Consider the following 56,681-nt stretch of genomic DNA (forward strand, 5'->3'; position numbering starts at 1 on the left):
ACAAACGGAGCCAGCGCACGCTCACACGCCTCCATCGACGCCGCAAACACCGGCGAGACACCCCACAACTCCCGCCCCATACCCACCCACTGCGCCCCCTGACCCGGGAACACAAACACCACCCGGCCAGCACCACCCGTCACCACACCCCGCACCACACCGGAGCCGACCACCTCACCCGCCGCCAACAACCCCAGCCCGGAAGCGAGTTCAGCCCCGCAACCCAGAACGACAGCCCGGTTCTCGAACGCCGTACGCGTCGACGCCAACGACCACGCCACATCCACCGGACGCAGCTCACCCGTCAACAACTCCCCGAACGAGGCGAGACGACCGGCCTGACCCGCCAGCCCCTCCCCACCACGACCCGACACCACCCACGGCACCACACCACCAGCCACGAACACCGGCACCGCAACCACACCGTCGGAAACCGCCTCCAGCTCCCCCGGAGCCTCCTCCAGCACCACATGCGCATTCGTCCCGCCCATGCCGAAGGCGCTCACCCCAGCGATGAGGGGCGCGTCGGGGCGAGGCCAGGCGCCGTGGGTGTCCTGAACGCGGAGCCGGAGGGCGTCGAGGGGGATGTCGGGGTTGGGTGTCCGGTAGTTCAGGCTGGGCGGAAGTTCGCGGTGCTGGAGTGCCAGGACCGTCTTGACCAGGCCGGCGATTCCGGCCGCGCCCTCCAGATGGCCCACGTTGGTCTTCACGGAGCCCACGCGCAGTGGCTCCTCGGAGGGCCTTCCCTGGCCCAGGGCCGCACCGAGGGCGGCCGCCTCGACGGGGTCACCGACGGGCGTCCCGGTTCCGTGGAGTTCGACGTACTGGACGTCGTGCGGGGACGTCCCGGCGTTGCGCAGGGCGCGGCGGATGACGTCTTCCTGAGCGTGGGGGTCGGGGGCGGTGAGTGTGTCACCACCACCGTCGTTGTTGACCGCGCTGCCGCGGATGACGGCACGGATGGGGTCGCCGTCGGCGAGGGCCCGGTCGAGCGGCTTCAGTACGAGGAGGCCACCGCCTTCGCCACGGACGTACCCGTTGGCACGGGCGTCGAAGGTGTAGCAGTGGCCGTCGGGCGAGAGTGCGCCGAAACGGTGGGGGTACAGGCTGCTTTCGAGGGCGAGGTGCAGGTTGACGCCGCCGACGAGGGCGATGTCGCTGTCGCCGCTCCGCAGGCTCTCGCAGGCCAGGTGGACGGCCACGAGCGAGGACGACTGCGCCGAGTCGAGGGTGAGACTGGGGCCGCGCAGGCCGAGCAGGTAGGAGAGCCTGTTGGCGACGAGAGCGCGGTGTGTGCCGGTGAAGGACTGATGGGTGACGGCTTCGGGTCCGAACCCGTGGAGGAGGGTGGCGTAGTCGTCGTGGGCGGTCCCGATGAACACGCCCGTGCTGGTGGAGCGGAGGGTTCCGGGGATGATCCGGGAGTCTTCCAGTGCCTCCCACGCCAGTTCGAGGACGAGGCGCTGCTGGGGGTCCATGGCGTCCGCCTCGCGCGGTGAGACACCGAAGAAGCCCGCGTCGAAACGGTCTACCTCGTCGAGGAATCCACCCCACCGAGGCACTCCGTCCAGGGGCTCGTCCCCGTCGCCGGACTCGGCCTCGTTCCCGTCCCCGGCCGAGACGGAGGCAGGGGCGGGGGCGGGCCACGGACGATCGGCCGGAGCAGCCGGACGCACCGCGCTGTCACCGTCGCGCAACAGGCGCCAGAGGCCTTCGGGGTCGGCCACGCCGGGCAGGCGGCAGGCCAGGCCGACGACGGCGATGGCCCGCTGGGGCGCGGCGTTGAGCCCGTACCGGGTGCGTTCTGACTCGCTCATTCCACTCCACCAGCTTGTTGGCCCAGCCTGTGTGGACCGCAGACGTCGGGTACGGCATGCGCACGGCGCACGATGTGATCGACGGTCCACAGCAGCAGGTCGGGGGTCGGACAGCGGATCGCGGACCGCAGGGCTACCCACGCTAGGGGCGCATGGACTAGGGCGGCCCCTAGATTCATGCCGGTGCGAGCCGGTCCGCGGGACGCGGGCCCGGTCGTCGCGGGGTGGGTTTCGGGAAACGCCCAGACATGGGGCGGGGGCAGGCGCCAGGTATTGCGCTCGTCGGGGTTCTCCCGACTCAATGAGGCCACACCGCGCCGGGGGCGGCGGTGATGTGTCCGGGTCCGGGTCGGCGTGGGCGAGGGAGTCTTTGCCGGTCCGGAGGAGGCGGAGGGAAATCCATGAGAAACGCGGAACTCGCGGACCTGCGCGGCGCCCTGGTCAACCTGCGCGGCAGCCTGGAGTCGCTGCGGCGGGCCGATGGCGACTCGCTGTACGTGCGCAGGCTGATGAACGACCTCGACCGTTTCCAGTTGGACATGGAGGTGGATGTCGATGTGGATGTGGATGTGGAGGATGTCGCCGGTGTCGGCATGTGCCTGTCCGCGTTGCATGGGAGCTGGGGTGAGCGTGAGGTGGTGCGGATCAGCGACGGCCCGTACCAGCATCTTCCGTGGCAGGACGCGGACGACGAGGGGATCGGCGGCCACCGCCGCTGACGTTCGGGCGGCGGCCCGGTGACCCGACCCGGGCCGCCGCCCGAACGGCGCCGGCCTCCCCTGGTGGGTCAGGGGAGGCCGGCGGCGGCATGAGATGCCGCGCGGTCACTTCACGTACTCGGGCACCGCACGGGGCGGCCAGCTGCCGGCCGTGAGGACGCCCATCGAATAGGCGCGGGAGACGAGCGCGGCACGGTTGGGGGCCTTGAAGCGTCGCAGCATCAGGCCGACGTGGTACTCCACGCCTTGACGGCTGAGGTAGAGCCGCGAGGCCAGTTGGATGGTCGAGGCGCCGGTGGCGACGCCCTCCAGGATGCGGGCGTCCAGGGCGGTGAGCATCGGCGTGGGTTGGGACGGGAGCTCGGCGGCGTCGGCCGGCTCGTCCTCCGGGCTCATCAGGACGACGACACCTGACAGGTCGTCGCCCTCCCCCTTCACGGCTATGCCGGTGATCTCCGCGGAGAAGACGCGGTCGTGGCCGCGCATGGCGACCACTCTCTCGACGAAGCGGCTGCCATGGCCGTTGGAGAGATGCGTGAAGTGTTTCGGGAGGATGTTGCGGGCGCTCGGATGCAGGACGTCGTAGATGCTGCGCCCGCAGATCTCCGTGGACGGCCGGGCCACATGGCGGAAGAAGTCGGCGTTGGCCGCTTCGATCTTGAGGCCGGCGTCCAGACTCGCCATACAGGTGACGTGATGCGGGGCGCCGTGACGCCGGTCGCCGCGGCGTGTGTTGCGCGATGCTTCAGGAAGGCCACTGACCATAGTCGACCTGTCGGCGTGGGGGAGCATCGAATTCCTCTCCAGAACCTGAAACGGCAGCTATTGGTTCGACAGCGGAGACAGAGCAGAAAGCCGCTGCGACGAATATTCCATTCCTTTTCTGCACCGCTGTCGGCGACAGTAGGTGGGCCGTGTACGAGGCGTCAACGACGGTCAGGGTCCCCGGGGGAAATACTGCGGTACCGCCGTACGGCGGGTTCGGTCATCGCGCGTAGCTTTGTTCGGTCGGCCGGTTCGGTACGGTCACACCTGCACAGTGCGCCGCGGATGCACACTCGAAGCCTGTGTTGCGCGGGCATGGCCGCGATATGTCACGGCTGGGGCGCGAACGGCCGACGCAACGCTCCCGTCTGCGTTTTCAGGCGAAGATCGGACAACCGTTACGGGAGCGCGCACATGCGGAAACGCCGACCTCATCACCCACCGGAGAGCGTTCATCTCCATCAGATAACGATCTCCCGATCATGGTTTAAACCGACGTGATCGAGGGAAGTCCGGCGCTCCGCCCAGGCGGGCGTCGGGAACTTCCCTGCTCTTCACCGCTGTTTCGGGGAGCGAAGAAGCATTCCGTGGGCCGCGGCCAATATGGTGCGCTCGTGCGATGCAGAGGAAATTCAGTCCTCCTGGATAAAGACTGACTTCGCTCGTCCTCGTGCACTGTCCATCGAACAGGGACCGATCGACCGGAAAGCCGTTTGGACGGAAGCCCGGCGTGGCTACGGCGTGTCCACCTGCTCGACGAAGCGGCACCTCCCGGTCCGACGGGCGGGACCAGTCGTTCGCGGCGTGGATGAGGTGGACGGGGGTGCCCGACATGCCTGGCGGCATGCGGCCCCTGCGCGCACCTGACGCCGCCGGAGGGGCTTGATGAGGCTCTACTGCAACGGTTCCGCAGTTGGCGGGTCCGGCTCGCCAGGTGCATTCGGGCAGCAGGCGCGGCTCCGGCTCATGCCTGCATGCCGCCGTCGACCGGGAGTACCGTCCCGGTCACGTAGGAGGCGCGGTCGCTCAGGAGCCAGGCGGCGGCCTGGGCGATCTCGTCAGGGTCGGCCGCACGGCGTAGCGGGGTGCGCGCGTTGAGCTGGTCGACGACGCCGGGTGAGCGGTCGTTCCATGCACGCACCATCTCGGTCAGGGTGGTGCCGGGAGCGATGGCGTTGACGCGGATGCCCTCCGGGCCGTAGGTGATGGCGGCCGACTCGGTGAGGCTGTTGACCGCCCGTTTCATCGCACCGTAGGCGGGCAGCGTGGGGTTGCCCATCAGGCTGCCGACGGACGAGTTGTTGACGATCGCACCCGTGCCGGCGGTGGCTCGGATGGCGGCGACCTCGGCGGACATGGCCAGCCACGGCCCCTTGAGGTTCACGGCGTAGACGTGGTCGAAATCCGCCTCGGGCACTTGGTCCATCGGGGCTGGGGGCACGCTGGTCGCTGCGTTGTTGAAGGCGACGTCGAGCCGGCCGTACAGGTCGACGGTACGGTCGACTGCGGCACGGACACTGGCCCCGTCGGCCAGGTCACACACCACGTACTCGGCGGTGCCGCCGACCGCCCGGATTTCCTCCGTCACCGCCTTGAGCTGGTCCTGCGTGCGGGCCGCGAGCAGTACCCGGGCGCCCTCACGGGCGAACAGGCGCGCCGCGGCGGCACCGATACCTCGACCGGCACCGGTGATGAAGGCGACTTTGCCGGCCAGCAGGCCCACGGCGGCCGGGGTGGAGGTGTCGGTGTCGGTGGTCTGTGCGTTGTTCATGGCAGTGAGCCTGCGTCCGGCCGCGGCGCCGATCCAGGCACCGGCAGTACCTGGATCGGCTCCGCGGCACCGGCGCACACTGGGTGACGTGGACAGACGAGAGCTGGCTGGCTTCCTGCGCAACAGGCGTGAGCGCATCACCCCTGCCGACGTGGGTCTGCCCGCCGGGCCACGCCGCCGCACCCCGGGGCTGAGGCGTGAGGAAGTGGCGCAGCTGGCGTTCATCTCGACCGAGTACTACACCCGGCTGGAGCAGGCACGGGGCCCGCGCCCGTCGCGCGAGGTGCTTGCCGGTCTGGCGCGGGCCCTGCGCCTGTCGGACGCCGAGCGCGACCACCTGCACCATCTCGCCGGCGCCCCGCCCGGTCCGCCGGCCGGGCCCTCACGTGAAGTGCGGCAGAGCATCCTCGACCTGCTGCGGCGGCTACCGCACGCGGCGGCGATCGTGCTGTCCGCGACCTACGAGGTGATCGCCTGGAACGACCTGGCGGCAGCTCTCCTGGAGGACTTCTCCGCTCTGTCCCGGCGCGAGCGCAACCTCGTGCGCCGTGCGTTTCTCGCACCGCGATCGCGGGGGCGGCTGCTGTACGACCCGTCCGACGCGGAGGCGTTTGCCCGCGCCGCGGCCCGGCACCTGCGTGTCACCGCCGCCCGCTACCCCGAAGATCCCGAGGTAGCCACGCTGGTGGATGACCTCCTCGTCGGCAGCGCGGAGTTCGCCCGGCTGTGGGCCGCCCACGACGTACGCGCCGAGCCCACTCTGCGCAAGACCGTCCACCACCCGCTGATCGGCCCCATCACCGTCAACTGTGATGTCCTCGATATCACCGACCGAGACCAGCGAGTCGTGATCTACACGGCCGAGCCCGGCTCTCCCGCGGAGGAGGCGCTACGGCTGCTGTCGGTGATCGGCACGCAGCGCATGGACGTGCCCGGCTGAGCCGAGCCGGCGTGGCAGTCCGGTCACGTACGGCACCCGCCGTTCTCCGGCTTCTTGTGCCTCGACTTGGTCATCGGCATCAGCAGTGACGCGCCCGTGGGGATCCCAGCCGGTGTCCGGGCAGACGTCCCCCAGGCTGACGACCTTGCCGGGCCCCAGGGAGTCGGTGGGTGACGAACACCGGCCCGCGCGTGCGATCGCGCAGCAGGCGGGGCAGGAGCCGGGCGGTGCGTGGTCGTCGACGACGTCGTCCACGACGGCCGGCATGTCGCACTCCGGCTCGGCGACCCGCCCACCCAGTTCCCGAGCCTGTGGCCGCCCTCCTGCTCGCCTACCTTCAGGCCCTGCCCGCCCATACCCCTGCCATCAACCAGGATTGGCCCTGGCTCTTCCCCTGGCGCCGCCCGAGCCAGCCGATGAACCCGGCACTTTGCGCGACGCTCTGCGGAAACTCGGCGTCCCACGGCCGGTCGTCCGCGCGGCCGGAACCATGTATCACGATCAACGCTGCGGAATCCTCAGTGGCCGACGTTCTGCGCCTCCGAGGCAGCCGGGCACTGGGTTGTACGATCGCCTTACCGTATTCTGATTCTGTGACCGTATCCGGCAGCCCAGTACCCCACAGCTCCCCCGAACCTGTCGACCTGGCCGCCCAGGTGGGCCGGGTCGCCGCACCTCTGCGCCAGCAGGTGGTCGAAGTGCTGCGCCAGGCCATCCTCAGCTTCCACTACGCGCCCGGACAGCGGCTGATCGAGCGCGAGCTGATCGAGGAGATCGGCGTCTCGCGCACCACCATCCGTGAGGCGCTGCGCGAGCTGGTGGCCGAGGGTCTGGTCAAGACGATCCCGCAGAAGGGCGCTGTGGTGGTGGTGCCCTCGCCCCAGGAGGCCCTGGAGCTCTACGAGCTGCGCGCCGCCCTGGAGGCGCTCGCCGTGCGTCGGTTCACGGAGGTCGCCTCGGACCAGCAGGTGGCGGAGCTTCGCACCGCGTTCGAGCAGCTGGCGGAGGCCGCGGGCGGTGAGGGCGCCACCCTGCGGGTCCTCCAGGCGAAGGACAGGTTCTACGACGCCCTGCTGCGCGGCTGCGGAAACCGCTCGGTCCACTCCACGCTCGGCGGTGTCCAGGCGCGGCTCAGCCTCCTTCGGGCCACGTCGCTGTCCCAGCCCGGCCGCACCGCACGCAGCGTGCAGGAGTTGCGCACCGTGATGGAGGCCATCGAGGCGCGCAACGCCGAGGCTGCCGTGCGCGCCTGCAACCATCACATCGAGCAGGCGAAGCGGGCCGGGTTGGAGGGGCTGTCCGCGACCAGCGGACTGTCTTCGTTCAGCCCTGCCTGAACTCTGAGGCCGGACGTGGTGTCCTCTAGGGCCTGTCGTTTGGATCAGGTCGGCCGAGAGGCCACGTCGGCCCAGCCGACCTGATCCAAACGACAGGCCCTAGTCGCGCCGTTTCCTCCGCGCGGCCGGCGCCTCGGACGTCCTGAGGCAGCATCGGTGTGTTGGTGTGTTGGCCGCGCCCGGCGCCACCGCGTTCATCCGGATCCCGTCGGACGCGGCAAGGGCGGCCACCGCGCGAGTGAGACCCGGTGCCCCCGGCCTTGGCCGACGGGTACATGACCGGCAGCGGGAAGTTGGCCAGCGCCCCCTCTTCGGTGAACCGGTGAACCGGTGAACCGTGGACGGCCCGATGCCCGCGGCGGCGCCGGTGATCAGCGCGGCCTTGTCCGCCGGCCGACCGCCGCGTACTCCCGGGAGTACCGACCGCCGACGGATCGTCGGCGGCGGTCGCTCGGTGACACGCTCATGCGCGCCCGCTCGTCAGCTCGCCGAGGGGTTGTCGAAGAACTGGTCCAGGTAGGACTGCGGCATCCACGCCTCGCCGTCCTGGACCTCACCGGGGTCGCTCACCTTGGCACCGGCGGGCAGGTAGGCGGCCAGGTTCGCCTTGGTGATCACCGACGGTTCGCGGGTGATCGTGCCGACCTTGGGACCGTCACCCGCCATCACCATCATCCCGACGGTGAACCAGGCCTTCGCCTCCTGGGCGCCGTTGCCGCCCGTGCCTGCGGTCTCGTAGCCGTCGGCCGTCTCCAGCTTCTTCCACGACGCCAGCGACGAGGCCGACGCGCCCGCGTCGACGACCTTGGGGATGTCACGGCCGGTGGAGTCGAAGGCCGCGTAGACGCCGGAACCCATGATGCCCACCTCCGCAACCATGTCGATCCGCTGCGGGTGACTGGAGAGGAACTTCAGCATCTCGGCCTTGGCGACCGCCGGCACGTAGGCGCCGTTGACCTCGCCGAGGATCTTCATGCCGGAGCAGGCGGTAAGGACGTCCTTGACGCCCTGGTAGCCGATCGTCTCGGACGACAGCCCCTGGAAGCCGCGGACGATCACGACATTGCCCTTCCCCTTGAGCTGTCCGGCGACCAGGGCAGTCGGCTCGGCGGTGTTCAGGTAGGCGTTCTCGGCGACGTTGACGGCGTACTTGGAGCGGATGGTGGAGCCGAGCGCGACCGTCACCACGCCCTTCTTTCCGGCGGCGTCGACCGCGGAGACCATCGCGTCGCCGGAGAGCGGAGTGATGTAGACGATGTCGACGCCGGAGGCGACCAGTTCGTTGTAGCCGCGGATCTGCTCGGCGGGGGTCATGGTCGCCGGGTCGGTCATGATCCGCTTGACGAGCTTGCCCTGGACCAGTCCCTTCGCCCTGGCGGCCGTGAAGCTCGCCTCCATCTGCTGGACGACGGCCGCGGCGAAGGGGTTGGACGCCGGGAGGTAGGAGAAGCCGACCTTCGCGGCACGGCCCAGCTCCTTCTTCTTCCGCCAGGCGCTCGCGAAGACGTCCTCTCCGTAGGCGTTGTACGCCTTCTGCAGCTCGGCGGGGAGCGCCTTGATCGCGCCGTCGGGGTCCTTGGGGGCGATGGTCGGCACCTGGCCGCAGGCGGCCGACGCCTTCCCGGCGGTGTCCGTGGCACTGTCGCTCGCGCCGGCGGCGACCGTACCGCCCGAGCCGCCGCAGCCCGTGAGCAGGGCGGTGAGGACGAGCCCGGTGGAGGACGCCGCGACGCTCGTGCGGGCGCGGCGGAAGGTGGATCTGTTCATGGGGAAGCCCTTCTTGGCGAAAGATTCGTGGAGAGAGCGGGGAGAGGCGGAAGGAGCGAGGCGGCCTGCTCAGACCTGGTCTCGGAGTCGGCGCTCACGGCCGTAGACCGCCATCGCGGCGAGGATGACGAGGCCGTTGAGGATCTGCTGGTCGGCTTCCTGGAAGCCGAGACCGACGAGCACCGTGGAGACGGTGGTGAGCAGGAGGACGCCCACGGTGGTGCGGGTGTAGCTGCCGGGGCCGCCGAACGCCGTGCCGCCGAGGACGACCGCGGCGATGCTCTGGAAGAGGTAGGGGGTGCCGAGGCGGTTGTCGACATTGCCCGCGAAGCCCGCCAGGACGACTCCGGCGAGTATGGCGAGGGCCGCCGACAGCGCGTACACCGTGACCCAGACCTTGCGGGTGTCGATGTGGGCGAGGTCTGCCGCGACCGGGCTCGCGCCCGTGGCCAGGAGGCGCCGACCGGGGCGGGTGCGGTGCAGCAGGACGGAGACGACGGCGACGGCGAGCACCCAGATCACGACGACGGGCGGCACGGGGAGCCCGAAGGTGGACGCCATGGGAGCGCTGAGCCGGGTCACCCAGCCGGGCGCCGCCGAGCCGGTCCCGCCGCCGCTGAGGACGGCGGTGGCTCCGACGGCGATCGAGCCGGCGGCGAGGGTGACGATGATCGGGTGCATGCCGAAGCGGTGGCAGAGGTAGCCGACGAGCCCGCCCGCGGCGGCACCGCAGGCGACGGCCAGGGCCAGCATCGCCGGCAGCGGGACGCCGGGTACGTCGCCGAACTGGGTGACGGTGACCGCGCCCGCCACGATGAACCCGGCCAGGGACAGGTCGATGCCCCGGATCAGGACGACGAGTGTCTGGCCGATCGAGGCCAGGCCGGTGAGCGCGCAGAGCACGAGGACCGAACGCAGGCTCGTCGGTTCGAGGAAGCCCGGCATGGCGGCGGCGCCCCAGCCGAGGACGCCCACGATGAGCAGCAGTTGCACGAGCGGGAAGCGGCGCTGGAGAGCCAGGAGGCGCTGTCCGGCGGTGGGGCCCCGAGGTGCGGGCGGAGGGGGGACGTTCTGGGCGAGGGGTGCCGTGTCGAGTGGGTCTTGCCGGATGGTCGTCATCGCCCTTCCTTCGGTGTGCGGGCCGCGACCGCCCCGAAGAGCACCGCGCCGATGAGCAGGACCCCGTAGATCACCTGCAGCCAGGTCTGCGGGACCTGGAGGGCACCGAGCAGGCTCTGGAGGAGGTAGATGGCGGCGGCGCCGGCGAGCGCGTTGGCCATGCCGCCGCCCCCGCCCTGGAGCGGGAGGCCGCCCAGCGACACGGCGGCGATCGCGATGAGGGTGTAGGCGGTGCTGGTGCCCGCCTCGGCGGTGGACGCCAGGCCGATGAGGACGAGGCCGCCGACCGCGGCCATCGCGCCGCCGAGCGCGTAAGCGAGCACCCGGACGGTGCCGACGGGGACACCGCTGGTGAACGCGGTGACGTCGTTGCCGCCGACCGAGCGCAGCAGTCCGCCGTAGGTGGTCAGCCGGGTGACCGCCAGCCAGAGGACGACGGGGACCGCCAGCGCGACGGCCCCGCCCGGCACCGGCCCCATCGAGCCGGCGAAACCCGCCATCCAGGTGCCCGAGATCGTGGTCGGGCTGGGGGACAGTTTGAGATCGAGCCCGGTGACGACGAAGAACATCGCGAGCGTGACGACGATCGGCTGGAGCCGGCCGACGACGACGAGGAGGCCCGTGACCGTCCCCACCAGGGCGCCCGCGGCCATGAGGAGGGGCAGGGCGACGTACCCGCCGAGACCGGTCGGCTGGAGCTGGGTGGCGTAGAGCAGGCCGCTGAGGGTCATCAGGGGGCTGATCGACAGGTCGATGCCACCGCGCCCGCTCATGATCGAGGGGACGCTCGCCATGGCCGCGATCCCGAGCGGGGCCAGTGCGGCGAGCTGGGAGGTGACACCGAAGCCCGGCTGCAGCAGCAGGTCGGCGAAGAGGAGACCGACTGCGAGCGTCAGCGCGAAGAGGTGGGTGTGGCGGGCGAAGAGGGAACCGACGCCCCGGCGGCGTGCGGGAGCCGAGTGCTCCGGGGTTGCGGAGGCCCGCTGGTCGACGACGCTCACGCGGTCACCGCCGCGTCGGCGAAGAAGGCGTCGACGAGCCGGTCGCGGCTCAGGTCGGCGCGGGCGAGTTCCGTGGCGAGGGAGCCCTCCCGGAACACCAGCACACGGTCCATCAGCTCGACGTGCTCGTCGACCTCCGAGGACAGCATGACGACGGTCAGGCCCTGTTCCGACAGCTCGCGCAGCAGCCGGTAGAGGTCGCGTTTGGCCCCCACGTCGATTCCTCTCGTCGGGTCGTTGAGCAGCAGGACGTCGGGATCGGCGGCCAGCCAGCGGGCGATGACGACCTTCTGCTGGTTGCCGCCGCTGAGCGTGGTGATCGCGTCCGACGCACGGCCGTACTTGATGGCGAGCCGCTCGACGTAGTGCAGGAACCGCCCTTCGGCGGCGCGCTCGGACAGCAGTCCCGTCCGGACGTCCAGCTCCGTGGTGGCCACGGCGAAGTTGTCCAGGATGGACATCCACGGCAGGATCGATTCCCCGCGCCGGTCCCTGGCGACATAGGCGATGCCCAGATCCCGCGCCCGCCGCGGGTCGGTGACCCGCCGCTCGCGCTCCCCCTGAAGCCGTACGACGCCATCGGGGTCGCCGTGTCCGACGAGGAGCCGCAGGAACTCGTCCTGGCCGTGGCCCTCCAGTCCGGCCAGCCCGACGATCTCGCCGCGGCGGAACTCGGCGGTGCAGGGATCCGCGTCCGGCCGCGGCCGGGCACCCACCACGCGCAGGACGACGGGGCGCTGCTCCACATGGTCGGGAGAGGGGGCGGGGATGCCCGTCGTGGTGTCCCGGACCGGGTGCGGGCCGCCGCTCATCAGCCGGATCATCTCGTCGTGGTCCCAGTCCGCGCCGAGGGTGCCGACCGTGCGGCCGGAGCGGAGCACGGTGACGCGGTCGGCGATCTCCCTGATCTCGTCCATCCTGTGGGTGATGAGGACGGTGCTCATACCCCGCGCCGCCCGTTCCTTCACCAGGGCGAACAGCCGGGTGCGGGAGTCGTGGTCGAGGGCCGACGTCGCCTCGTCGAGGATCAGCACCTTTGGGTCGCGCAGGAGGGAGCGGGCGATGCCGCAGGCCTGGCGGTCACTGAGCCGCAGCGAGCCGAAGGGGGCGTCGAGGGCGGGGGGCGCGACCAGGAGCGCGGCGAGGACCCCGGCCGCCTTCTCGCGGCGGGCCGTGTCCCGGGCCACCGGCCGCAGGAGGCGGTCGGCGCCGAGCCACAGATTGTCGAGGACGGTGCGGTTCTCGACGCCGAGCACCTCCTGGAACACCGTGTCGACGCCCGCGCGAAGCGCCTGGGCCGGAGTGCGCGGGGTGTAGGGCCGGCCGTCGGCCGTCATGGCCCCCCGGTCCGGGCGGTGCACCCCACTGAGGATCTTGACCAGGGTGGACTTCCCGGATCCGTTCTCTCCCACGAGGGCGTGCACCTCGCCCGGGAACAGACGGAGTGCGGCGTCCTCAAGGGCGACCGTCGGGCCGAAGTACTTCCGGAGGCCGTCGACCGCCAGGACGGCCTCCGGCTCGGCTGGGTCGTCGAGACAGGTGAGCGGATGGGTCGGCACTGACCCCCTCCTGACTGGGATGGGACGGAGTTGAGCGAGACAGAAGGGACCCCAGAACGTATGATTGTCGTCTGGTCATACAATCTATTCTCTGCGAGGAGGACCGTAGCGTGCGGCGAAACCGGCGTCCAGAGGTGGATTACCAGGAAATTCCGGAAAGGCCCGCCCTCGCGAAAGCCCTGACGCACGATTGTCGTCTCGTCATACAAAGAGTACGGTGTGCCGACACCGACACCCGGGCGGGCCGGGGCGGCGAGCGCAAGGAGCACGCGTGTACCTCATCACCGGTGCCGGCGGAGGGCTGGCCCAGACCGCAGCGGAGTTGCTGCTGGAGTCGGTTCCCGCCGACCAGGTCGTCCTGACGACGCGGGCGCCAGCCGGCCTCAAGGCGTTCGCCGACCGCGGCGTCCATGTCCGTTACGCCGACTTCGCCGAACCCGACAGCCTGGAGGCCGCGTTCGACGGGGCGGAGCGGATGCTGCTCGTGTCCACCGCCCAGGTCGGCTCGCGGATCGGCTTCCACCGCACAGCCATCGACGCGGCCCGGCGCGCGGGTGTCCGGTACCTCGCCTACACCTCGATCGTCGGTGCCGGCATCGAGGAGAACGACGCCGTGGTCTGCGTCGAGCACCGCGCGACGGAGGCCATGCTGCGGGACTCGGGCCTGCGCTGGAACGCACTGCGCGACTCCCAGTACGCGCAGGCGGTCGCCTACTTCATCGCCCCCGGCGCGGTCGCCCTGGGGCAGATGGTCGGCGCCTGGGGCGAGGGCACGGTCGGCTTCGTGTCCCGGGACGACTGCGCGGCCGCCGCCGTGGGAGCACTGCTCGGCCGGGGCGAGGACGACCGCGCCTACGAGATCACCGGCCCGGAGCAGTTGACGTACCGTCAGGTCTGTGCGCTGGTCGCCGAGATCAGCGGCGTGGACGTGACGTACCTGCCGATCAGCGACGAAGAGCAGTACGCCGTGTTCGACTCCCTGGGCGTGCCCCGGGAGTACGACCCCGAGGCCATCGCCTCCTCACCGATCCCCTGGAACAGCGACGACATGGTGTCGTTCAGCCGCGCGATCCGGCTCGGGCACATGGCGTCCCTGAGCGACGCGGTACGGACCCTGGCCGGACGGGAGCCCCGCTCGATGCGATCGGTACTGGAGGAAGCGGCGGCGACCTGGACGCCCGCCGGCGCCGTCGAGGAGGCCACGCGATGAGCGTCGACACGCAGACGGCCACCGTCGGCGACGGCGGTTACCTCAGCGAGAAGGCCCTGCGGCGTTTCACCGACGTGCTCGGCGAGGACGGCGTGGTACTCGACGAGGGCCGCTTCCACGAGCAGTACCGCGACAAGTACTGGCACCGCGACGACGACACCTACGACCCCGCCGCCGTGCTTCTCCCCCGCAGCACCGAGGAGGTGCAGGCGGTGGTCCGGATCGCGAACGAGTTCGGGGTGCCCATCTGGACCTCCTCGCAGGGCCGCAACTACGGCTACGGCGGCTCCTCGCCCCGGCTGAAGGCGACCGTCGTGGTCAGCCTGACCCGGATGAACCGGGTTCTGGAGATCAACCGCGAGCTGGCGTACGCCGTGGTCGAGCCGGGCGTGCGCTGGTTCGACCTGTACGACGCGCTCAAGGAGTCCGGCAACGAGGACCTGATGGTGACCGTCCCCGACCTCGGCTGGGGCAGCGTCATCGGCAACTCCCTCGACTGCGGCATCACCTACCAGCCCTACGGCGCCGACTTCATGGCGCCCTGCGGGATGGAAGTGGTCCTGGCCAACGGGGAGTTGCTGCGCACGGGCATGGGCGCCATCCCGGACAACAAGTCCTGGCACACCTACAAGCGCGGCCTCGGGCCGGTCCTCGACGGACTGTTCGTGCAGTCCAACTTCGGCATCGTGACGCGGATGGGCTATTGGCTGATGCCGCGCCCGGAGGCGTACGCGCCGTTCTTCCTCACCGTGCCGCGCGACGAACACCTCGAACAGGCCGTCGACATCATGCGCCGCCTGCGGCTGGACGGCACCCTGCGCGGGGTGCCGAGCATGTACAACACCGTCACACTGGCGGCCCAGTTCCCCGAGGTGATGGGCCGTTTCGCGGGGGCCGAGGGCGCCTTCAGCGAGGAGACGCTGGACGAGATGGCCGACGCGACCGGGCTCGGCCGGTGGGCACTCCGGGGAGCCCTCTGGGGCGACGGCCCCGTGGTGGAACACCAGTTGGCGAAGATCCGGGCGGCGTGGAGCGCGATCCCCGGCGGGCAGGTGCTGTTCGAGCGGACGTACGGTCCCGGCGAGTACGACGAGATCCGCACGATCCCCGACAAGTGCCAGGCGGGCCTGCCCGGTCTCGACCTGATCGAGGCCATCCCCGAGGGGATCGCGCACATCGGCTTCTCCCCCGCGGTTCCTCTGGTCGGGACGGATGTGCGGGAGGTCGTCGATCTGTTCGACCGGATCGTCAGGGAGCAGGTCGGGGTGAACGTCGCCGGCGGCCTGCTGATCATCAATGAGCGGACGGCGCTGTACGTCACCGGGCTCAACTACGACTACCGGGACGCGGAACAGTGCCGTCGGGCGTACGACGCCGTGAAGGTGCTGGTCGCGGAGGCGGGACGGCGGGGGTACGGCGAGTACCGCGCCCACCTCGACTTCATGGACCTGGCCTCCGCGCAGTACTCCTTCAACAACCACGCCTACCGACGATTCTGCGAGACCGTCAAGGACGCGGTCGACCCGAACGGCATCCTGTCGCCGGGCCGGCACGGCATCTGGCCGGAGAGGTTCCGCCACCACGCCGATCGGGACTGAGAGGGTGACAACAGGAAGGCGGTGAGGCCCGGGGCCTCACCGCCTTCCTGTTGCTGTTCCGCTCTCCGAGGGTGTTCAAGTGGCCGCGAGCAGGGAGAGGCCGAGCACGGCCAGGGCGAGGCTGACGGTGAGGACCGCGGAAGCATGGGTGCTCCACCAGCGCACCCTGGGCAGGGCGGTGGCCGGGATCATCTCGAGGTCCGCGCGGAGCGAGGCTGCCTTGTACAGGGCCATGGACACGGTGCCCAGCCCTCCGATCACGGCGATGTGGCCCGCGAGCGCATGCACGGTCGAAGACACCGTCATCCTCCGTCCGGCAGTGGGTGACCCGGGCGCCCGACCATGCCTGCGTCGGCGAACGAGTGCGCCATGTGCTGCGTGTCCATGTACTCCCGGATCGTTCTCACCCTGTCGCCCACGACCTCGTAGACGTTGGCGTAACGGTTGGTGTACGGGCTTCCGTCGCGGAAGAACCCGCTCCCCTCCGCCTCGGCCACGACCCACTCCTCTTCGGCGACCAGGCGGGTGATCTCCAGTTGTGGGCCGACCTCGTCGAAGAGCGCGAACGCCCCGGGGAGCACCTTGAGCATGGTCTCCCGGTCCATCGGCGTCCCCGCACCGGGCAGGTGACAGCTCATGATCGTGTAGCTGAAGTCCGGTGCGGCCATGCGGCCGACGCGGTCCCAGTCCTGGCGGTTGAGGGCGTCGACGAACGCCCGGACGACGTCCTTCGGGTCGGTTGCCATCAGAGATCTCCCCCGGTGAGGGTTGCCGCCCTGTTGAACGCCTCCTCGATACCGGCCGCACGCCCGGCGACCATGGGGTACCACTCGGGATGGGTGACGATGTGCGTCGCGCCCCGGGCCAGGGCCGCCAGCACGATGTCTCCCACCTCGGTCGGGTCGAGCCAGCGCAGCTTGGCCAACTCCTCGTTCTGCGAGATGTCGTTCTGCACGAAGCTGCTGCCCCGCGCCCCGCCGGGCCGGGTGCGCAGGCTCCGGGCGATGTTGCTGCGGACCGTGCCCGGTGCGAGCACCGCCGCCGCCACGTTCGAGCCCTCCCGCTCCAGCTCGTGGGACAGCGCCTCGGTGAGACCCATGATGGCGAACTTGGTGGTGGCGTACGCCCCGAGGCCCGGCATGTCGGCGACGAAGCCGCCCATGGACGAGGTGTTCACGAGGTACGCGGGCTCTCCGTGCCGCTTCAACAGGGGCAGGAAGGCGTCGACGCCGTGGATGACGCCGGAGAGGTTGACGTCGAGGATCCACTTCCAGTCGGCGAGGGTCATGTCGGCGAGGCGTGATTCGGGGGCGACCCCGGCGTTGTTGAAGACCAGGTGCACCTTTCCGAACCGTTCCACGACCTGGCCGGCCAGCGCCCGCACGCTCGCGGGGTCGGTGACGTCGGTGCGGATCCCGACCGCTCCGGTCTCCTCGGCTGTCGCTTCCAGCGGGCCCTGCTCGATATCGGCGATCACCACGTGCGCGCCGCGCTCCACCAGCCGCTGCGCGATGCCTCTGCCGATGCCGGACGCACCGCCGGTGACGACCGCGACGAGGCCGGTCACGTCCTTGATCCCGGTCATGAGCGCTCCCTGCGGTAGGCGGCCGGCCACACCCCGTGCCGGCCGGGCGAGAGGATGCCGTTCGGGTCCACCGCGTCCTTGATCCGCTCGACGAAGCGGCGGTAGGCGTGGTCGTTGAAGGAGTACTGGTCGGCCGCGAGGTCCATGAAGTCCAGGTGGGCGCGGTACTCGCCGTAGCCGAGCGCGCCCACCTCGCTGACCAGCGTCTTCGCGGTGTCCACCGCGGCACGCACCTGCTTCTCGTCGCGGGTGTCGAAGCTGATGCTGCTGACGACGATGGCGCTGCGGTCGTTGATGGGGAAGACCGCGCAGACGAAGTTCGTTCCGGCCCGGTCGGTGACCAGGCGGTGGATGACGTCCACCACCTTGCGGACCTCTCCCCCGGTGAGCGGAACCACCGGTGAGAAGCCGATGTGCCCGACGAAGTCCGGGAGGACCTCCATCAGGTCCATGCTGGGGATGCCGGCCTGGACCTTCTCCATGAACGTGGTCAGTTCGCCCCACTCATGGCGCAGGAAGGTGCGGTGGTGGTCCACCCGCGAGCCGTCGATGGCCGACCAGGCCGCGCGGACGCGCCGCAGGTGGTGTTCGACGACCGGGGCGTCTCCCCAGAGCGCGGTGCGCAGGCCCCAGCGTCCGAGGCCCGTGCGGGCGGCGAGATCGTCCAGAGCCGCTTCGCTCGCCGGGCCCTCCGCGCCCGCGAACTCTCCGAGCAGTTCGGGGAACTGCGCGGCCATGGTGATGGTGTTCTGCAGGTTCGGCACACCGCGGAGCACGCCGTCGAGGCGGAGTTCGCGGATGATGTCCACGGCCTGGGCGAGTTGGTCGTCTCGGGGGACGGTGAGGTAGATCGGGGCGTAGGCCTCGGGGCGGCGCTGGAGCCAGACTCCGGCGCGGGTGACGACCCCGTAGTTGGACTGGATGAACAGGGGGTCGAGGACGGGGCCGAGGCCGCGCTGGTAGACGTGCCAGGACGGGTTGTCGGGGACGGCGCCCATCCCGGTGCGCAGCACCTCGCCGTCCGCGAGGACGACCTCCATCCCGCACAGTTTCTGGAAGTCGGAGCCGTTCGGGCCGTAGGTGACGCCGTTGTCGAGGGAGTTGCCGATGACGCTCCCCCAGCCGAGGTCGGGGATCGAGCACCACAGGTCGCCGTTGCCGGAGGCCTCCAGCGCCTCGTACAGGTCGAACCAGCGCACACCCGGCTCGACCACGGCGTACGCCAGTTCGCGGTTGATCTCCAGGACCCGGTTCATCCGGCGGAAGCTGATCAGGAGGGAGCCGCGGACGCGGGGCGAGGGGCCGCCGTAGCCGTTGTTGCGGCCCTGCGAGGACGTCCACACCGGGACGCGGTGGTCGTTCGCGATGCGGATGATCTCGCGGACCTGCTCGGTGGTGGTGGGGAAGACGACGGCGGACGAGTCGTAGGTACGGTCGCCCTGGAACCAGTAGGGGTCGCGGTAGGTGTCGCGTTCGGCTTCGGAGAGCAGAACGGCGTCTGCGCCCACGGTCTCGGTCAGCCGGCGCACCATCTCCTCCGGCGGGCCGGTGCGCTCGTTCGCGGTAGCCGTCATCGGGACTCCTCCAGCCCGTCGAGCCAGGTGATGACCGGCTTGACCGTCTCCGCGGAGTTGGCCTCCAGGATCAGTCCGTGGCCGTTGCCGACGATGCCGGCGTCTTCCAGAGGAAGCAGTTCGGCGTCCGCGCCGACCGTGTTCAGGAAGTCGACCAGGGGCGGGGACTGCGCCGCGCTGCCGGACGCGCTGCCCGTGACGACGGCGATCGGGGTGCCGCTCAGGCCGGGGACGCGGTGGGCCGCGGGGTCGGCCTTGAGCTGTTCCGGGGCGTCGATGGGCGGTTCGGTGGTGAGTTCGGCGTAGGTGAGGCCGTAGGTGATCTCGCCGAGTCCGGGGAAGTCGGCGTAAGGAGGTCCCATCGGTTCGACCGCGACGATCGCCTTCACCAGGTCGGGGCGCCGGTTCGCGGCGAGCCAGCCGCCGGGACCGCCCGCGGAGTGGGTGACCAGCACGGCCGGGCCGATGCGGTCCAGCAGGGCGGCGAGGCGTTCGCCGTCCAGGCGCTGCCCCTCGGCGAAGTCCGCGAGGAAGAAGCCCATGGCCGAGGTGAGTTGCTGGAACTCCGGGCCGTCGAATCCGCGCTCCCAGGGCCACTGGGTGTGCGCGTCGGCGGCTTCCGGGGGCGCGAACAGGAAGCTCGCGAACTCCAGCGGGAGCGGCGGGGCGATCGGGCCGAGGCCGTCAGGGTGGTGCGGTGAGCGACCGTGCCCGGGGCGGTCGACGACGTAGACGGCGTACCCGGCGCGTACGAGGTCGTAGGCCCAGCCCTGTCGTCCGTCGGGGGTGCCGAGCCAGTCGGTGCCCTGGCCGCCGCCCCCGTGGACGAGAACGAGGGGGTGGGGGCGGGTGACCTCGGCGGGGGCCAGCCACTCGACGTAGAGGGGTCCGCGCGGGAGGGTGCCGTGCGGGGTGGGTATCTGTTCGCCCGGGATCCAGAAGAGGCCGGTGCGGATCGTGATCGGCTCGATCCGGTCGTCCAGATGGGGTGGTGTGTGGGTCATGCTCGGTCGTCCTGTCTCGCAGCGGCCCAACAGGGAAGGAATGTGCGGGAGTCGAGGTCAGCGGGGGTCGGGCGGCGGGATCTCCAGCAGCAGGTTGGCGGTGTTGCGGAACGCCTGCTCGCGCAGCATCGGGTTGCGGTGGGTGAGCAGCGAGCTCATGTCGCGGAAGATGCGCTCGAAGCGTTCACCTCGGCGCATGGATCCGGAGCCGACGACGCGCAGCAGATCGTGCTGGAGGGTCTCCCAGAGCTGGACGATGATCTCGCGGACCACGCAGGACAGGCTCCAGTCGTCGATGAACGTGTATTCTCGGGTGCCGTCGACCGTGCCGCGGCAGTACTCGGCGTGCTGTGCGATGACGCCGTCCAGGGCCAGTTCGGCGGTCCTGATCTTCGTCCAGGCGGCGCCGTAGTGGCGCTGGTAGTCCACGTCGTGCAGGCGCAGCTGGACCGGCGGGAGCGGCGTCTTGCGGGTGCGCATGAGGTGTTCGAACTCGTCGAGGGCGTGGTAGAGGCCGCCGACGGCGAGGCTGGCGAGGGAGACGGTGAACGTCAGCAGGCCACGCCCGGCGTACATGGGGTTGCCGTGCAGCCGGGAGCCGACCGTGCCGTCCTTCACCGGGATGTCGATCATGTTGGCGTCCTCGATGACCAGGTCGGCCGCGACGAACGCGTCGGTGAAGCGGATGCTCTCGGAGCCGGTGGCCTTGAGGCCGGTGGACTCGCCCCAGTTGTGCAGCCGCTCGAAGGTGTCCAGGGGCGCGAGGAACATGCCCATCACGGGGGCGGCCCCCTCCTCCTGCTCGACCATGCACTGGCCGAGGTACCAGGTGGAGTGGGGGATGCCGGAGCAGTAGTCGACCACGCCGTCGAGGACATAGCCGCCGTCGGTCCGCTTCGCCCTGACCGTGGGCGCGGAGACCGACGCGGCACGGAAGTCGCGGTTGCCGAAGGCCCGGTCCTGAACCTCCTCGGGGTACCAGGAGGCCACGTGCAGAGCGTGGTTGGCGGCCAGTGCGAAGCACCAGGCGCTGCCCATGTCGCCACGGGCGAGTTCCTTGCAGACCTCGAAGAACGTCCTGGGCGAGACCTCCAGGCCGCCGTAGGTCTTCGGTACGAACATGTCGTAGAAGCCGTGGGCGAGGAACTGCTCGTGCAGGTCCGGGGGGAGGTGGGTCAGCTTCTCCGCCTCCTCCTGGCGGGCCAGGAGTTCCTCGCGCATCGCGCGGGCCCGTCCGACGAGTTCCTCCTCGGAGGGTGCGTCGAGGCCGGGCTGGGCGGGGGCGTGGACTGTGGTCATCTGATCTCCTATGCGTCCTGAAGGGCGTGGCCCTGGTCAGCCGACGGGGTGGGTGTCGGCGGAGCGGCGCAGCTGGTCCTCACGGCGCATCTCCAGCGGGCGCTGCGCGTGCTGGCGGAGGACGGCCAGGACCTGCGCCAGGTCGCCGGCCTCGTACCCCTCGACGAGCCTGCGGTGGTCGTCGAGGAGGGAGCTGGAGGCGTAGCTCGCCGCGTCGAGGGCGCGCAGGTTGAGTCCCGGCAGGCAGAGCCGGCGGTAGGTGTCGAGGAGGATCGCCGAGCCGGCCAGCTCCACCATGTACTCGTGGAAGCGTTCGTTGGCCCGGACCCAGCCCTCGGGGTCGGTGAAGTGGCCGTCCTTGACGAAGCCGAGGGTGTCCTCCATCAGCTCGCGCAGCCGGGCGAGCCGGCCGTCGGCGGCCCTGCCGACGGTCAGTTCGGCGACGCCGGTCTCGATGGCGAGCTTGGCCCTGTAGACCTCGTCGATGATCGAGTCGGGGACGGGGGTGATGAGGTACTCCCCTGCCTTTCGCCGGACGATCCCCTCGTCGGCGAGGGCGACCAGGGCGCGGTGGACCCGTCCCGCGTCGACGCCGAGCTCCTCGGCCCAGCGGCCGGTGTCGATGACCTCCTCGACGTCACTGCCGGCGTCGAGGACACGGGCGCGGACCTCGCGCAGGACGGCGGCCTCGGGCGCGGTCTGCATCCGGCCGAAGCGGCCACGGAAGTAGGCGAGCGGATGACCGGGGTACGACATCGCCTCATCGACATGGGCGAGGAAGACGTAGTGGGTCCCGGCCTCGACCTGCTCGGCGACGCGGCAGATGAGGTGCGCGATGGCTCCGACCAGGAGGGGTGAGCCGTTGGAGGCGGTCTCGATGGGCACACCGTCGTACTTGTCCGGGACGCGGGAGGCGAACCGGGTGGCCAGGTCCACGTGGTCCTCCGCGAGGACGTTCACCGCGAAGGAGCCGCTGTCGCGGACGGCCGCGGCGGTGGCCGAGTTGCGATTGAGGCAGATCAGCAGCATCGGCGGATCGTCCGTGAGGGAGCTGACCGCGCTCGCCGTGCTGCCGTAGCGCGTGCCGTCCTGCTCCGTCGTGATGACGGTGACGCCGGTGGCGAACCGCCCGATGACGTCGCGGAACTCCCGCGCGGTGACCGGGCTGGGCCCGGACTGGTTGACGACGGACGGCGTGGACATCACAACCAACTCCTCTGAGGTCCCGGCACATCGACGAGCACGTCGAGGGGACTGTATGACGATCGCACAATGACGTAAAGAGGAAGGCCGGGGGCCTCCGTCTGGGTTATCCCGCTGATGAGCGGTTCCATCTGGCGCCATCCTCTGCACGACGATAATATCGTCATACAAAGTTACCTGTCGAGAGGAGAGCTCGATGAGCGCAAGCCTGTACGCCGCGGACTCCGCGCCCCCGTCTGCGGCGGAGGGCACAGTCGACCACCTCCTCGGAGTGGCGACCCGGCTCCGCCCGGTCCTGCGGGCCGCGCAGGCGGAGCACGAAACGCTCGGCGGCTACTCGGAGGTGATCCACAAACAGCTGCTCGACGCCGGCTTCTACCGGATGCTCCAGCCGAAGCGGTACGGCGGCCTGGAGCTGCCGCTGGAGGACTTCCTGCGGGTCGCCGTGGAGATCTCGCGCGGTGACCCGGGCGTCGGGTGGTCGTTCGTGCTGGGCGCCGGGCACGCGTGGCACATCGCGTCCTTCTTCTCCGAGCAGGCCCAGGAAGAGCTGTTCGCTCAGGACGTCATCGCGCCAGGCCGCACCATCCCTCGCGGCCGGGCGGTCCGCACCGCGCGCGGCTACCGGCTCAGCGGCACCTGGGACTACTGCTCGGGCTCGATGTGGAGCACCCATGCCATGCTCGTCGCACCGACCTTCACCGAGCGGGAGGAGCCGCTCGGGCTGCGCGCGTATCTCGTGCCGCGGCGCGACTACGAGATCCTCGACGACTGGGGCGGCGACCACGTCCTCGGCATGCGGGCCTCCAGCTCCAACTCGGTCCGTGTCGAGGACGCCCTCGTGCCCGAACACCTCAGCGTGGTCTACGACTTCAAGGACCACACGCTCGGCGAGCACGGCACGGTCGGATACCGGCTGCACGGCAACCCGATGTATCTGGGCCGCACCCTCGCCTTCTTCAACTGCGAACTCGTCGCCACCCAGATCGGGGCGGCCTGGGCCGCCTTCGACGCCTTCGACGAGCTGATGACCGCCCGCCCCACGAGCTTTCCGCCGATGATGCCGCGCACCGAGTCGCCGGAGTTCCACCGCTGGTACGGCAAGCTGCTCGCCCAGATCGACGCCGGCGAGACCCTGCTGCTCGGCGCGATGCGGCAGTACACCGAGCTGGGCCGGCGCTGGGAGCGCACCCGTCAGGAGTTCACGCCCGAGGAGGACGCCCGGCTGCGCGGAGTCATCCTGCAGGGCGCTCAGCTCGCCAACCAGGCCGTGGACCTGGCCTTCTCCACCGCCGGGTCCAGTTCGGCACGCACGGGTTCGCCGCTGGAGAAGTACTACCGGGACGTGGCGATGTTCAGGACGCATATCGCCGCCAAGTGGGATGTCACATACGGGTCGGTGTCGCGCTACCACTTCGGCCAGCCGCTGACGTTCTGACAGTGCGCCGGAGGGGCCGAGTCGTTCTCTTCCCGGCCCCTCCGGTGCACTGTCGCGCGCCGTGCGCTGTCATGCCTTGTGGTGCCCCTCCAGCCTCTTCAGGCCCTCCAGGGCGTTCGCGGCAACGCGTCGCATATGCCTGGTGTAGACCTCGACCGCCGTGTCCGCGTCCCGCTCCCTGACCGCGGCGACGATGTCACGCAGCTCCGAGATCACCTCGGAGTGGTTCGTCGACATGCCCTTGACGACCAGCACGCGCACCTTGGCCTGGACGCCGTCCACGAGCTGCCGGAGCACCTCGCTGCCGACGCCGTCGTGGAGTACGGCGTTGAAGGCGCGCCGCGCCTCCAGGACCTCGCGGGGCTCGACGTTCTCCCGCGAGGCGACCTCGGCGAAGTGTTCCGCCGCCGCTTCGAGGGCGTGGACCTTCGAGCGTGGAGCCTTCTCGACGAACCGGCGCACGAGCAGGGTCTCCAACGCGCACCGGACGTCGTAGAGATCGCGTGCCTCGTCGTGGGTGGGCGCCGCGACCACGGCTCCCTTCTGCGGGACGACCTTGATCAGGCCTTCGGAGGTCAGCTCACGCAGGGCTTCGCGGACGGTGGTGCGGGAGACGTCGAGCTGCTCCACGAGTTCCCGTTCGACGAGCCGCCGGCCCGGTTCCAGGCGGAAGTCGAGGATCGCCTCGCGCAGCGCCGTGACGACCTGCTCGCGCAGGGGTGCGGCGATGCGGCCGACGGGGCTGGTGGCCCAGGCCGAGGCGAGGGAGTTCGCGGTCGGGGGTGGGGGGGCGGGCTTCGAGGCGGCCGGAGTGGCCCCCGTCCTTGGCGCTGGCATGGTCCCTCTCCTCAGAAGACGAACACGCCCGAGAGGTCCTCGAGGCGTTCGGACCGCCGAAGCGCGGTGTTGATGTCGTCGAGGCGGTAGGTGGAGGTGATGAGGGGCGCCGGGTCGAGTGCTCCGCGCTCCAGGAGACGGATGTAGGCGGGGAGGTCGCGGCGCATCCGGACGTTGCCGTTCTGGGTGCTGAGCACCCGGCGGCTGTGGATCGCGAGCGGGATCTGCGAGAACGAGACCTCACCCGACGCGTCCTTCAGGCCGGAGAGCACCACTGTCCCGGCCCGCCGTGAGAGTTCGAGGGCCAGCCGCTGGGCGGACGGGGGGCCGGCTGCCTCGACGACCTTGTCGGCCCCTCGTCCCTGCGTCACGTCCCGTACGGCGGCCAGCGCGTCCTCGGGTGCGACGGCCACCGTGGCACCCACCTCGAGCGCCACCTCGCGGCGGTGCTCCCGGGGTTCGACGACGACCACTTCGCGGGCCCCCGCCAGGCGAGCGGCCTGTACGGCCCACAGGCCCACGTGTCCCGCCCCCACCACCGCGACGGCGTCGTCCGGCCCGACCCGGGCGACGTTCAGGACGGCCCCCACCCCGGTGGTGATACCGCATCCGAGGAGGGAGATCACCTCCCAGGACAGGTCGGTGTCCACGGGGAAGGCCTGGTTCCGCGAGACGCTCATGATCTCGGCGTATCCGCCCACGCAGCCCGCCGCGTTCACCAGCAGACCGTCGGAGGTACGCGCCACGTCCGGGTAGACGCCGCCGAGGTCGAAGAGCTCGGCGCACTGGTCGGGGTGGCCGGCGGCGCAGTAGAAGCAGTCGCCGCACTCGGGTGTGCCGGGGACGACGACCCGCTGTCCGACCTCGATGCCGCGGACCTCGCCGCCGACCTCGATCACCTCGCCGACGGCGGCGTGGCCGAGGATCGTCGGGGGGACCTTGCCGAGGCGGCCGTGGAAGCTGGTCACGTCGGTGGAGCAGAACGGGGTCGCCTTCGTGCGGACCAGGACCCGGGTCGGGGCGAGGTCGAGGAGTTCGACCTCCTCGACGGTCAAGGGCTGTTCGAAGCCGCGGAGGAGGGCGGCGCGCATGGTCGGCATCGTCTTCATCGTGTCGTCTCCTGTTCCGCGGCCGCTGCCCGGTGGCGTGCGAGGAGCGCCTCGTCCGTCACCGAGACGTCCCACAGTCCCGCTCCCCCGCCTCTGCGGTTGGTGTTCTGCACGCTGGCGCCGCCGTCGACGGAGAAGACCTCGCCGGTGACGTAGCTCGACTCGTCGCTGAGCAGGAAGGCGACCGTCGCAGCCACCTCGTCCGGGCGGCCCGCCCGCCGCAGCGGCGAGGTGCCCGCGCGGCGGCGCATGTCGGCCATCCCGGCCTCGCCGAAGATCGGGGTGGGCACGATGCCGGGCGCCACGGCGTTCACCCGCACGCCGATGGGACCGCCGTACACGGCGGCGCCGTGGACCAGGCCGACCGTGCCGTGCTTGGACGTGGTGTACGCGAGCAGGTCGTTGCTGCCGCGCAGTCCGGCGATGGACGCGGTGACGACGATCGAGCCGACGCCGCCGCGCTCCAGGTAGTGACGGAACGCCGCGCGTACGCCGAGGAAGGGGCCGCGCAGGTTGACGGCCATCACCTGCTCCCACTCCTCCACGGTCACGTCGACGAGATCGGCGAGGGATCCGGCGATCCCGGCGTTGAGATGGTGCAGGTCCACCTGTCCGAAGGCGTCCAGGGCGGCCCGCATGTAGGTGTCGACGCCGGTCTCGGTCGTCACGTCCGCCCCGACGCCGACGACGTCCCCGCCGGCCGACGAGGCGACCTCCTTGGCCGCCGCCTCGTCGAGGTCGACGGCGACGACCTTCACGCCCTCCTCAACGAGCCGCTCCACGGTGGCTCGTCCGAGGCCGCCGGCGGCTCCGGTGACGACGGCCGTCCTCCCGGCCAGTCCACGCAGTGTCATTGTCCTTCTGCTCCCGTCTGTCGCAGGGATCGGGCTTGTTCCTCGCGCAGCACGGGCAGCGCCTGGAGAGCGCTCTGCATGCCCATCACCGCGGCGATCTCCATGACTTCGAGCAGCTCGCCGACGGTCGCTCCGTAACCGAGCGCGTTGTCCATGTGCAACTTCCACCCCTTGACGTAGAGGTGGGTGGAGGCACAGTCGAAGGCCGTGTAGACGAACTCCCTGACCTTGGGCTCCAGTGAGCCGTGCTCCCAGGACACCGAGGAGAAGTCGGTGTAGGCCTCGAACATCTCGGGGTCGAGTTCGAGGATCTCGTCCCAGAACTCGTGCCAGTAGCCGCGGTTCTCGGTGAACCGCTCTTTCAGCTCCTGCTGGTGGGCGTCGAGTTCGGCCGGGCCGTCGCGCAGGCCGCGTTCCTGGAGAAGCTCGGCGAGCAGGGGCACTCCGATGTTCATCGCGTGGATGCCCAGGGTCGTGGTGAGTTCGACGACCTCGGTGATCTCGCCCGGCGCGGCACCGAGTTCGAGTGCCCGGCGGATGTGGCGCCGTACGCCGGGTGCGTACATGTGGGTGGCGGCGGCGTCGACGGCCAGGTAGATCAGCTCGCGGGTCTTGGGGTCGAGGTGCCCCTTGCGCTGCGGGACGCCGGCCAGCCGTACGTAGGCGGCGAGGAGGTGGGGCGCGAGTTCGAGGACCGCCTGCCACTGCTCGTCCCAGGCACCGTGCAACTCGACCACGGCCTCGCGGAGTCGGAGTGTGTCCTGGGTCGGTGTGCTCATCCGGTCACCGGCTCTCGGTCGGCGGCGCCCGCGTAGGCCCAGCGGGCGATCTCGGTGTGGTCCGCGGTGTCGGGCAGGGTGGCGAGCGCCTGTTCCCAGAGGGCCACGGCGTGGTCGGTGAGGGAGCCGGCCACACCGAGTTCACGGGCCAGGCCGACGGCGATGCGCATGTCCTTGACCATGAGCCTCATGCCGAAGCCGGAGTCGTAGGTGCCGGGGAGCACGAAGTTCGGGAACTTGTTGTCGGTCGAACCGCTGCGACCGCTGGAGGAGTTGATCAGTTCGACCATGACCGCCGGGTCGAGCCCGAACCGCTCACCGGCGCGGACGCCCTCGGCCGTGGCGAGCAGATGGGTGGCGGAGAGCAGGTTGTTGATGGCCTTGAGGGCGTGTCCCGCGCCGACCTCACCGGCCCGCCGGGCGGTGCCCAGGGTGGCGAGCAGGGGGGAGAGCCGCTTCAGCTCGTCCTCGGCACCGCCCACCATGATGGTGAGCCTGCCGTTCTCCGCACCTTTGACGCCGCCGGAGACGGGTGCGTCGATGAGTGTGACGCCGCGGGCTTCGAGGCTCGCGGCAAGGCGCCGGGTGGACATCGGGTCGGAGGAGCTCATGTCCACGACCGTGCTGCCCTCGCCCAGTGCCGCCAGGACGGCGGGGTCACCGAGGACCGCCTCGACGACCCCGCTGCTCGGGAGCATGAGGACGACGACGTCGGCGTTCCGTGCGGCTTCGGCAGCGGTCTCCGCGGTACGGCCGCCCGCCCCGTCGAGCGCGGCGCGGGCCTGTGGCACGGGGTCGCAGCCGGTTACGGGGTATCCGGCGCGGACCAGGCGCGCGGACATCGGCCCGCCCATGTTGCCCAGGCCGACGAAGGCGACCGCGGGAAGGGCTTCGGAGTGGTCAGTCATCGCCCTTGGCCTCGTTCAGGACCTGCTCGGCGACCCGGAAGGACTCCAGTGCCGCCGGGACGCCGACGTAGACGGCCGTCTGGAGCAGCACTTCCTGGATCTCCTCGACGGTCGCCCCGTTGGTGAGGGCTCCCTTGACGTGGACTGCGAGTTCGTGGTTGCGGCCCAGGGCGGTGAGCATGGCGAGGTTGACCAGGCTGCGGGTACGCCGTTCGAGGCCGGGGCGGCTCCACACGGCGCCCCAGCAGTACTCGGTGACCAGTTCCTGTATGGGGCGGGCGAAGTCGCTGACCTGGGCCAGCGACCGGGCGACGTGGTCGGCTCCGAGCACGGCCTTGCGGATGGCGAGGCCCGCCTCATAGGTGTCGTGGTGGGTGACGTCGCGGGCGCTGACGTCGGTGGTGAGCGGTTCGACGGTCATGATGTCTCAGTCCTCTGCGGTGAGCGGGCGGTTGTACTGCTCGGGGGCGACCTCCTCGGCCCAGGCGGTGGCCCCGAGCGAGATGGCCGTGTGGGTCATGAAGGAGTCGGGGGCGGCGCCGTGCCAGTGCCGCTCGCCCGGCGGGCACCACACGGTGTCGCCGGCCCGCAGAGGACGGACGCCGTCCTGCTCGGTCGCGACGTATCCGCTTCCGGCGAGCACCTGGAGGATCTGGCCGTGTTCGTGGGTGTGCCAGTAGGTGCGGGCGCCCGGTGCGAAGTTGACGGTGTTGATGGTCACGCCGTCGGTGGCGGGCATGGTGAGGTAGGCGTGCACCGTGCCGCTGAACTGCGAGCCGGTCTTGGTGCCTGCTCCGTGCTGGGTGGTTCCGTGGATCAGCTTCACTACGTGTCCTTTCCGGCGTCGTGGGCGCCGCCGTGGACGCGGACGCGCCCGGAGACGTCGCCGATCGCGTCGACGACGGTGTTGCTGATGTCCTGCGCGTAGCCCAGCTGGAGGGCGAGGCCGAAGGAGGCCAGCGGGGCGGCGGAGTTGGGGCTGGCGACGCCGAGACCGGTGACGAGGTCGACGTAGGCGAGGACGTCCTTCATCATCAGCGCGTTGGTGAGGCCGCCCTTGAGGTAGTCACCGTGGATGATCTTCGGGAAACGGTTCTGTGTCGCGAAGTTGACACCCGAGCTGGTGTTGAGCACGTCCAGGAGGACCTGGAGGTCGAGTCCCGCCTTGCGTCCGGCCACCATCACCTCGGCGGTGGCGGACAGGGCGATGGCGTTGAGGAAGTTGTTGAGCAGCTTGGCCGTGTGGCCCGCGCCTGCCGTTCCGCAGTGGAAGACATTGACGGAGAAGGCGTCGAGCAGTGGGCGCACATGGTCGAGGGTGGCGGTGTCCCCGCCGACCATGAGGGTGAGGGCGCCTTTCTCGGCCGCCGCCGCGCCGCCGGAGATCCCGGCGTCGAGCAGGGTGGCGCCACGCTGGGCGAGTGCGCGGTGAAGGCGAACGGTGGAGTCGGGTGCCGAGGTGCTCAGGTCGACGACGGCCTGCCCTTCCCTGGCACCGGCCAGCAGGCCCTCCTGGCCGAGGACCACGGCCTCGACGACCTTGCTCTCCGGGAGGGAGAGCAGCACGACGTCACATCGCCGGGTCACCTCGGCGACGGACGCGGCCGGGGTGGCTCCGCAGGCGGTGATGTTCTCCGGGCGGGTGTCGTGTCCGAGTACCTGGTGCCCGGCGCCCACCAGGCGGCGGGCCATCCGGCCGCCCATGTTGCCGAGTCCGATGAAGCCCACCGGCGGCGTCGGGGCGCTGGTCATGCTGTTGCTCCTTCGTTTCGCGGGGCGCCGATCACCGCGGTGAACTCCCCCATCGGGCCGTCGAGCCGCCGGTGCCGGTCGAGTACGTGCGGGTCGTGGCCGGGGACGAGGATCGCCTCGCGGTCCGCGATGACCTGCTTCATGAAGTCGAAGCCCCGGTACATCGCCTCCAGGTCGGCGACCACGAGGAACGGCAGGTCGCGTTCCAGTTCCTCGTAGTAGTGCGTGGCGTCGGAGGCGAGCAGGACGAGCCCCTCGTCGGTTCTGACGGTGAGGATCGCCTGCCCCGGTGAGTGGCCGCCGAGTTCGATCAGCTCCACGCCGGGCGCGATCTCCTCGTGGCCGCGGTGGAACACCATGCGGCCCTGCTCGTGGACCCTGCGCAGATGGTCGATCTCGGTCTCTTCGACGGTGTGGTGGAACTGGAAGCGCTGCGCGCAGTCGCCGGTCCAGAAGTCGAACTCGGTACGCGGCACGATCACCTTGGCGTCCGGGAAGAGGTTCACGTTGCCGGCGTGGTCGTAGTGGGCGTGCGTGAGGACCACCGTGGAGTCGGCCGGCTCGACGCCCAGGCGCCGCAGTGCCTCACCGGGGTGGATGAGGTGGCCGCGGTCCCGGTTGCGCCCGCCGAGCTCGCTGTATCCGGTGTCGACGACGATGGTGCGCCGTTCGTTGCGGACGACCCAGACGTAGTAGTCCATCCCGATCGGGCCGTCGGGTTCGCCGTACAGGTGGTGGTTGAGGAAGACCAGACCGCGGGTCGTCGTGCGGGACGCGTACCGCACGATGAGGACTTCGTACGTGTCGTCGGTGGGCGATCGACTCACGGTATCTCCGTATTATTGTCCGACAAAGTACGGGCGGCACGTTAGCGCAGACCAAACGCCCTGACAACGGGGGCGATCGGTGCGATCACCCCGACGACCATGCCCGATTCGGGTCTCCCCATTGACATTGGGCCGTCATATCGTATGACAATCATACCGCTGACTTCCCCAGAGAAGGAGACTCGAGCAATGACGTATCTCGTCGGCTCCCACCACGTGACGCTGTCCGTGGGTGGCGCGCAGGAGGACGTGGACTTCCACACCAGGGTCCTGGGCATGCGCTTCATCAAGAAGACCGTGCTGTACGACGGTTCCGCGCCGATCTACCACTTCTACTACTCCAACGCGAACGGCGACCCGTCCTCGGTGGTCACCACGTTCCCCTGGGCGCAGGCCGGGGTGTACGGCAAGCGGGGCACCAACCAGGCGCGCGAGGTGCTCCTCTCCGTCCCCGCCGACTCACTCGACTACTGGACGAAGCGGCTCGCACAGCACGACATCCGCTCCCGGCGTTTCGAGGCCCTCGGTACCGGACGCGTCGCCTTCGAGCACCCGTCCGGCATCGAGTACGTCCTGGTCGGCAACGAGAACGACCCGCGCGAGGGCTTCACGGGCAACGGCGTGGACGCCGCGGCAGCCGTCCACGGCATCCACGGCGTGGGCCTCCACGTGTACGACCAGGACCGCATGGTCGACTTCGGCAACGACGCCTTCTTCTCCCAGGGCAAGGTCTCGGAGGAGGGTGACCTCGCCTCCTTCCAGGTCGGCACCCAGGGGTACGGCAACTTCATCGAGCTGCGCGGAAACCGTGCCGACGACCAGGGCACCTGGCACTTCGGGGCCGGCACCTACCACCACTTCGCGTGGAACCTCGACACGCTGGAGAACCAGTCCGCGGTGAAGTTCGAGATCGAGGGCGCCGGCTACACCGACATCTCCGAGCTCAAGGACCGCACCTACTTCAAGTCCCACTACGTGCGGACCCCGGGCGGCGCCCTGTTCGAGCTGGCGGTCACGGACGACGCCGGCGGCTGGGACTGCGACGAGTCCCCCGAGGAACTCGGCAAGAACTTCATGCTGCCGCCGCAGTTCGAGAGCGAGCGCGAGAGCATCCTGTCGCGCCTGGAGCCGGTCACGACCGACTGACGATCCCGCCGTACACCCGGTGCCCGGGCGCGCCGGACGCGCCCGGGCCCCCGACCTCCCACCAGGAACGAACAGTGAGCCTCACCTTCGAGAACATCACGCTCGGCCAGCGCGTCGTCTTCGGCCACGGACGCGCCACCCGGAATCTGGCCGCGGAGATCGACCGGCTGGGCGCCCGCAGGGTCATGGTGATCGCCGCTCCGGCCGAGTCCGTGACCGCCGACCGCGTCACCGCCGGCCTGCCGGTGGTGCTGCGGCACAGCGACGTACGCCCCCATGTCCCCGTCGAGCAGGCCGAGGCCGCCCGGGCCGCAGCCGCCGAGTGCGGCGCGGACCTGATCGTGTGCGTGGGCGGCGGGTCCACCACCGGTCTGGCCAAGGCGGTCGCACTCACCACCCGGCTGCCGATCGTCGCCGTGCCCACGACGTACGCCGGTTCCGAGGCCACGAACGTCTGGGGGCTCACGGAGGACTCCCGCAAGACCACGGGCGTCGACGACGCGGTCCTCCCGGTCACGGTGGTGTACGACTCCCACCTCACCCTGTCCCTGCCCGTCGGCCTCTCGGTGGCCTCGGGGCTGAACGCCATCGCCCACTGTGTCGACTCCATGTGGGCCCCACGCGCCAACCCCGTGAACCAGGCCCTCGCGATGGAGGGTCTGCGGGCGGTGGCGGACGGGCTGCGCCGCGTCGTACGGGACCCGGAGGACATCGACGGGCGTGACGCCACGCTGTACGGCTGCTACCTGTCCGGGGTGGCCTTCGCCTCCGCCGGGTCGGGGCTGCACCACAAGATCTGCCATGTACTGGGCGGCGCGTACGACCTCCCGCACGCGCAGACCCACGCCACCGTGCTGCCGTACGTACTGGAACTGAACGCCCCGGGAACCCCGGCCACGGCGCACCGGATCGCCGCCGCGCTGGACGGCACCACCCCGTTGGCGGGACTGAACGCACTGCGCGAGGAACTCGACGCCCCGCGCGCCCTGGCCGACCACGGAATGCGACGCGAGGACATCCCCGAGGCGGCCCGGCTGATCCTGCCGTACGTGCCACGGAACAACCCCGTCCGGGTGGACGCCGAAGCCCTGACCGACCTGCTCACCCGCGCCTGGGCCGGGGAGCCACCACGAGACAGTGAGGCGGACTGAGATGAACACGACGGCATTCGGTGTCAGGCCCGGCAACCCGCATCTCTCCGTGCCGCCCCTGCTGCGCGGCGCGCCTCTGGCCGACGCCGGACTGGTCGTGTACGCGGTGCACGGACGGGGCCAGGGCCCCGGATTCATGGTCGGTCAGTACGAGCGGGTGAACCTGCCCGGGGTCGCGTGGGTGATCCCCGGCGCCGACGGCGACACCTGGTACCCACGGGGCTTCATGGAGCCGCTGGAGGCGAACCAGCCGCACCTCGACCACGCGCTCGACGCGGTGCGGACCCACCTCGCCGACCTCGCCCGCGCGGGCTGGGCCGCCCAGGATGTGGTCCTGTTCGGCTTCTCCCAGGGTGCTTGTCTGCTCTCCGAGTACCTGCTGCGGGACCAGCCCTCGTGCGCGGGGGCCTTCCTGCACACCGGTGGCCATCTGGGGCCCGAGGCCGCACCCTGGCCGGCCGAGCCGGGAAACGCTCTGCCGGGCACCGAGATCGTGTTGCTGTGCGCGGAGGAGGACGAGTTCGTGCCGCTCCCCCGCGCCGAGCGGACGGCCGGCGCACTGGCCGCGCTGGGCGCCCGGGTCGAGTTCACGACGTACGACGATCCCCTGCACCACCTCAACGAGGACTCGGTCGTGCGCCTGCGGCGTTTGCTGCGCACGCGCCTGCTGGAACGGGTCGAGATCATCGACGAGGCCCCCGCGCGTCCCGGCGCAGAAGCATAGAAATGGCGCCACACGAGGCATTGATTGTATGACGATGTCGCCGTAGCCTCGCTGCCGTGGAGCACGAAGGCTCAGGGGCAAGGAAGCCCCACTCGCGTCTGGAGTCGGCGGCGGTACTGGCCGACTCCAGGCAGCGCGTCCTGCGGACGGTACGCGAGGACATCTGCTGGTCACGGTTGACACCGGGCCAGCGGCTCGACGTGAACGTCGTCATGGCCCGCACCGGCGTCTCCCGGGCCGTGGTGCGCCAGGCCCTTCGTGACCTCTCCGAGCAGGGCTGGCTGACCAGCCCCGACGAGGGCTCCGTCGTCTGTGTGCCCTCGCCGGAGGAGGCCGCCGAGATCGACGAGGTACGACGCGCCCTGGAGGAGGTCACGGTGCGCCGCTTCATCGCGCAGGCCTCCGACTCCCAGCTGCGGGCGCTGCACGGCACCCTGCTGGAGTTCGAGGCACTGGCGGAGCTGCCGCCGGACCCCGCGGCCCTGCTCCACGCGCGGGACAACTTCTACGGCCTGCTGCTGCGCGCCGCCGGCGTGATGACCACGCTGGACGCCTTGGCCAAACTGCGGACGCGGATCGTCGTACTGATGTGCGCCTCACTGTGTTCACCCGGCCGCGCCCGGGTCGCGGGCGCCGAGCTGCGCGCGATCTACGACGCCCTGGCCGACCGCGATGCCGAACGCGCGGTCCGGGCCTGCTGCACCCATGTGGACCGGTCCTACCAGGCGGCCTTCAGCGCACTGGCGGACCTCGACGCCAACGGGTCCGGCACACCCCGCGACTGACCGTCCGCGCCGGCCGTGCGGCGGCCGTCGATCCCCCTCTGCGGGTGCTGCTCCCCCATTGCCATACGCGGAAATTTTGTATGACAATCATACGCACATACCGTCCGAGCAGCTCGCACCGCTGGAGCCCACATGAGTACCGGTACCTCCGCAGCAGCACCCGCCCTCGTGCGGGGCCCCGCACTCCGCCGAGCCGCACGCCGGCGACGGTTCGCCTTCTACGGGCCCGCGTTCGTCGCCGCCGTGGCCTACGTCGACCCGGGCAACTTCGCGACCAACGTCCAGGCGGGAGCCCGTCACGGCTATCTGCTCGTGTGGGTCCTCGTCGCGGCGTGCGCGGTCGCGATGTTCATCCAGTACCTCTCCGCGAAGACCGGCCTGGCCACCGGCCGGGACCTGCCGACGCTCTGCCGGGACAACTTTCCCCGTCCGGTCGTCAGGGGGCTCTGGGTGCAGGCCGAGATCGTGGCCATGGCCACCGACCTCGCGGAGTTCGTGGGCGCGGCGATCGGTCTCTATCTTCTCTTCGGAGTGCCGATGCTGCCTGCCGCGCTGATCACCGCGGTGGTGAGCTTCGCGATCCTGGCCCTCCAGCAGCGTGGCCACCGCCCGTTCGAGCTGGCGATCGTGTTCCTGCTCTCGATCATCGCCCTGGGTTTCGCCTACACCGTCATCGCGGCCGGCGGGCAGTCCGCCTCGGGACTGACAGCGGGAATGGTCCCGGAGTTCCGCGGCACCGACTCGGTGGTCCTGGCCATCGGCATCATCGGCGCGACCGTCATGCCGCACGTCATCTATCTGCACTCGGCTCTCACCGCGCAGCGGCAGCGGCCGCAGGGGACCACGGAGCGCCGGCGCGCCCTGCGCACCCTGCGCGTGGACACCGTGGCGGGGCTGAGCCTGGCCGGGCTGATCAACCTGTCCATGCTCTGTGTCGCGGCCGCCGTCTTCCATGGCACGGCCGGGGACTTCGACGGGAGTCTGGGGAGCGCCCACGAGGGCTTCGGCCGGCTCGTGGGCGGCGGCGCGGCGCTGGCCTTCGCCGCCGCACTGCTGGCCTCCGGCCTCTCCTCCTCGGGTGTGGGCACCTACTCCGGCCAGGTCATCATGGAGGGCTTCCTGCGCATCCGGGTCCCGCTGTTCCTGCGCCGGGCCCTCACCATGGCGCCCGCGCTGGCGGTCCTCGCGCTAGGGGTTCCGCCGGACACGGTACTGCTGATGTCGCAGGTGGTGCTCTCCTTCGGGATCCCCTTCGCGCTCGTCCCGCTGGTCCTGCTCAGCCGCCGCCGGGATCTGATGGGGGATCTGGTCAACCGTCGCGTGACGACGTTCGTCGGATGGGTGGCGGCGCTGCTCATCTCCGGGATCAACGTGTACCTGCTTCAGCAGGTGCTCTTCGGCTGAGGCGCTCGCACCAGCGGGATGCCGGGGCTCTCAGCGAGGTCCCCGGCCAACAGCGTCATCACCACGCACAGCCGCTTCGCGCCGAGCACACGACCGCGCCCTGGCCGGGTGAGCAGAACATGTACCGGGTCAAGGGGTCGTCGACCATCCCGGAGGCCGAACCCCCGCGCCGGTCAGTTGACGGCCAGGACCGCCGTGTTGTTCGTGACGTCCGGGTCGAAGTCGAACGGGTACTCGCCGAACTCGCCGAACGGGGGATGGATACTCACGGCGCCGGTCGCGCCGGGCACCACGGTGTCGACGCGCACGGAGAACGCGAACGTGCGCTGGGTGTCCTCCAGGACCCAGTACCGCAGGTTGCAGTCGTATCGCGGGGCGCCCGTCTGCCTCGGGTAGTAGCCGCCGTCGAGGGTTCGCGGGGAGCAGCCGGACGGTACGCCGGTGACCCTGGTGCCCGTGGGCACGATCAGCCGGACCTCGGCGACCGGGTCACCGGAACCGAGGTTGCCGAACCAGGCCGGGCCGTTGTTCTTGAACGTGAGCTCGGCCGTGACTGTCTCGCCCGCCGCGCCGGAGATGGCGTCACCGGTCACGGAGAAGTCCGCGGTGTTCTCCGCGCGGATCTGGAGGATTGCGTAGTCGTTCTGGGAGTCGATGTCCTGGGCGCCGCCGCCCGGCTCGATATCGATGTCGAGCCGCTCGTTCAGCGCGTGCGGAGCGAGTCGCACCGTCAGCGGCTCGGGCAGCTCGAAGGAGTCGCCCGGCGCCAGCACCTGATCGAACGTGCAGATGGCGTTGGTCGACGGTGCGTAGTCGTTGCCGTCCGTCGTGGCATAGGTGCACGCGTCGTACCGGGTCAGATCCGTCAGGCCGTACGAGGCGGAGAGCTTGACGGTGAACCCTTCCGCGCTCTCGTTGCCGTTGTTGGTGATCTTCAACGGAATCGCCCGCTCGTCGCCGGGCTGACCGTCCGCGATGTCGCCGACGGGATCGATGGCGAGGTCGGGCCCGGAGCCGACGGTGAGCGTGGTGTCGGCGCTCTCGAGCGGCGCGGTGAGCGTACCGTCGGGACCGCCGGTGGCCGTGGCCTCGTAGGTGATCCTGCCCTGTGCGCCGACTCCGGCACCGTCGGCCGCACGCACCGTCAGGAACACCTGGTCCTCGTAGTCGCCCCCGATCGCGGGCACCACGGGAACGTCGCACACCGCGCTCGTGCCGCTCGGCGTGCAGTTGTCCGGCCACGTCACCTCAGCGACCCCGGTGAGGCCGGAGACGTCGACGGTGAGCCTGCCGTTGGTCACTGCGAAGTTCTCGTTGTCGTGGTAGATGCCGACGCCCAGAGTGCGGGACTGCGGCCGACCGCCGTCGGTGCCGAGCGGCAGCGTTCGTTCGTACGGCTCGTTGATCGACAACTGGTCGGTCTGCGGCGGGGCGTCCGCGGCGAACGCGGGCGCGGCGAGGCCGGCCGTCAGCAGGCCGGCCGTCACCGCCACGGCGGCCCCGGATCTGAGGCGTAAGGGGCGTCCAGCAGAGAACCGTCTCATTGCTGCCTCCAGGGTGTGATGTCGTGAATGACGCGCCCGCAGCCCCGGTGCGCCGGCAGGATCATCACATGGCAGGGCAGCCCGCCGCGCCTGGGTTTTCCGGCCCTGTGGGAGAACATCCGACAGTCGTCACACACTCAGACTTGTTGTCACCATGGCTGGCTCCGTGGGCGTCACAGCCAGTTGAGCGCTGACGCCGGTTCAGGTGGCAGGGGGCTGTCGGTGGCTGGTGACAGGATCGCCTACATGCCGCTCCTGCTGAGTTGTCCATCCGGTACGGCGCTGGCCTGGAACATCCGGCGGATGACCTCGACGGCCCGTCTCAGGTGCGGCTCCGTGCGGTCGGAGCGGTGGGCGACGGCGAGTTCGACCGTCGCGGCCGGGCGGACCAGCGGCCGGTAGGTGACGCCCCCGAGTGCCAGTGCCGTCACCGGCTCGGGTACGACGGCGACGCCGAGCCCGCCGGCGACGAGCGTGACCAGGGTGGAGGTCTCGCCGACCTCGTGCCGGACGTGCGGGTCGACGCCGGCGTCCCGGAGGAGTCCGAGCACCAGGCCGTACATCACCGAGCGCCGGTCGGCGGAGTGGACGATGAGATCGCTGCGCCCCAGGTCCCCCACCCTGATCTGTTTCCGCCGGGCCAGGGGATGGTCGGCGGGCAGAGCGACCACCAGCCGGTCGCGCCTCAAAGGCGTGACGGTGACCGCCAGATCGGCGACCGGCGGCCGCAGCAGGGCGATGTCGATCTCACCGGCCCGCAGGGCCTCGACCTGGTCCGGCGCGAGCATCTCGCCGCGGAAGGCGAAGTCCACGCCGGGCAGTTCGGCCGCAAGGTGGCGCGACAGTGCCGGGAGCAGGCTGTAGGTCGCGGAGCCGACGCAGCCGATCGCGAGGTGACCGACTGCTCCGGCCGCGACCCGACGGGCCTCGTGTGCGGCCTCGTCGACGTCGGCGAGGATCACGCGTGCCCGGTCCAGGTAGGCACGGCCGGCGTCGGTGAGGTCGACGCGGCGCGTGGTGCGGTGCAGAAGCTTCACCCCCAGCTCCGACTCCAGCTGGCGGATCGCCTGCGAGAGCGGCGACTGTGCCATGTGGAGCCGGTCTGCGGCGCGGCCGAAGTGACGCTCCTCGGCGACGGCGACGAAGTACGTGAGGTGACGCAGATGAACCACTAAGACGTGCCTCATCTCAATCAGGTCGGATATTGGTCCTTCACCGTATCAAGGCGGCTGCCTAACGTGGTCGGCATGACAGCTTTCGTCTATGCCGCCGCACGCACACCGTTCGGGCGTTTCAACGGCGCTCTCGCGGGCGTCCGCCCCGACGATCTCGCGGCGAACGCGATCAACGGCCTCCTCGGCAAGGTCCCCGGTCTCGACTCCGCCGCGATCGACGAGATCGTGTGGGGCAACGCCAACCAGGCGGGTGAGGACAATCGGAACGTCGGCCGGATGGCGGGCCTCCTGGCCGGGCTCCCCGTCTCCGTGCCCGCCACCACGGTCAACCGGCTGTGCGGCTCGTCGCTCGACGCCGCGATCATCGGCTCGCGGACCATCGACGTGGGAGAGGCCGACGTCGTGCTGGTCGGTGGCGTGGAGTCGATGACGCGAGCGCCGTGGGTGCTCCCCAAGCCCGACCGCGCGTTCCCCGCCGGCCATGTCACCGCGGTCTCCACCACGCTGGGTTGGCGGCTGGTGAACCCCCGGATGCCAGCGCAGTGGACGGTGTCGCTGGGCGAGTGCAACGAGCAGCTTCAGGAGCGGTTCGGCATCTCGCGCGAGCGGCAGGACGCCTTCGCCGTCCGCTCCCACCGGCTGGCCGCCGCGGCCTGGGACGAAGGGTTCTACGACGATCTGGTCGTGCCCGTCGACGGCGCCGGACTCACCCGCGACGAGGGCATCCGGGCCGACTCCACCGTCGAGAAGCTGGCCGCGCTGAAGCCGTCGTTCCGCAAGGACGGGACCATCACCGCGGGCAACGCCTCGCCGCTCAACGACGGTGCTTCGGCCGTGCTGCTGGGCTCCGAGGCGGCGGCGGACATCATCGGCCACGAGCCGCCGGCCAGGATCGCCGGCCGGGGCGCCTGCGCTCTGGAGCCGCAGGCGTTCGGGTTCGCGCCGGTCGAGGCCGCCGAGCGCGCGCTCGCGCGGGCCGGCGTGAAGTGGGACCAGGTCGGCGCGGTGGAGCTCAACGAGGCGTTCGCGGTGCAGGCCCTCGCCTGCGTGGACGCCTGGGGCATCGATCCCGACATCGTGAACGTCAAGGGCGGCGCCCTCGCCCTCGGCCACCCCCTCGGCGCCTCCGGCAGCCGCCTCCTCGGAACGCTCACGAAGGTGCTGGCCGAACGCGGCGAACGGTACGGCGTGGCGGCGATCTGCATCGGCGTCGGGCAGGCGCTCGCCGTGGTGCTGGAGAACGTGGAGGCCGACCGGTGAGCCGGGCGCAGGTACTGGAGCGCGTCGACGAGGCGGTGGCCGGGATCGAGGACGGCAGCACCGTCCTGGTGAGCGGCTTCGGGCCGGCCGGGATGCCCTTCGACCTCGTCGACGGGCTCATCCGGCAGGGCGCGAAGGACCTGACAGTCGTCAGCAACAACGCCGGCAACGGCGAGGTCGGCCTGGCGGCGCTGCTCCGGGCCGGGCGCGTGCGGAAGGTGATCTGCTCCTTCCCCCGGCAGAGCGACTCCTACGTCTTCGACGAGCTCTACCGCAGCGGCAAGGTCGAGCTCGAAGTGGTCCCCCAGGGCAACCTGGCGGAGCGGCTGCGGGCGGCCGGGGCGGGCATCGGCGCGTTCTACTGCCCGACGGCGGTCGGTACCCCGCTCGCCGAGGGCAAGGAGGTGCGCACCATCGACGGGCGCACGTACCTCCTTGAGTACCCGATCAAGGGCGACGTCGCCCTCATCGGCGCCCACCGTGCCGACGGGATGGGCAACCTCGTCTACCGCAAGACCGCTCGCAACTTCGGTCCTGTCATGGCCACCGCCGCCGCCCTGACGGTCGTCCAGGTCGCCGAAGTCGTGCCCGTCGGCTCCCTCGACCCCGAGGCGGTCGTGACGCCGGGCGTCTACGTCGACCGGGTCGTGAAGGTCCAGCCGCGTCAGTACCTGACCCGAGGAGCCCGCTGATGGCACTCACCCCCGACGAACTCGCCGCCGTCGTCGCCCGCGACATCCCGGCCGGCTCCTACGTCAATCTGGGCATCGGCCACCCGACCAGGATCGCCGACCATCTGCCGGCGGACTCCGGCATCGTCCTGCACACCGAGAACGGCATGCTCCATATGGGCCCCGCCGCCGTCGGCGACGGGATCGACCCGGACCTGACCAACGCCGGCAAGGTGCCGGTGACCGAACTGGCGGGCGCGTCGTACTTCCATCACGCCGACTCCTTCGCGATGATACGCGGCGGCCATCTCGACGTCTGCGTGCTCGGCGCCTACCAGGTCGCGTTCAACGGGGACCTGGCCAACTGGCACACCGGCCGCCCCGACGACATCCCGGCTGTCGGCGGCGCCATGGACCTGGCCATCGGCGCGAAGGACGTCTACGTGATGATGACGCTCTTCACCAAGAACGGCTCCCCCAAGCTCGTGCCGGCCTGTACCTACCCCCTCACCGGGCGGACCTGCGTGAGCCGCGTCTACACCGACCACGGCGTCTTCGATCTCTCCCGCGGCGAAGTGAGGATCCTGGAGACATACGGCACCACTCACGAGGCCCTGTCGGCTCGCCTCGGACTCGACCGCGTCCACTGACATGCCACGCCCGCGCGAGGCCCTTGCGTGGACGCCGGTGCCGAGGCCATGACCCACCTGCGCTTCAAGCAGGACAGGACCGGCCGAAGCGGGTCCGAACACGCGATCGAGCGCCGCCCGGCCTGCGGGTCCCATGTCGGCTTGCAGCCGGGAAGGTCCCGCTCCCCGTCCTGCCCCATGAGAACAGGGACACGACTCTTCGGAGCGGCCAGTCCTCGAGCGCGCCCGATCGTCGCCCGGTCTGCGTGTGCGTACACCTCGAAGAAGTCCGCCAGGCCGGGGGCCACACCAGCGAGCCCAGCGCCTGCCTGATCGACAGCCAGAGCAGTGCCGCTCCGCCGACCTGATCGGCTGCGGCAGAGTCATGGGTTTTCTCGTTGCTCCACAGCGTGGCCGATGAGTTTGCGGCTCCCGGCCGGTCCAAGCTCGTGACACCCTAGGTAAGGACACCGCCATGTCGGAGCTTCTCGTCGACTTCATCACCTCCCTCGACGGCTACGCATCAGGAGAGGGATGGCCCGGGTTCTGGGGCCTCGAAGGCCCGGAGTACCTCGCGTGGCTCGGCAAGCAGCCCGAGGTCACCTACCTGATGGGAGCGAACACCTACCGCCTGATGTCGGGCTTCGCCGCAGGCGAGGTCCCTAGTGGCCAAGACGAGTTCAGGCCCGAAGAAGAAGCGTCCGTCGACTCGCTCACGCAGGCGTCCAAGGTGGTGTTCTCCTCCTCGCTCGAGGAGCCACTGACGTGGGCCAACTCCAGGCTCATCCGCGACGACGCCGTCGAGGCGGTCCGCGCCATGAAGTCGAGCGGCTCGGGTCTCCTCAGCACGATCGGCAGCCTCAGCCTGTGCAGGTCCCTGCTACGAGCCGGACTCGTCGACCGCTTCCGGGTCGTGATGTTCCCGGTGATCACCGGGGCCACGGGCGAGGAACGCATCTACGACGGCTATCCGGACGTTGCTCTGGAAATGATCGAGCACCGCACCTTCGACGGCCGCATCCAGCTCGTCGAGTACAAGCCCCGCGTGCTCGAGCATCCGCCGCTCGGCGTCCCTGGGTGACCTCTCCCCGTCCGCCGGTCCGGACGGCCGCCAGGCCTGCGCCGGCGGACCGGCGAGACCGCACCACTCCTGGAACACAACCACCGCGGCTCCCGGCCTCCCACGACGCAGGCGACTTGTCGCCGCTCGGGGGAAGCCGGTCTCTCACGGAGGCGCCTCCGTCGCACAGCGGCCGCAGCACCGCTGCTCAGGGAGTGAACTCCTCCTCCAGGCGATCGATCGCCCCGTCGGCGCCCAGATGGTACGTGAACACCAGTCCGCTGTCCGGGTTGGCCTCCAGCCAGTCGAGGAACTCCTGGACGCCGATGTGCTGGTTCTCGGTGCTCTCCACGATGGGCGTGGTGACGGTGATGTACGCCGCCTGGTCCAGGGGCATGTAGGTCTCCTTGCCCACCGTCTCGAAAGGTGCGCCGTCGGAGTCCGCAGGGGCGCAGCCCCAGTTGCCGTACTTGACGATGAGCCCCAGGGAGCCCCCCTCGGGGGTGTAGCGGTAGACCGCCACCTCGTCGGGCGAGATGGGCATCTTGTGATCGCAGCCGTCGTCACCGTCCGTGCCACCGCCGGCGTCGGTCGGCACAGCCGTCGCCGAGGAGATGGGCTGAGGATCCGTGGAGGAGGACGGTCCGCTGCTGTTCGTGCTCTGCGCAGGCTGGTCCGCGGGCTTGGCGCCGGCCGTCTGTGAACCGGTCCCCGTGCTGCCGGCGCCCGGCGTTGCCGTCGTGGTCTTCCCACCGGCGGGGGCTGCCGTCGAGGTCCCGTCTCCGTTGCAGGCCGCGAGCACCACCGCGAGAACGGCGGCAGAGGCAATGGTCACGGTCGCACGGAGAACGGTGCCGGGTCTGTGCCGGTCCGACGTCTTGGAGGTGATGGGCATGGCGATCCTGTCTGACGAGTGCAGTTGGCGGCGACTATCGCAGACATGGACGATTTCCGGCCAACCAGCGGCTTGCCTCGGCCACCGGGCCGGTACGGAGACGCACGCCGCCCCTCACCGGGTAGCCGAGAACGCGAGGTGCCTCACAGGAGCGGAGCACCCAGGCGGAGGGAGCGGCATGGCCGGAGTGGTCGCACGCATCAAGGCGTTCGTGAGGAGTCCGCAGGGCCGGCGCACGATCGAACAGGTACGCCGGTCCGCGGCGGACCCACGCCGCCGCGCCCGGGCCCAGGAGCTGGTACGGAAGTTGCGCGGCCGCCGGTGACCCCGGGTCCTTGATCCCGGCCGGACGAGCCGAAGAGCGGATCGGGAACGACAGACGTGATCTGGACGCACCGCCGAGCCGAGGACCACTTCACCCGGCCCTCGGCAGCGAGCGCTCGAGATCCGACGGAGTTGTGACAGCCGTAGCGACAGCGCCCGGCCCACCGCGAGTCCGGTCCCCACGGCCGTCACTCCCGCCGAAGTCAACTCACCTACGATCAGCGCATGAGCGTGTGGAACCAGAGCCTGGACGCTGCGGGGATCCGTGAGCCGCTGTTGCGGCAGGACTACGGCGTTCAGCGGGAGTTGGTGGCGCGCTTTCGGCGTGCCTCGTATCTCGCCATCCGTCTGCTGCTGCCGAAGGCGTTGTTGCCCCATGTCGTGGCGGCGACGGCGGTGATGCATCACGGGGACAACGTGCTGGACACGGGTCCGAAGTCGCAGCGGGTCACAGCGTGGGCATCATGGGAGCGGGAGGTCCGCAAGGCGCTGGACAGCGGGGTGAGCGACGATCCGCTGGTCCGCACCCTGCTGTCGACCACGGCAGCGTATCCGCGGCTGCGGACGGTGGTGGAGGAGTACCTGTCCACCGCCACGACCGAACTGGAATCCTCCGCCTTCGCCACCGAGGCGGACTACCAGGCCTATGTGGACGACTACTCGCTGCCCGCCTTCATGCTCGTCGGATGCCTGCTGGGCCCGGAGCACGATGACGGAGACTTCAGGGCCGGGTGCCGGCTGTTCATCGATGGCAGCCAGCGGCTGGACTTCGTCAACGACCTCGCCGAAGACCTGACGGAAGGGCGGATCGGTATCCCGGCGGATACCTTGGAACGCTTCTCGGTGACGGCAGAAGACCTCGCGACGGCCCGCGAATCGCCAGGTGTAAGGCGGTTGATGGAAGACCAGATCACAAAAGCCCGCGCTTCCTTGCTGGCCGCCAAGGACTCACCCGCCCTGACCGCGAACCGTCACGGCGCTCTGCTGGAAGCCGTCATCAAGATCGAACTGCTGACTGCCGACGCGGCGCTCGCGCGTGGTGCCCGGTTGGTGCGCGGGCCCGTTTCACCGCCGGTAATGGGCTCGCTCCGCGTGCTGGTGGGTGCTCGTCGGAGAGCCGGTTGGCCCTGACCTCACCGTCAGCCCCCGCGCGCTGTCCTGCGCCGCTGGTGCGACCGCGCGGTGCAAGGGGAGACCTTCCGCTCCCGGCCTTGTACGAGGCGGCGGTCACCGTGCCGGCAGCGCAAGGGCTCTCAGACCGCCACCCGGTAGCCATCGGCGTATTCCACCAGCAGGAGCCCGCCCGCTCTGTCGAAGCTCAGCTCGGTCGGGCGGTCGGTGAGCACCACGGCGTCCTCCATCGGCCACCACCAGCCGACCGCGCGCAGGGCAGCGGCGAGCGTGTCCAGCCGTGGTGACGGTTCCAGACCCGCGATCTGGAGGGCACAGCTGAAGGCCGCGAAGGAGTAGGCGCCACTCCACGGATCGAGCCAGCCACCGAACCTGTGCCGGAACATGACCGCGTCGGGGTCGGGCGGCACACCCCAGGAGTCCCGCACCTCGGCGCGTAGTCGTCGGCGCACGCTGTCCGGCAGACGGCGCTGGAGATGCCCGCGCAGATGTCCGGCCACCCTCGCGCCGAGGGCGTCCGCGAGTTGCCTCTCCAGCGGCCCCAGCCGCTGGAGCACTTCGCTCCACAGCTCCACGCCGAGGTATTCGTCCGCTTCCACGACCCCGAAGGGATCGTGGAGGGGGCCGCCGAGCCCCGCCTCCAGTCGGCTCTGCAAGTGTTCCGACAGCGGGCCCCACAGAGGTTCCCTGGCCCTGTCCAGCCCGTAGAACGCGCGGAACATCTGCGAAGTCAGTTCGGCCAGGTCGATCGTGCTGTCAGGGTCCGTCGCATCGCGGGGCTCGTCCGGCCGGTCCGGGATCTGCTGGACCAGTCGCCTCTCCACCCGGTCCAGCAGGGCGTCCGGCAGCGCACCTACGACGAGCCGTCGCAGCCCGCCGACCGGCACCCCGTGGCGGATCGCATGAGCAGCGAGCGCGCCACCCAACGGCGAGTCCATCCATACGACGGTCCGCGGTGGGACGAGGCCTGCCTCGGCGTAGGAGGCAGCCACCGCGTCCTCCGCCGCGGGGCGGTCGCAGCGCCCGGTGGACCTGGCCGCGGTCATCCACTCCTCGCTCGTCCTCGTGATCAGAGCGGCATCGGCGTCGGTGAGGGTACCGGGGTAGGCCATGTGTCGGGTCACCCTCCGTATGTCGTACTCGACCGGATGTCAGGGAACACGGCGTGCAGGCGGTCGGTGGTCGGCTTGTCGAGGACCGTGTACCGCAGGTCGAGCGCTTCGAGGTGCCGGAGCCGGAAGAGGGATTCGGGCAGGGTGGTGAGTTCGTTGAAGGACAGGTCGAGCCGCCGCAGCCGGGGCATGCGGGCGAAGGCTTCGTCCGGCAGCGTGGTGAACGGCGCGCGCACGACCCGTCCCCCTACGGTCTTCTTGCCCCAGCGGTCGATCTCGAGGTGTTCCAGAGTGGTGATGTTCCAGACCACGGACAGCAGATCACGACCGGGCTCGGGCTGGAAGGACCAGGGCGTGCTGCCGTTGAGGCGCAGTGTCCGCAGCCGCGGCAGCTCCGCCAGGTCGGGCAGGCGGGGCAGCAGAGCGGAGAGTGAGCCGCGCAGGTCCAGTTCCTCCAGGGTGGCCAGGGCGAGCAGGTCGTCGGGGAGCGTTTCCAGGAATACCTGTGCGAGGGTGAGCCGCCGCAGGGCAGGCAGCCGGGTCACCGGCTGAGGAAACGGGACCGGGGAGTCGTATTCACCCGGTTGGAGGTGGGACAGGTCCAGCTCGCGGAGGGTGCTCAGCCGGGCGACAGCGTCGGGGACAGGGCAGGTCAGGCCGGCGGCCCGCAGCACTTCCAGCCGGGGCAGGTCGCCGATCCGCTCGGGCAGCGCCGTGAAGTGGTTGCCGGAGACGTCCAGGACGCGGAGTTCGCACAGCCGACCGATGCTGTCCGGCAGAGCCGTGAGGCTCAGGCCCGCGAGGTTGAGCTCTTCCAGGCCGGTCAGTTCCCCGATTCGTTCGTCCAGGTCGGCGAGGGCGTCGTTGCCGGAGAGGGAGAGAACCCGCAGGTTGACGAAGGCGTAGAGCTGTGGCGGCAGTTGGCGGAGCTTGCGGTGGGAGAGGTCGAGTTCGGTGATCTGCTCGGCGCGGGGCAGCAGCGCGTCGAGTTCGTCCAGGGCGGCCAGATGGCTGGGGCGGATTCCGGGACGCAGGACCTGCTGCCCTTCGCGGAGCGCGGCGCCGATCCGGTGGGAGTCGGCCGTGCCGTCCTTGTCGAGGAGTTCGGGCAGTACGAGTTCGTCCAGTTCCTCGTCGGTGAAGTCGACCGGGCAGTTGGTGCTGTGCCCTGCGGTGATGAGCAGCGCTTGCGGCTGCTCGGCGAAGTGCATGGTGAAGTAGAGGGTGCTGATGACGGCTTGGGCGTGGGTGCGGCCACCGACGGTCAGGCTGCCGCCGTCGTCGCCGTAACTGCCCTGGACGGTGCCTGACGCGGTGAGGTCTCCCCTGACGACCACGCTCGGGCAGCCTGACAGCAGCACATGCCGGGCTTGCAGTCTTCCGGTGACGAGCAGGAAGTTGCCGCTCGCCGAGTCCCACCACTCCAGGTCGCCGCCGACGCTCAGATCACCGTCCACGATCGTGTTGTACGGCACCCAGTCGTCCTCGGACTCGGCCCCCATACCGCCCGTCACGTGCAGACCGCCCTCGTAGAGACGTATCTCCTGCTCGTCGGCGAAGTCCTGGTACGGATGACTGACGTCCACGGAGACACCGAACCGCTCCTCCGCCTCGGCCGCGCTGATGATGCGGTAGCCCGCCGGGGCGATTTCTGCACTCATGGGCGGCAGGCTAACAACCAGCAGTGACAACCGCCCGGCCCGAAGAAGGCACGGCAGGGCCGGAATCGGCCGGGGGGTGGACCCCGACTTCTGCGGCCTCGACAGCGGAAGAACCCTCACGGTGATGGAGACTGGTCGATTCTTGCTCCTCCCGTCTGGCCCGGTGCCAGGAACATCGTCGGCTCTGCCGGCAGCCGCCCCTACGCCCACACAGCGTAGAGATGGCCGTCGTGGCTACTGGCGTAGACCGTCCCGGCCGCAACGGTCGGCGACGCATAAACGGAACCGCCCGTGGACCGTTTCCACCGTTGGCGACCCGTCGCGGCGTCCACCGCGTAAAGGTTGTGGTCCTCACTGCCGACGTAGACCGTGCCGCCGCCGACAGCCGGGGAGTTCACGGATTTGCCGATGGGGAACTGCCACAGCTGACCGCCTGTGCGGGCGTCCACGGCGCAGAGGGTGCCGTCCGGGCCCCCGATGTAGGCCACCCCGGCCAGGACCGCCGGTGAACTCGTCCCGTCGCCGAGGGGAAACTTCCACCGCTGCCGACCGGTCGCGGCATCCAGCGCGTACAGGTAGGCGCCGACGCCGCCGATGTAGACCACCCCGCGCGCAACGGTCGGGGACGAACGCACGTAACCGCCGGTGTCGAAGGTCCACCGCTGCTTGCCGGTTACGGCGTCGACCGCGTAGACGGTGCCGTCCACACTGCCGGTGTAGACCATCCCGTCGGCGGCGGCCGGCGATGCCTCGACCGAGCTGCGGGTGGTGAAGGTCCACCGCCGCCTGCCGGTTACGGGGTCCACCGCGTACACATGGCCGGGCCCGTAGTCGTTGCGGGCTCCCTGGCCCAAGCGGTACACGATCTCGCCCCGGCCCCCGACGTACACGACGCCGTCGATCGCGGTCGGCGACGGGCTTCCGAACTTTCCGGTGGGGAATGTCCACCGCTGCTTGCCCGTACCGGCGTCCAGGGCGTGCAGGGTGCCGTCAGCGCTGCCGACGTAGACCACCCCGCCGGAGACAGCCGGTGTCGAACTCACGTCGGCACCGGCGGTGAAGGTCCAGCGCTGCTCGCCTGTGGCGGTGTCCAGCGCGTACAGGTAGGGGGCGCCACTGCCGCTGTAGACGATGCCGTCGGCGACGGTCGGCGACGCGTACGCGAGATAGCCGGTGGCGAACCTCCAACGTTCCACACCGGCGGGGCCGGAGGGCGTCGGCGAGGATGAAGACGCGGAGGACGGGTCGGCACTCTGATCAGAACCCGGGCGAGAGCCGGTCCCGGCGTCGGGCTCTTCGGTGGTGGTGCCGCCCTGAGCGGTCTTCCAGCCGAGGAAGCCGAGGCCCGCCGCCGTGATGGCCCCGAGGCCGAAGAGAGCCTGCCTGCGCGACGGCCCGGCCCGACGCTTCGCGGCGCCCGCGGGCGGCGCGGGCGTGGCCCCTGCGGCCGGAGTCGGTCCCGAGCCGGGCTCGGCGTCGTCGTCACTGGCGGGAGCCGGGTTCCCTTGCTTCTCCGCGCTGTCCGGATTCTCAGGGTTCTTGGGGCTCTCAGGGTTCTCGGAACGCTCACGGTTCTCGGGTCTTCGGGGCGATGGCCGGGTGGGGAGGTGAAGGGGGCCGGGCGGCGGTGCCGGGGGGTGGTGTGCGGTGGTGCGTGCGTGCACGGCGATGGCGACCGGCTCGGGGAGCCAGCCGGGCTGAGTGGGCGTGTGGGGGACGGCCTGGGAAGCCGTGGCGTCGACGACGTCGGTCAACTGCTCCAGCAGCCTGGCCACCGTCGGACGCTGTTCGGGCCGCTTGGCCAGGCAGCCGGCCACCACGGTCCGTAACGTGGGCGGGAGTTGACTCAGGTCGGGATCTTCGTAGACGACGCGGAAAGCCAGCGCGTGCGCCGAGCCCGTCCCGAACGGCCCCGCACCCGTGGCCGTGAAGGCCAGCACAGCCCCCAGCGAGAAGACGTCGCCGGCCGGCCCGACCGGCTTGCCCGTGAGCTGTTCGGGCGACATGAATCCCGGCGTGCCCACCACCATTCCGGTCCTGGTCAGCGTGGTCCCCTCACCGGCCACCGAGATACCGAAATCGATCACGCGCGGCCCGTCCTCAGCGAGCAGGATGTTCGACGGTTTGAGGTCCCGGTGGACCACATCGGCCGCGTGGATCGCCTCCAGCGCCTCGGCCAGGCCCGCCCCGAGCGCCAGCACCTGCTCCTGCGGCCACGGCCCGTGGGCCGACACCGCGTCGCCCAACGGGACACCCGGCACATACGCCGTCGCCAGCCAGGCCGGCGACCCGTCCGGATCGGCGTCGACCACACCCGCCGTGAACACACCGTTCACCCGGCGCGCGGCAGTCACCTCCCGGGAGAAGCGCCGCCGGAACTCACCGTCCTCCGCCAGTTCCGGGCGCACCACCTTCACCGCCACCGCTCGCCCGCCGGGTGAACGGCCCAGATACACCCGCCCCATCCCGCCCGCGCCCAGCCGCGCCACGATCCGGTACCGCCCGACCTCCCGCGGATCCCCGGCCTCCAACGCCTCGAACGGGTCCACCCCGCATCCCCCTCCTGTCCTGGCCCGTCACCCCGGGCCCCCGAAAACGCCGGCGAAGATCACAGTCTGGGTCGGGGACAGAGACAGGCACGGGCGGCACACCAGCGGTGGTGCTCACGGACGTCACCGAACTGCGCAGGCGCGGCACTCCTCGACGAGCCGGGCGGTCTCCTCGTCCAGCCCGGCGAACGGTTCGAGCTGCCCGGCGACCACGTCCAGCCATCTGACCAGCTCCTGGGCGGTGACCCAGCCGTCCGACTGGGCTTCGTACGCGGGGATCAGAGCGAGCAGCAGCCGCGCCCAGTCGACACCGAAGTCGCCGAACCGCTGCCGCAGGGACAGCACTTCGGCGCGGGAGGCGACGGCGAAGAGCAAGTGGGCCTCCCTGCCCAGCAGGCAGGCGTCCTCGGGGCTGTAGCGGTCCGGGTCGGCCAGGAGCGCGACGGCGAGCTGCGCCAGCCGGCCCGCGACGACCGGTGCGAGCTGCGCGTCGCAGCGCTGGGAGGGGATCACGGCCGCGGTCTCGTCCGTGGGGTCGGCCGCCAGGTTGCGCAAGCTTTGCGGCACCCGGTCGCCGCCGAGCACCGCGTCCGCGTCGGCCAGCGCGCGGGAGAAGGAAGGCGACCACAGAACGGGGCCATGGTCCGCCGTGCCCTCCCCGGTCGGGCCTCGCCAGTCACGGGTGGCGTGTTCCGCGGCCTCGCGGTCGACCCCACGCCCTTCCTGCACCAGGTGTACGCCCTCCTCGGTCAGGCCGGTCCGCTGCAGGCTGAGGCCGTGCCGGGTGAGGACGTCGGCGAGGGCGGCGCGGTCGCCGGGGGATCCGCTGCGGGCCAACTGCCGTGCCGCGTGCACCTCCACCTCCTCCGCCGCGAGGGCGGCGGCGGGCCGGTCCTGGGCGGTGTGCACCCGGGCCGCCACCTCGGCCGCGTCCCGCAGATACCGCCCGTGCACGGCGACCTCCTCGAAGGAGCCCGCGTTGATCTCGTCGGCTCGGGAGAGATAGGCGCGGACCGCCCGGTCGGCCGAGCGGACCGCCAGGTCGCCGTCCCCGTGGACGAACATGACCAGCGCGTTGAGCGTCAGCACACGGGCCAGGTCCAGGAACAGCGGGTGGCCGACGGCGTCGGCGCCGAGCTCGACGTAGGCCGCGACCGCCTGGTCCGACTCCAGCACCGCCGACACCCCGTTGTCCAGGGCGCTCAGTGCCTGCGCCGCCCGCGCGTGGACATCGGCGGCCCGGGCCCGCATGCCCGGCTCACCGAGCCCGTCCAACTCCTCGTAGATCTCGGCACACTCCCACAGTGCCTCCACCGCCTGTTCGGGCTCGTCGATGCTTCGCAGGGCCGAGCCGAGCCCGTACAGCACGCTGCCCAGCGTGGACTTGGCCTCCACATCGCCGGGGATCCGCTCCACCAGCACGTACATCAGCTCCCGCGCCTCCTGAAGCCTGGGGGCCGCTTCGGCGGGCCGTCCGGCGGCCATCAGCGTGCGTGCCTTCTGGAAAAGCTCTCCCACCCGGTCCTTGATGTCGTCGGAAGCCGCCTCGCCGGGATGCGCTGTCCGACCGTCTTCGGGTACGTGCGATGTCGCCGAACGGCCCCACTTCATATGCCTGTTCCTCCTTGTCACCTGATCTGGCATGTCGTATCGCTCGGGGGCAGGATGCCGTCCCTCAGGTACGTGTTGACCGTGTTGTCGATGCAGGTGTTCTTCGGGGCGAAGAGGCCCGCGTAGACCGTGTGATGGAAGGCGCCGCGCAGGGTGACCAGGCGCGAACCGCGCAGATCCCGGTGCGCCGCCAGCTGGCCCTGGTAGACGGCCGCCGGGTCACCGGTGGCACCCACCATCAGGACGGGCGCGTTGGTGCGGACCTCGGTGGCCGGTTCCGCGGGTGCCGTCGGCCAGAAGGAGCAGGGAGTCACGGTGCGGGTGAGCGGCCCGAAGACGGGCTCGGTGGTGCGGTGTGCCTGGATGTCGCGGTAGTAGGCTTCCGGGTCGCGGGAGGCTGCCCGGTCGGCGCACTGGCTCGCGGTCTGGACGCTGAACGTTCCGTCGGTGTCCGGTGCGGCCAGTCCGGTCAGGGTCTGCTCGAGTCTTCGGGTGGGGGTGACCCTGGTGCCGCGAGCGGCCGTCGTCAGCACCCGGACATCGGCGGAGTAGCCGGAGTATGCCTCTTCGTCGTCCCCTGCGGTGACGTTCCACAGGAGCTGGGGCAGCACGTGGCTGTCGACCGTGTGGCTGCCGACCCGGATCGGACCGCGCCCGACGGTCTGGTTGAGGTCGTTGACGGCGTTCAGTACCTGTGTGGCGGTGGAGCCGAGGTGGTAGCGGCTGTCGCGGCGGGCCGCCCAGGCCGCCCAGTGCCGTAGAGCGCGGCCGACGGCCGACCCGCTCGTACGGGTCAGGTCGGGTCCGTAGAGGTCGGGATCCAGGCTGCTGTCGAGGACCACGCGGTCGGCGCGGTGCGGGAAGAGCTCCAGGTAGACCTCTCCCAGATACGTGCCGTAGGAGGAACCGAGGTAGTTGAGCTTCTTCTCGCCGAGGGCGGCGCGGATCACGTCCATGTCGCGGGCGGTGTTGCGTGTGGAGACGAAGGGCAGGACGGACCGGTGGGGGGCGCAGCGGGTCGCCAGGTCCCTGGACAGCCGCACGGTTCTCTCGAACGTGCTGCGGTCGGGTCCGGCGGAGCCGATGCTGACGTTCGGCCAGTGACAGGTGAGGGGCGTGCTGCGGCCGACGAACCGGGGGTCCATGCCGATCACGTCGTAACGTGCCGCCAGCACGGGTTCGGCCCGGCGCAGTCGGAGAGCGAGGTACATGGCGGGCACGCCGGGGCCGCCGGGGTTGTAGAGCAGCGTGCCGTGCCGGTGGGCGGGATCGGTGGCCCGCAGCCGCGACATCGCCACTTTGATGACCCGGCCATCGGGGTGCCGGTAGTCCAACGGCACGGTGACCTCGCCGCACTGGGCGCCGGCCTTGTCCAGTTCCTCGCCCATGGTGTCCTTCGGACCGCTCTTGCAGCCGTGCCAGACCACCTTCTGGTGCTGGAACCGGGCGGGCCCGTCATGGGTGGATGCTGCTCCTGTCCGGGGCGCGCACCCAGTGATCAGGGAAGCGCTCGTCATGGCCGCCGCGGCAGCCACGGCCACGGTTCTCCGTACGCGCACGATGAGTTCTCCTTACGGCTCTCCAGGGTTGGACCGACAGCGGTTCGGCGCCGCGCCGCTTGTCGTCAGAAGAACCTAGATCGCGTGGCCGGACCCGCACATCAGCTCCCGGTCGCCCTTTCACCGGCCGCCCCCACCGCGCCGTACGCCCTCTGCCGAATGCCTCATCCAGGACTGTGACCTGCGGGTTTTGGCGGTTGAGTCCCACCTCGTCGCCAGGTCCGTGTACGACTGGGGGATGACTCCCGGGCTGCTGGCGGCGTCCTGTGCGACGCGAGCCCAGGTCAGCGGCCGTCTTTGCCCCTGGGGTGGGTACGGAGAGTCCTCCTTGAGGCGCACTCGCGACGCGGTGCTTTCCGACGGTGGGCTCATGTGGTCGGCGAGTTGCGGGACTTAGCGTGAGGCGCCGTCGAACCGATCAGCTCCGAGGAGGCACCGCACGATGATCACGGCCCAGGCGCTCACCAAACGCTACGGGGAGAAGACCACCGCGCACCGCTGCACGAGGTCGGGGCCATGCTGGAGGCCCGGTCCGTGCACACCGGTCGGTCAGCCTTCGACCACCTGCTGGCGGTGGCGACGACGGGCATTCCGCGCAGCAGGGTCGAGGAAGTCATCGGCCTCGTGGGCCTGCGGCAGGTCGCGAAGAAGCGGGCCGGCGGCTTCTCGCTCGGCATGGGCCGGCGGCTCGGGATCGCGGGGGCCCTGCTCGGCGATCCGGCCACGATCATCCTCGACGAACCGGTCAACGGCCTGGACCCCGAAGGCGTCCTGTGGATCCGCAACCTGCTGAGGTCGCTGGCCGCGGAGGGCCGCACGGTGCCGGTCTCCTCCCACCTGATGAGCGAGATGGCGCTGACCGCCCACCACCTCATCGTGATGGGACAAGGCCGGCTGATCGCCGACACGTCGGTTGCGGAGTTCACCCGCCGCGCCTCGCACGACGCGGTAGCGGTAAGCACCGCCGAACCGTTGCGGCTGCGCCCTCTCCTGGCCGGACCGGGAGTGACCGTGTCCTCGGGCGAGACGGGCAGGCTGCATGTCACCGGCCTGGACAGCGTGCAGATCGGACAGGTTGCCGCCGCGCACGGCATCGCCCTCAGCGAGCTGACTCCGCAGGAGGCGTCCCTGGAGGAGGCGTTCATGCGCCTCACTCGCGACGCCGTCGAGTACGGGACGCCGGCCCCGCAACGGTCCGGCCCACAGACCGAAGGACGTTCACGATGAGCACGCCATCCGTCACCCGTCTCCGCACCGCCCGGGGCCGGGTCACCCAGGGCCGAGTGCTGCGTTCCGAGTGGATCAAACCCCGCACGCTGCGTTCCACGTTCTTCACCATGACGTTCGCCGTGGGAGCCGTCATCGGATTCGGCCCCCTGGTCTCGGCCTTCACCGACGGCGAGGGCGACGGCTTCACGGGCATGATCCGTACGACACTGGCGGCGGTGCCGTCCCGGCTGCCGGTTCTGTGGGCCAAGGCCGTCGCATACGCCGCAGTGGTCTGGACGCTGATGACGACCGCCTGCCTGACGGCCTTCCTGGTGAGCCAGTCGATCCTGTCCTCCCGGGGAGTGACCAGCACGTCGCTGGAGGCGCCCGGGGTCGCCCGTGTCGTTTTCGGCACCGCGCTGTACCTCACCGTCCTCGCTGTGCTCGGTGTGGCGATCGGCATGCTGACCCGGAACACGGCTGCGGGCATCACCACGGTCCTGGCGGTGCTGTTCATCCTGCCGGTCCTCACCCAACTGCTGCCTGCCCCCGTCGCAGAACACCTCTTCCCGTACCTGCCGAGCAGTGCCGGACGTACGCTCACGGTGCTCCACCCCGACGCCTCCATGGTGGGGCCATGGAGTGGCTTCATCCTGTTCTGCCTGTATGCGGCCTGTGTCCTGGCCGGTGCCGCCGTCGTACTGAAACGGCGAGACGGGTGAGGGAAGCGGGGGCGGCCGAGGCGATGGAATACTCCGCCGCCGAACACCCCGAGGTATCCCTGCCAGGAGTCGACACCCGATGAGACGCGCCCGATTCGCCGCCCTGGTCCCGTTCATGCGGCCGATGCACGCCGTGCTGCGCGCCTGTTCCCGGATACCGCCCCTGGCATGGGACTCGCTGCTGGCGTTCCTGCTGTTCCTGGCGACGCTGTCCGCGCTGGCCGGAAAACCGGGGCCGGTGACGGTCAGCGCCATGCTTCTGCTGCCTCTGGCATGGCGCCGCCGCGCTCCCTGGGCGGTGTTCTGCGCCGTGGCCGCCGCGGCGTTCACCCAGTGGCTGCTGGCCTTTCAACTGCCTGCGGACATCGCCTTGTTGGTGGCCTTGTACACGGTGGCAGCGCACTCGGCCCGACGCCACCTGCCGGCGGCCGGCGCCGTTGTGGAGGGCGGCATACTGCTGGCCTGCCTGCGGTGGGCGCCCGATGGCCGCTTCGCGATCACTGCCCTCACGTTGACCGCGTTGGCTGCCGCTGCCGCCGCACTCGGAGCGCATATGCGCGCCCTCAGGGAGCGGGCGGCGCACCTGGAACGCGAACGGGACCAGCGGGCGCGGCTGGCGGTGGCCGAGGAGAGGGCTCGCATCACCCGCGAGATGCACGACATCGTCACCCACAACCTTTCCGTGATGGTCGCGCTGGCGGACTCCGCCGCCTACGCCCGGTCGGCCGACAAGTCGTCGGCTGCGATGGCGCAGATCTCCGAGACGGGCCGGCAGGCTCTCACCGACATGCGGCGCGCGCTGGGTATCCTGCGGGCGGGTGAAGCAGACGCGGAGCGTCACCCGCTGCCCGGCATCGCCGAGTTGGAGGCGTTGGCCGACCAGACGCGTGCTGCGGGGCTGCCGACCCTCCTGGAGATCCAGGGCGACCCCACTCGCCTGTCCTCCACGGCACAACTGACCGTTTACCGCTTGGTGCAGGAAGCCTTGACCAACACTCTCAAACACACACCCCCCGGCACCCACGCGGAGGTCCGGATCCGCTGCCTGGCCGAGGCCGTCACCCTTGACGTCGCCGACAACGGACCCGGCACGCGACCTCTCGACGCCCCGTCCGGGCACGGCATCCCCGGCATGCGCGAGCGGGCGGGCGCCTACGACGGGACCCTCCACGCCGGACCGCTCCCGGGCGGCGGCTGGCGCGTACATACGCGCCTCGAACTCGACGGTGGAGCGGACGTGTCCGGATGACGATCCGCGTCCTGCTCGCCGACGACGAGGCGCTGCTGCGCATGGCCTTCACCACGGTGCTGGAGGCCCAGCCGGACATGCAACCGGTCGGCGAGGCCGCGAACGGCGACGAAGCCGTCCGTCTCGCCCGCCAACTGCGCCCCGATGTCGTACTCATGGACGTCCGTATGCCGGGAGCGGACGGGATCGAGGCGACCCGACGGATCATCCGGGTCTCACCTCAGAGCAGAGTGCTCATCCTCACCACCTTCGACCTCGACGAATACGCCTTCGCCGGACTCAAGGCCGGCGCATCGGGCTTCCTGCTGAAGAACACACGGCCCGAGGACCTTCTCACC

Annotated in this window: 51 protein-coding genes and 3 pseudogenes (1 of these 54 running past the window's edge); 21 read left to right on the plus strand and 33 right to left on the minus strand. The window is 70.4% G+C overall.

The features are described 5' to 3' along the window. Positions 1-1,817, minus strand: a 1,817-nt coding sequence (locus tag ABZ490_RS40300) for a beta-ketoacyl synthase N-terminal-like domain-containing protein (protein WP_359002215.1), incomplete at its 3' end; no start/stop codon positions are given. A gap of 401 nt (positions 1,818-2,218) precedes the next feature. Here ABZ490_RS40300 and ABZ490_RS40305 point away from each other — a divergent pair. Next, positions 2,219-2,536: a hypothetical protein gene (locus ABZ490_RS40305; RefSeq protein ID WP_359002216.1), complete on the plus strand. Its 318-nt coding sequence runs from the start codon at positions 2,219-2,221 to the stop codon at positions 2,534-2,536. Between the two features lie 105 nt (positions 2,537-2,641). On the opposite strand, the gene ABZ490_RS40310 is transcribed toward ABZ490_RS40305, so the two are convergent. Both ABZ490_RS40310 and ABZ490_RS40315 read right to left on the minus strand, forming a co-directional pair. After that, complete coding sequence (locus ABZ490_RS40310; RefSeq protein ID WP_359002218.1) at positions 2,642-3,220, minus strand: LuxR C-terminal-related transcriptional regulator; 579 nt, start codon at positions 3,218-3,220, stop codon at positions 2,642-2,644. A 1,045-nt stretch (positions 3,221-4,265) separates the two neighbouring features. After that, positions 4,266-5,072, minus strand: coding sequence for a glucose 1-dehydrogenase (locus ABZ490_RS40315; RefSeq protein ID WP_359002220.1), 807 nt, complete (start codon positions 5,070-5,072; stop codon positions 4,266-4,268). Between the two features lie 88 nt (positions 5,073-5,160). On the opposite strand from ABZ490_RS40315, the gene ABZ490_RS40320 reads away from it, so the two are divergent. Continuing rightward, on the plus strand, positions 5,161-6,012 hold the full coding sequence (locus ABZ490_RS40320; protein WP_359002222.1) for a helix-turn-helix transcriptional regulator: 852 nt from the start codon (positions 5,161-5,163) through the stop codon (positions 6,010-6,012). Between the two features lie 41 nt (positions 6,013-6,053). Here the strand turns inward: ABZ490_RS40320 and ABZ490_RS40325 are convergent. Continuing rightward, positions 6,054-6,304: pseudogene (locus ABZ490_RS40325) on the minus strand (site-specific integrase); the annotation flags it as partial. Between the two features lie 301 nt (positions 6,305-6,605). Here ABZ490_RS40325 and ABZ490_RS40330 point away from each other — a divergent pair. Then, positions 6,606-7,349, plus strand: a complete 744-nt coding sequence (locus tag ABZ490_RS40330) for a GntR family transcriptional regulator (RefSeq protein WP_359002224.1) — start codon at positions 6,606-6,608, stop codon at positions 7,347-7,349. 480 nt (positions 7,350-7,829) lie between these two features. On the opposite strand, the gene ABZ490_RS40335 is transcribed toward ABZ490_RS40330, so the two are convergent. From ABZ490_RS40335 to ABZ490_RS40350, 4 genes are all read right to left on the minus strand, one after another. Next, complete coding sequence (locus ABZ490_RS40335) at positions 7,830-9,116, minus strand: substrate-binding domain-containing protein (protein WP_359002226.1); 1,287 nt, start codon at positions 9,114-9,116, stop codon at positions 7,830-7,832. Between the two features lie 69 nt (positions 9,117-9,185). Next, entirely contained in the window at positions 9,186-10,235 is a 1,050-nt protein-coding gene (locus tag ABZ490_RS40340) for an ABC transporter permease (RefSeq protein WP_359002228.1), read from the minus strand. Next, positions 10,232-11,236, minus strand: a complete 1,005-nt coding sequence (locus tag ABZ490_RS40345; protein ID WP_359002230.1) for an ABC transporter permease — start codon at positions 11,234-11,236, stop codon at positions 10,232-10,234. The genes ABZ490_RS40340 and ABZ490_RS40345 overlap by 4 nt, the downstream gene beginning before the upstream one ends. Continuing rightward, the gene (locus ABZ490_RS40350) at positions 11,233-12,795 is read right to left on the minus strand and encodes a sugar ABC transporter ATP-binding protein (RefSeq protein WP_359002232.1); all 1,563 of its coding nucleotides are present in this window, start codon (positions 12,793-12,795) and stop codon (positions 11,233-11,235) included. The genes ABZ490_RS40345 and ABZ490_RS40350 overlap by 4 nt, the downstream gene beginning before the upstream one ends. A 271-nt stretch (positions 12,796-13,066) precedes the next feature. On the opposite strand from ABZ490_RS40350, the gene ABZ490_RS40355 reads away from it, so the two are divergent. Both ABZ490_RS40355 and ABZ490_RS40360 read left to right on the plus strand, forming a co-directional pair. Next, positions 13,067-14,005 carry an NAD(P)H-binding protein gene (locus ABZ490_RS40355; RefSeq protein WP_359002234.1) on the plus strand — a complete coding sequence of 313 codons (939 nt, stop codon included), beginning with the start codon at positions 13,067-13,069 and terminating at the stop codon, positions 14,003-14,005. Next, on the plus strand, positions 14,002-15,603 hold the full coding sequence (locus ABZ490_RS40360; protein WP_359002236.1) for an FAD-binding oxidoreductase: 1,602 nt from the start codon (positions 14,002-14,004) through the stop codon (positions 15,601-15,603). Before ABZ490_RS40355 ends, ABZ490_RS40360 begins: the two co-directional genes overlap by 4 nt. 75 nt (positions 15,604-15,678) lie before the next feature. Here the strand turns inward: ABZ490_RS40360 and ABZ490_RS40365 are convergent, their stop codons facing one another. From ABZ490_RS40365 to ABZ490_RS40395, 7 genes are read right to left on the minus strand one after another with little or no spacing between them, the layout of a single operon-like run. Next, complete coding sequence (locus ABZ490_RS40365) at positions 15,679-15,903, minus strand: hypothetical protein (protein ID WP_359002238.1); 225 nt, start codon at positions 15,901-15,903, stop codon at positions 15,679-15,681. A gap of 2 nt (positions 15,904-15,905) precedes the next feature. Beyond that, positions 15,906-16,349: a nuclear transport factor 2 family protein gene (locus ABZ490_RS40370; protein WP_359002240.1), complete on the minus strand. Its 444-nt coding sequence runs from the start codon at positions 16,347-16,349 to the stop codon at positions 15,906-15,908. Further along, positions 16,349-17,188, minus strand: coding sequence for an SDR family NAD(P)-dependent oxidoreductase (locus tag ABZ490_RS40375; protein ID WP_359002242.1), 840 nt, complete (start codon positions 17,186-17,188; stop codon positions 16,349-16,351). The genes ABZ490_RS40370 and ABZ490_RS40375 overlap by 1 nt, the downstream gene beginning before the upstream one ends. Then, on the minus strand, positions 17,185-18,762 hold the full coding sequence (locus tag ABZ490_RS40380) for an FAD-binding oxidoreductase (RefSeq protein WP_359002244.1): 1,578 nt from the start codon (positions 18,760-18,762) through the stop codon (positions 17,185-17,187). The genes ABZ490_RS40375 and ABZ490_RS40380 overlap by 4 nt, the downstream gene beginning before the upstream one ends. Continuing rightward, on the minus strand, positions 18,759-19,766 hold the full coding sequence (locus tag ABZ490_RS40385) for an alpha/beta fold hydrolase (protein WP_359002246.1): 1,008 nt from the start codon (positions 19,764-19,766) through the stop codon (positions 18,759-18,761). Before ABZ490_RS40385 ends, ABZ490_RS40380 begins: the two co-directional genes overlap by 4 nt. 57 nt (positions 19,767-19,823) lie before the next feature. Continuing rightward, positions 19,824-21,065, minus strand: coding sequence for an acyl-CoA dehydrogenase family protein (locus tag ABZ490_RS40390; RefSeq protein WP_359002248.1), 1,242 nt, complete (start codon positions 21,063-21,065; stop codon positions 19,824-19,826). A 36-nt stretch (positions 21,066-21,101) separates the two neighbouring features. Continuing rightward, positions 21,102-22,268 (minus strand): flavin reductase, encoded by a 1,167-nt coding sequence (locus ABZ490_RS40395; RefSeq protein ID WP_359002250.1) that lies wholly within the window; start codon positions 22,266-22,268, stop codon positions 21,102-21,104. A gap of 196 nt (positions 22,269-22,464) precedes the next feature. Between ABZ490_RS40395 and ABZ490_RS40400 the strand changes: the two genes are divergently transcribed. Continuing rightward, positions 22,465-23,706 (plus strand): acyl-CoA dehydrogenase family protein, encoded by a 1,242-nt coding sequence (locus tag ABZ490_RS40400; RefSeq protein ID WP_359002252.1) that lies wholly within the window; start codon positions 22,465-22,467, stop codon positions 23,704-23,706. Between the two features lie 69 nt (positions 23,707-23,775). On the opposite strand, the gene ABZ490_RS40405 is transcribed toward ABZ490_RS40400, so the two are convergent. From ABZ490_RS40405 to ABZ490_RS40445, 9 genes are read right to left on the minus strand one after another with little or no spacing between them, the layout of a single operon-like run. Continuing rightward, positions 23,776-24,543: a GntR family transcriptional regulator gene (locus tag ABZ490_RS40405; protein ID WP_359002254.1), complete on the minus strand. Its 768-nt coding sequence runs from the start codon at positions 24,541-24,543 to the stop codon at positions 23,776-23,778. 11 nt (positions 24,544-24,554) lie between these two features. Beyond that, positions 24,555-25,652: a zinc-binding dehydrogenase gene (locus ABZ490_RS40410; RefSeq protein ID WP_359002256.1), complete on the minus strand. Its 1,098-nt coding sequence runs from the start codon at positions 25,650-25,652 to the stop codon at positions 24,555-24,557. Beyond that, the gene (locus ABZ490_RS40415; RefSeq protein WP_359002258.1) at positions 25,649-26,506 is read right to left on the minus strand and encodes an SDR family oxidoreductase; all 858 of its coding nucleotides are present in this window, start codon (positions 26,504-26,506) and stop codon (positions 25,649-25,651) included. The genes ABZ490_RS40410 and ABZ490_RS40415 overlap by 4 nt, the downstream gene beginning before the upstream one ends. Beyond that, positions 26,503-27,285 carry a carboxymuconolactone decarboxylase family protein gene (locus ABZ490_RS40420; protein ID WP_359002260.1) on the minus strand — a complete coding sequence of 261 codons (783 nt, stop codon included), beginning with the start codon at positions 27,283-27,285 and terminating at the stop codon, positions 26,503-26,505. Before ABZ490_RS40420 ends, ABZ490_RS40415 begins: the two co-directional genes overlap by 4 nt. Then, positions 27,282-28,193 carry an NAD(P)-dependent oxidoreductase gene (locus ABZ490_RS40425; RefSeq protein ID WP_359002262.1) on the minus strand — a complete coding sequence of 304 codons (912 nt, stop codon included), beginning with the start codon at positions 28,191-28,193 and terminating at the stop codon, positions 27,282-27,284. Before ABZ490_RS40425 ends, ABZ490_RS40420 begins: the two co-directional genes overlap by 4 nt. Continuing rightward, on the minus strand, positions 28,186-28,614 hold the full coding sequence (gene pcaC / locus ABZ490_RS40430; protein ID WP_359002264.1) for a 4-carboxymuconolactone decarboxylase: 429 nt from the start codon (positions 28,612-28,614) through the stop codon (positions 28,186-28,188). Before pcaC ends, ABZ490_RS40425 begins: the two co-directional genes overlap by 8 nt. A 6-nt stretch (positions 28,615-28,620) precedes the next feature. Continuing rightward, positions 28,621-29,019 (minus strand): cupin domain-containing protein, encoded by a 399-nt coding sequence (locus tag ABZ490_RS40435; protein WP_359002266.1) that lies wholly within the window; start codon positions 29,017-29,019, stop codon positions 28,621-28,623. Next, positions 29,019-29,945, minus strand: coding sequence for an NAD(P)-dependent oxidoreductase (locus ABZ490_RS40440; protein ID WP_359002268.1), 927 nt, complete (start codon positions 29,943-29,945; stop codon positions 29,019-29,021). Before ABZ490_RS40440 ends, ABZ490_RS40435 begins: the two co-directional genes overlap by 1 nt. After that, positions 29,942-30,772 (minus strand): N-acyl homoserine lactonase family protein, encoded by an 831-nt coding sequence (locus tag ABZ490_RS40445; protein WP_359002270.1) that lies wholly within the window; start codon positions 30,770-30,772, stop codon positions 29,942-29,944. Before ABZ490_RS40445 ends, ABZ490_RS40440 begins: the two co-directional genes overlap by 4 nt. Positions 30,773-30,961: 189 nt before the next feature. Between ABZ490_RS40445 and ABZ490_RS40450 the strand changes: the two genes are divergently transcribed. From ABZ490_RS40450 to ABZ490_RS40470, 5 genes are all read left to right on the plus strand, one after another. After that, entirely contained in the window at positions 30,962-31,918 is a 957-nt protein-coding gene (locus tag ABZ490_RS40450; RefSeq protein ID WP_359002272.1) for a VOC family protein, read from the plus strand. Positions 31,919-31,992: 74 nt separating this feature from the next. Further along, positions 31,993-33,069: a maleylacetate reductase gene (locus ABZ490_RS40455; RefSeq protein ID WP_359002274.1), complete on the plus strand. Its 1,077-nt coding sequence runs from the start codon at positions 31,993-31,995 to the stop codon at positions 33,067-33,069. Between the two features lies 1 nt (position 33,070). Beyond that, positions 33,071-33,793, plus strand: a complete 723-nt coding sequence (locus tag ABZ490_RS40460) for a hypothetical protein (protein WP_359002276.1) — start codon at positions 33,071-33,073, stop codon at positions 33,791-33,793. Between the two features lie 56 nt (positions 33,794-33,849). After that, complete coding sequence (locus tag ABZ490_RS40465; RefSeq protein ID WP_359002278.1) at positions 33,850-34,578, plus strand: GntR family transcriptional regulator; 729 nt, start codon at positions 33,850-33,852, stop codon at positions 34,576-34,578. 132 nt (positions 34,579-34,710) lie between these two features. After that, entirely contained in the window at positions 34,711-35,982 is a 1,272-nt protein-coding gene (locus tag ABZ490_RS40470; RefSeq protein ID WP_359002280.1) for an Nramp family divalent metal transporter, read from the plus strand. A gap of 173 nt (positions 35,983-36,155) precedes the next feature. Here the strand turns inward: ABZ490_RS40470 and ABZ490_RS40475 are convergent, their stop codons facing one another. Both ABZ490_RS40475 and ABZ490_RS40480 read right to left on the minus strand, forming a co-directional pair. Continuing rightward, positions 36,156-37,475, minus strand: coding sequence for a hypothetical protein (locus tag ABZ490_RS40475; protein WP_359002282.1), 1,320 nt, complete (start codon positions 37,473-37,475; stop codon positions 36,156-36,158). A gap of 293 nt (positions 37,476-37,768) precedes the next feature. After that, the gene (locus tag ABZ490_RS40480) at positions 37,769-38,698 is read right to left on the minus strand and encodes a LysR substrate-binding domain-containing protein (RefSeq protein WP_359002284.1); all 930 of its coding nucleotides are present in this window, start codon (positions 38,696-38,698) and stop codon (positions 37,769-37,771) included. A gap of 75 nt (positions 38,699-38,773) precedes the next feature. Between ABZ490_RS40480 and ABZ490_RS40485 the strand changes: the two genes are divergently transcribed. The 3 genes from ABZ490_RS40485 to ABZ490_RS40495 are packed head-to-tail and all read left to right on the plus strand — an operon-like array spanning position 38,774 to position 41,282. Further along, a complete protein-coding gene (locus ABZ490_RS40485; RefSeq protein ID WP_359002286.1) occupies positions 38,774-39,961 on the plus strand; it encodes a thiolase family protein in 1,188 nt (395 codons plus the stop codon). Then, positions 39,958-40,653, plus strand: a complete 696-nt coding sequence (locus tag ABZ490_RS40490) for a 3-oxoacid CoA-transferase subunit A (protein ID WP_359002288.1) — start codon at positions 39,958-39,960, stop codon at positions 40,651-40,653. Before ABZ490_RS40485 ends, ABZ490_RS40490 begins: the two co-directional genes overlap by 4 nt. Next, positions 40,653-41,282 carry a 3-oxoacid CoA-transferase subunit B gene (locus ABZ490_RS40495; RefSeq protein WP_359002290.1) on the plus strand — a complete coding sequence of 210 codons (630 nt, stop codon included), beginning with the start codon at positions 40,653-40,655 and terminating at the stop codon, positions 41,280-41,282. Before ABZ490_RS40490 ends, ABZ490_RS40495 begins: the two co-directional genes overlap by 1 nt. Positions 41,283-41,381: 99 nt before the next feature. On the opposite strand, the pseudogene ABZ490_RS40500 reads toward ABZ490_RS40495, so the two are convergent. Beyond that, positions 41,382-41,554 (minus strand): annotated as a pseudogene (locus ABZ490_RS40500) (aminoglycoside phosphotransferase); the annotation flags it as partial. A gap of 182 nt (positions 41,555-41,736) precedes the next feature. Here ABZ490_RS40500 and ABZ490_RS40505 point away from each other — a divergent pair. Beyond that, entirely contained in the window at positions 41,737-42,342 is a 606-nt protein-coding gene (locus ABZ490_RS40505) for a dihydrofolate reductase family protein (protein WP_359002292.1), read from the plus strand. Between the two features lie 187 nt (positions 42,343-42,529). On the opposite strand, the gene ABZ490_RS40510 is transcribed toward ABZ490_RS40505, so the two are convergent. Continuing rightward, complete coding sequence (locus tag ABZ490_RS40510) at positions 42,530-43,156, minus strand: hypothetical protein (protein WP_359002294.1); 627 nt, start codon at positions 43,154-43,156, stop codon at positions 42,530-42,532. A gap of 238 nt (positions 43,157-43,394) precedes the next feature. Between ABZ490_RS40510 and ABZ490_RS40515 the strand changes: the two genes are divergently transcribed. Continuing rightward, complete coding sequence (locus ABZ490_RS40515) at positions 43,395-43,541, plus strand: hypothetical protein (protein WP_359002296.1); 147 nt, start codon at positions 43,395-43,397, stop codon at positions 43,539-43,541. A gap of 224 nt (positions 43,542-43,765) precedes the next feature. Continuing rightward, positions 43,766-44,671 carry a squalene/phytoene synthase family protein gene (locus tag ABZ490_RS40520; RefSeq protein WP_359002298.1) on the plus strand — a complete coding sequence of 302 codons (906 nt, stop codon included), beginning with the start codon at positions 43,766-43,768 and terminating at the stop codon, positions 44,669-44,671. A 122-nt stretch (positions 44,672-44,793) separates the two neighbouring features. Here ABZ490_RS40520 and ABZ490_RS40525 read toward each other — a convergent pair whose 3' ends face one another. From ABZ490_RS40525 to ABZ490_RS40545, 5 genes are all read right to left on the minus strand, one after another. Further along, positions 44,794-45,783: a DUF6745 domain-containing protein gene (locus tag ABZ490_RS40525; RefSeq protein ID WP_359002300.1), complete on the minus strand. Its 990-nt coding sequence runs from the start codon at positions 45,781-45,783 to the stop codon at positions 44,794-44,796. A gap of 8 nt (positions 45,784-45,791) precedes the next feature. Next, positions 45,792-47,444, minus strand: a complete 1,653-nt coding sequence (locus tag ABZ490_RS40530) for a leucine-rich repeat domain-containing protein (protein ID WP_359002302.1) — start codon at positions 47,442-47,444, stop codon at positions 45,792-45,794. Positions 47,445-47,644: 200 nt separating this feature from the next. Further along, positions 47,645-49,993: a serine/threonine-protein kinase gene (locus ABZ490_RS40535; RefSeq protein ID WP_359002304.1), complete on the minus strand. Its 2,349-nt coding sequence runs from the start codon at positions 49,991-49,993 to the stop codon at positions 47,645-47,647. Positions 49,994-50,116: 123 nt separating this feature from the next. After that, positions 50,117-51,511: a hypothetical protein gene (locus ABZ490_RS40540; RefSeq protein ID WP_359002306.1), complete on the minus strand. Its 1,395-nt coding sequence runs from the start codon at positions 51,509-51,511 to the stop codon at positions 50,117-50,119. A 110-nt stretch (positions 51,512-51,621) separates the two neighbouring features. Further along, positions 51,622-53,163, minus strand: coding sequence for an alpha/beta hydrolase (locus tag ABZ490_RS40545; protein WP_359002308.1), 1,542 nt, complete (start codon positions 53,161-53,163; stop codon positions 51,622-51,624). Between the two features lie 483 nt (positions 53,164-53,646). Here ABZ490_RS40545 and ABZ490_RS40550 point away from each other — a divergent pair. The 4 genes and pseudogenes from ABZ490_RS40550 to ABZ490_RS40565 all read left to right on the plus strand — a co-directional run. Beyond that, positions 53,647-54,390: pseudogene (locus tag ABZ490_RS40550) on the plus strand (ATP-binding cassette domain-containing protein); the annotation flags it as partial. After that, positions 54,387-55,094 carry an ABC transporter permease gene (locus ABZ490_RS40555; RefSeq protein WP_359002310.1) on the plus strand — a complete coding sequence of 236 codons (708 nt, stop codon included), beginning with the start codon at positions 54,387-54,389 and terminating at the stop codon, positions 55,092-55,094. The pseudogene ABZ490_RS40550 and the gene ABZ490_RS40555, both read left to right, overlap by 4 nt. Before the next feature lie 124 nt (positions 55,095-55,218). Continuing rightward, positions 55,219-56,343, plus strand: coding sequence for a sensor histidine kinase (locus tag ABZ490_RS40560; RefSeq protein WP_359002312.1), 1,125 nt, complete (start codon positions 55,219-55,221; stop codon positions 56,341-56,343). Beyond that, on the plus strand, positions 56,340-56,681 hold the 5' portion of the coding sequence (locus tag ABZ490_RS40565; RefSeq protein ID WP_359002314.1) for a response regulator transcription factor. It continues 321 nt past the right edge of the window; the window shows 342 of its 663 coding nt (coding positions 1-342); its start codon is at positions 56,340-56,342; the stop codon falls past the right edge of the window. Before ABZ490_RS40560 ends, ABZ490_RS40565 begins: the two co-directional genes overlap by 4 nt.

Source organism: Streptomyces sp. NPDC005811, from assembly GCF_040630405.1.
Classification (GTDB): domain Bacteria; phylum Actinomycetota; class Actinomycetes; order Streptomycetales; family Streptomycetaceae; genus Streptomyces.

Coding starts and splice junctions, on each gene's coding strand:
- ABZ490_RS40305 (WP_359002216.1), top strand. CDS start 2,219: ATGAGAAACGCGGAACTCGCGGACCTGCGCGGCGCCCTGGTCAACCTG.
- ABZ490_RS40310 (WP_359002218.1), bottom strand. CDS start 3,220: ATGGCGAGTCTGGACGCCGGCCTCAAGATCGAAGCGGCCAACGCCGAC.
- ABZ490_RS40315 (WP_359002220.1), bottom strand. CDS start 5,072: ATGAACAACGCACAGACCACCGACACCGACACCTCCACCCCGGCCGCC.
- ABZ490_RS40335 (WP_359002226.1), bottom strand. CDS start 9,116: ATGAACAGATCCACCTTCCGCCGCGCCCGCACGAGCGTCGCGGCGTCC.
- ABZ490_RS40340 (WP_359002228.1), bottom strand. CDS start 10,235: ATGACGACCATCCGGCAAGACCCACTCGACACGGCACCCCTCGCCCAG.
- ABZ490_RS40360 (WP_359002236.1), top strand. CDS start 14,002: ATGAGCGTCGACACGCAGACGGCCACCGTCGGCGACGGCGGTTACCTC.
- ABZ490_RS40370 (WP_359002240.1), bottom strand. CDS start 16,349: ATGGCAACCGACCCGAAGGACGTCGTCCGGGCGTTCGTCGACGCCCTC.
- ABZ490_RS40375 (WP_359002242.1), bottom strand. CDS start 17,188: ATGACCGGGATCAAGGACGTGACCGGCCTCGTCGCGGTCGTCACCGGC.
- ABZ490_RS40380 (WP_359002244.1), bottom strand. CDS start 18,762: ATGACGGCTACCGCGAACGAGCGCACCGGCCCGCCGGAGGAGATGGTG.
- ABZ490_RS40385 (WP_359002246.1), bottom strand. CDS start 19,766: ATGACCCACACACCACCCCATCTGGACGACCGGATCGAGCCGATCACG.
- ABZ490_RS40390 (WP_359002248.1), bottom strand. CDS start 21,065: ATGACCACAGTCCACGCCCCCGCCCAGCCCGGCCTCGACGCACCCTCC.
- ABZ490_RS40395 (WP_359002250.1), bottom strand. CDS start 22,268: ATGTCCACGCCGTCCGTCGTCAACCAGTCCGGGCCCAGCCCGGTCACC.
- ABZ490_RS40400 (WP_359002252.1), top strand. CDS start 22,465: ATGAGCGCAAGCCTGTACGCCGCGGACTCCGCGCCCCCGTCTGCGGCG.
- ABZ490_RS40405 (WP_359002254.1), bottom strand. CDS start 24,543: ATGCCAGCGCCAAGGACGGGGGCCACTCCGGCCGCCTCGAAGCCCGCC.
- ABZ490_RS40410 (WP_359002256.1), bottom strand. CDS start 25,652: ATGAAGACGATGCCGACCATGCGCGCCGCCCTCCTCCGCGGCTTCGAA.
- ABZ490_RS40415 (WP_359002258.1), bottom strand. CDS start 26,506: ATGACACTGCGTGGACTGGCCGGGAGGACGGCCGTCGTCACCGGAGCC.
- ABZ490_RS40420 (WP_359002260.1), bottom strand. CDS start 27,285: ATGAGCACACCGACCCAGGACACACTCCGACTCCGCGAGGCCGTGGTC.
- ABZ490_RS40425 (WP_359002262.1), bottom strand. CDS start 28,193: ATGACTGACCACTCCGAAGCCCTTCCCGCGGTCGCCTTCGTCGGCCTG.
- pcaC (WP_359002264.1), bottom strand. CDS start 28,614: ATGACCGTCGAACCGCTCACCACCGACGTCAGCGCCCGCGACGTCACC.
- ABZ490_RS40440 (WP_359002268.1), bottom strand. CDS start 29,945: ATGACCAGCGCCCCGACGCCGCCGGTGGGCTTCATCGGACTCGGCAAC.
- ABZ490_RS40450 (WP_359002272.1), top strand. CDS start 30,962: ATGACGTATCTCGTCGGCTCCCACCACGTGACGCTGTCCGTGGGTGGC.
- ABZ490_RS40460 (WP_359002276.1), top strand. CDS start 33,071: ATGAACACGACGGCATTCGGTGTCAGGCCCGGCAACCCGCATCTCTCC.
- ABZ490_RS40470 (WP_359002280.1), top strand. CDS start 34,711: ATGAGTACCGGTACCTCCGCAGCAGCACCCGCCCTCGTGCGGGGCCCC.
- ABZ490_RS40485 (WP_359002286.1), top strand. CDS start 38,774: ATGACAGCTTTCGTCTATGCCGCCGCACGCACACCGTTCGGGCGTTTC.
- ABZ490_RS40495 (WP_359002290.1), top strand. CDS start 40,653: ATGGCACTCACCCCCGACGAACTCGCCGCCGTCGTCGCCCGCGACATC.
- ABZ490_RS40505 (WP_359002292.1), top strand. CDS start 41,737: ATGTCGGAGCTTCTCGTCGACTTCATCACCTCCCTCGACGGCTACGCA.
- ABZ490_RS40515 (WP_359002296.1), top strand. CDS start 43,395: ATGGCCGGAGTGGTCGCACGCATCAAGGCGTTCGTGAGGAGTCCGCAG.
- ABZ490_RS40520 (WP_359002298.1), top strand. CDS start 43,766: ATGAGCGTGTGGAACCAGAGCCTGGACGCTGCGGGGATCCGTGAGCCG.
- ABZ490_RS40525 (WP_359002300.1), bottom strand. CDS start 45,783: ATGGCCTACCCCGGTACCCTCACCGACGCCGATGCCGCTCTGATCACG.
- ABZ490_RS40530 (WP_359002302.1), bottom strand. CDS start 47,444: ATGAGTGCAGAAATCGCCCCGGCGGGCTACCGCATCATCAGCGCGGCC.
- ABZ490_RS40555 (WP_359002310.1), top strand. CDS start 54,387: ATGAGCACGCCATCCGTCACCCGTCTCCGCACCGCCCGGGGCCGGGTC.
- ABZ490_RS40560 (WP_359002312.1), top strand. CDS start 55,219: ATGCACGCCGTGCTGCGCGCCTGTTCCCGGATACCGCCCCTGGCATGG.